The 46,896-nt window shown below is 67.8% G+C and carries 48 protein-coding genes (1 of these 48 running past the window's edge); 14 read left to right on the top strand and 34 right to left on the bottom strand.

From position 1 onward, the window contains the following. The 5 genes from AC1DP9_RS19510 to AC1DP9_RS19530 all read right to left on the bottom strand — a co-directional run. Positions 1–643: the 5' portion of an MFS transporter gene (locus tag AC1DP9_RS19510; protein WP_477108254.1), read on the bottom strand. Its footprint begins 509 nt before the window's first position; 643 of the gene's 1,152 nt are visible here — the first part of the coding sequence; it begins with the start codon at positions 641–643; its stop codon lies beyond the left edge, outside the window. Continuing rightward, positions 640–1,881 carry an MFS transporter gene (locus AC1DP9_RS19515; RefSeq protein WP_477108255.1) on the bottom strand — a complete coding sequence of 414 codons (1,242 nt, stop codon included), beginning with the start codon at positions 1,879–1,881 and terminating at the stop codon, positions 640–642. The genes AC1DP9_RS19510 and AC1DP9_RS19515 overlap by 4 nt, the downstream gene beginning before the upstream one ends. Positions 1,882–1,982: 101 nt before the next feature. Continuing rightward, positions 1,983–2,408 carry a VOC family protein gene (locus tag AC1DP9_RS19520; protein ID WP_477108256.1) on the bottom strand — a complete coding sequence of 142 codons (426 nt, stop codon included), beginning with the start codon at positions 2,406–2,408 and terminating at the stop codon, positions 1,983–1,985. A 16-nt stretch (positions 2,409–2,424) separates the two neighbouring features. Further along, entirely contained in the window at positions 2,425–2,775 is a 351-nt protein-coding gene (locus AC1DP9_RS19525) for a GFA family protein (RefSeq protein WP_092300112.1), read from the bottom strand. A gap of 30 nt (positions 2,776–2,805) precedes the next feature. Then, a complete protein-coding gene (locus AC1DP9_RS19530; protein ID WP_092300109.1) occupies positions 2,806–3,225 on the bottom strand; it encodes a GNAT family acetyltransferase in 420 nt (139 codons plus the stop codon). A gap of 115 nt (positions 3,226–3,340) precedes the next feature. Here AC1DP9_RS19530 and AC1DP9_RS19535 point away from each other — a divergent pair, with 115 nt between their 5' ends. From AC1DP9_RS19535 to AC1DP9_RS19555, 5 genes are all read left to right on the top strand, one after another. Next, positions 3,341–4,111, top strand: coding sequence for a DeoR/GlpR family DNA-binding transcription regulator (locus AC1DP9_RS19535; RefSeq protein ID WP_092300106.1), 771 nt, complete (start codon positions 3,341–3,343; stop codon positions 4,109–4,111). Between the two features lie 33 nt (positions 4,112–4,144). Beyond that, on the top strand, positions 4,145–5,125 hold the full coding sequence (locus AC1DP9_RS19540; RefSeq protein WP_092300103.1) for an ABC transporter ATP-binding protein: 981 nt from the start codon (positions 4,145–4,147) through the stop codon (positions 5,123–5,125). A 63-nt stretch (positions 5,126–5,188) separates the two neighbouring features. Then, a complete protein-coding gene (locus AC1DP9_RS19545) occupies positions 5,189–6,472 on the top strand; it encodes an ABC transporter substrate-binding protein (RefSeq protein ID WP_092300100.1) in 1,284 nt (427 codons plus the stop codon). A 36-nt stretch (positions 6,473–6,508) separates the two neighbouring features. Beyond that, entirely contained in the window at positions 6,509–7,393 is an 885-nt protein-coding gene (locus AC1DP9_RS19550) for a carbohydrate ABC transporter permease (RefSeq protein WP_092300402.1), read from the top strand. Then, entirely contained in the window at positions 7,390–8,202 is an 813-nt protein-coding gene (locus tag AC1DP9_RS19555; RefSeq protein ID WP_092300097.1) for a carbohydrate ABC transporter permease, read from the top strand. Before AC1DP9_RS19550 ends, AC1DP9_RS19555 begins: the two co-directional genes overlap by 4 nt. A gap of 42 nt (positions 8,203–8,244) precedes the next feature. Here AC1DP9_RS19555 and AC1DP9_RS19560 read toward each other — a convergent pair whose 3' ends face one another. Beyond that, on the bottom strand, positions 8,245–9,720 hold the full coding sequence (locus AC1DP9_RS19560) for a LamG-like jellyroll fold domain-containing protein (RefSeq protein WP_477108257.1): 1,476 nt from the start codon (positions 9,718–9,720) through the stop codon (positions 8,245–8,247). Positions 9,721–9,947: 227 nt separating this feature from the next. Next, positions 9,948–13,541: an indolepyruvate ferredoxin oxidoreductase family protein gene (locus AC1DP9_RS19565; protein ID WP_477108258.1), complete on the bottom strand. Its 3,594-nt coding sequence runs from the start codon at positions 13,539–13,541 to the stop codon at positions 9,948–9,950. A gap of 279 nt (positions 13,542–13,820) precedes the next feature. Here AC1DP9_RS19565 and AC1DP9_RS19570 point away from each other — a divergent pair, with 279 nt between their 5' ends. Next, positions 13,821–15,170: an NYN domain-containing protein gene (locus AC1DP9_RS19570; RefSeq protein WP_477108259.1), complete on the top strand. Its 1,350-nt coding sequence runs from the start codon at positions 13,821–13,823 to the stop codon at positions 15,168–15,170. A 24-nt stretch (positions 15,171–15,194) separates the two neighbouring features. Here AC1DP9_RS19570 and AC1DP9_RS19575 read toward each other — a convergent pair whose 3' ends face one another. The 14 genes from AC1DP9_RS19575 to gspG form a co-directional block, all read right to left on the bottom strand. After that, the gene (locus AC1DP9_RS19575; protein WP_092300085.1) at positions 15,195–15,479 is read right to left on the bottom strand and encodes a hypothetical protein; all 285 of its coding nucleotides are present in this window, start codon (positions 15,477–15,479) and stop codon (positions 15,195–15,197) included. After that, a complete protein-coding gene (locus AC1DP9_RS19580) occupies positions 15,476–15,934 on the bottom strand; it encodes a DUF2778 domain-containing protein (protein WP_477108260.1) in 459 nt (152 codons plus the stop codon). Before AC1DP9_RS19580 ends, AC1DP9_RS19575 begins: the two co-directional genes overlap by 4 nt. Positions 15,935–16,148: 214 nt before the next feature. Continuing rightward, positions 16,149–16,433, bottom strand: coding sequence for a hypothetical protein (locus AC1DP9_RS19585; RefSeq protein WP_477108261.1), 285 nt, complete (start codon positions 16,431–16,433; stop codon positions 16,149–16,151). Positions 16,434–16,506: 73 nt separating this feature from the next. Next, entirely contained in the window at positions 16,507–17,724 is a 1,218-nt protein-coding gene (gene gspF, locus AC1DP9_RS19590; RefSeq protein ID WP_092300069.1) for a type II secretion system inner membrane protein GspF, read from the bottom strand. 16 nt (positions 17,725–17,740) lie between these two features. After that, the gene (gene gspE / locus AC1DP9_RS19595; protein ID WP_092300399.1) at positions 17,741–19,216 is read right to left on the bottom strand and encodes a type II secretion system ATPase GspE; all 1,476 of its coding nucleotides are present in this window, start codon (positions 19,214–19,216) and stop codon (positions 17,741–17,743) included. 90 nt (positions 19,217–19,306) lie between these two features. Continuing rightward, positions 19,307–21,700, bottom strand: coding sequence for a type II secretion system secretin GspD (gene gspD, locus AC1DP9_RS19600; RefSeq protein WP_477108278.1), 2,394 nt, complete (start codon positions 21,698–21,700; stop codon positions 19,307–19,309). A gap of 44 nt (positions 21,701–21,744) precedes the next feature. Further along, positions 21,745–22,563, bottom strand: coding sequence for a type II secretion system protein N (locus tag AC1DP9_RS19605; RefSeq protein WP_441593809.1), 819 nt, complete (start codon positions 22,561–22,563; stop codon positions 21,745–21,747). After that, the gene (locus AC1DP9_RS19610) at positions 22,563–23,144 is read right to left on the bottom strand and encodes a type II secretion system protein M (protein ID WP_092300063.1); all 582 of its coding nucleotides are present in this window, start codon (positions 23,142–23,144) and stop codon (positions 22,563–22,565) included. The genes AC1DP9_RS19605 and AC1DP9_RS19610 overlap by 1 nt, the downstream gene beginning before the upstream one ends. Then, positions 23,141–24,634 carry a type II secretion system protein GspL gene (gene gspL, locus AC1DP9_RS19615; RefSeq protein WP_477108262.1) on the bottom strand — a complete coding sequence of 498 codons (1,494 nt, stop codon included), beginning with the start codon at positions 24,632–24,634 and terminating at the stop codon, positions 23,141–23,143. The genes AC1DP9_RS19610 and gspL overlap by 4 nt, the downstream gene beginning before the upstream one ends. 180 nt (positions 24,635–24,814) lie before the next feature. Beyond that, entirely contained in the window at positions 24,815–25,825 is a 1,011-nt protein-coding gene (gspK, locus tag AC1DP9_RS19620) for a type II secretion system minor pseudopilin GspK (RefSeq protein ID WP_477108263.1), read from the bottom strand. Next, positions 25,822–26,586, bottom strand: coding sequence for a PulJ/GspJ family protein (locus AC1DP9_RS19625; protein WP_477108264.1), 765 nt, complete (start codon positions 26,584–26,586; stop codon positions 25,822–25,824). Before AC1DP9_RS19625 ends, gspK begins: the two co-directional genes overlap by 4 nt. Beyond that, positions 26,564–26,983 carry a type II secretion system minor pseudopilin GspI gene (gspI, locus tag AC1DP9_RS19630; protein ID WP_092300051.1) on the bottom strand — a complete coding sequence of 140 codons (420 nt, stop codon included), beginning with the start codon at positions 26,981–26,983 and terminating at the stop codon, positions 26,564–26,566. Before gspI ends, AC1DP9_RS19625 begins: the two co-directional genes overlap by 23 nt. Next, positions 26,980–27,498 (bottom strand): prepilin-type N-terminal cleavage/methylation domain-containing protein, encoded by a 519-nt coding sequence (locus tag AC1DP9_RS19635; protein WP_092300048.1) that lies wholly within the window; start codon positions 27,496–27,498, stop codon positions 26,980–26,982. Before AC1DP9_RS19635 ends, gspI begins: the two co-directional genes overlap by 4 nt. Before the next feature lie 29 nt (positions 27,499–27,527). Next, positions 27,528–28,007, bottom strand: a complete 480-nt coding sequence (gene gspG, locus AC1DP9_RS19640) for a type II secretion system major pseudopilin GspG (protein ID WP_092300045.1) — start codon at positions 28,005–28,007, stop codon at positions 27,528–27,530. A 177-nt stretch (positions 28,008–28,184) separates the two neighbouring features. Here gspG and AC1DP9_RS19645 point away from each other — a divergent pair, with 177 nt between their 5' ends. The 5 genes from AC1DP9_RS19645 (at position 28,185) to AC1DP9_RS19665 (ending at position 32,247) form a co-directional block, all read left to right on the top strand. Continuing rightward, positions 28,185–28,637: an RrF2 family transcriptional regulator gene (locus AC1DP9_RS19645; RefSeq protein WP_092300042.1), complete on the top strand. Its 453-nt coding sequence runs from the start codon at positions 28,185–28,187 to the stop codon at positions 28,635–28,637. 103 nt (positions 28,638–28,740) lie between these two features. Further along, complete coding sequence (locus AC1DP9_RS19650; protein WP_477108265.1) at positions 28,741–29,961, top strand: globin domain-containing protein; 1,221 nt, start codon at positions 28,741–28,743, stop codon at positions 29,959–29,961. An 80-nt stretch (positions 29,962–30,041) separates the two neighbouring features. Then, positions 30,042–30,740 carry a general secretion pathway protein gene (locus AC1DP9_RS19655; protein WP_255370959.1) on the top strand — a complete coding sequence of 233 codons (699 nt, stop codon included), beginning with the start codon at positions 30,042–30,044 and terminating at the stop codon, positions 30,738–30,740. A gap of 165 nt (positions 30,741–30,905) precedes the next feature. Then, on the top strand, positions 30,906–31,526 hold the full coding sequence (locus AC1DP9_RS19660; RefSeq protein ID WP_477108266.1) for an EF-hand domain-containing protein: 621 nt from the start codon (positions 30,906–30,908) through the stop codon (positions 31,524–31,526). Positions 31,527–31,755: 229 nt separating this feature from the next. Further along, positions 31,756–32,247: an Lrp/AsnC family transcriptional regulator gene (locus AC1DP9_RS19665; RefSeq protein WP_477108267.1), complete on the top strand. Its 492-nt coding sequence runs from the start codon at positions 31,756–31,758 to the stop codon at positions 32,245–32,247. 87 nt (positions 32,248–32,334) lie between these two features. On the opposite strand, the gene AC1DP9_RS19670 is transcribed toward AC1DP9_RS19665, so the two are convergent. After that, entirely contained in the window at positions 32,335–33,042 is a 708-nt protein-coding gene (locus AC1DP9_RS19670) for a GNAT family N-acetyltransferase (protein ID WP_092300030.1), read from the bottom strand. A 332-nt stretch (positions 33,043–33,374) separates the two neighbouring features. Between AC1DP9_RS19670 and kefF the strand changes: the two genes are divergently transcribed. Both kefF and kefC read left to right on the top strand, forming a co-directional pair. Then, positions 33,375–33,971 carry a glutathione-regulated potassium-efflux system oxidoreductase KefF gene (kefF, locus tag AC1DP9_RS19675; protein ID WP_477108268.1) on the top strand — a complete coding sequence of 199 codons (597 nt, stop codon included), beginning with the start codon at positions 33,375–33,377 and terminating at the stop codon, positions 33,969–33,971. Continuing rightward, a complete protein-coding gene (kefC, locus tag AC1DP9_RS19680; RefSeq protein WP_092300028.1) occupies positions 33,968–35,782 on the top strand; it encodes a glutathione-regulated potassium-efflux system protein KefC in 1,815 nt (604 codons plus the stop codon). Before kefF ends, kefC begins: the two co-directional genes overlap by 4 nt. A gap of 1 nt (position 35,783) precedes the next feature. On the opposite strand, the gene AC1DP9_RS19685 is transcribed toward kefC, so the two are convergent. The 7 genes from AC1DP9_RS19685 to paaA form a co-directional block, all read right to left on the bottom strand. Then, complete coding sequence (locus AC1DP9_RS19685; RefSeq protein ID WP_477108269.1) at positions 35,784–36,425, bottom strand: TetR/AcrR family transcriptional regulator; 642 nt, start codon at positions 36,423–36,425, stop codon at positions 35,784–35,786. A gap of 7 nt (positions 36,426–36,432) precedes the next feature. After that, complete coding sequence (locus AC1DP9_RS19690; protein ID WP_092300022.1) at positions 36,433–37,230, bottom strand: DUF1835 domain-containing protein; 798 nt, start codon at positions 37,228–37,230, stop codon at positions 36,433–36,435. Between the two features lie 150 nt (positions 37,231–37,380). Then, complete coding sequence (gene paaE, locus AC1DP9_RS19695; RefSeq protein ID WP_477108270.1) at positions 37,381–38,472, bottom strand: 1,2-phenylacetyl-CoA epoxidase subunit PaaE; 1,092 nt, start codon at positions 38,470–38,472, stop codon at positions 37,381–37,383. 27 nt (positions 38,473–38,499) lie between these two features. Then, positions 38,500–39,111 carry a 1,2-phenylacetyl-CoA epoxidase subunit PaaD gene (gene paaD / locus AC1DP9_RS19700; RefSeq protein ID WP_477108271.1) on the bottom strand — a complete coding sequence of 204 codons (612 nt, stop codon included), beginning with the start codon at positions 39,109–39,111 and terminating at the stop codon, positions 38,500–38,502. 20 nt (positions 39,112–39,131) lie between these two features. After that, positions 39,132–39,980: a 1,2-phenylacetyl-CoA epoxidase subunit PaaC gene (gene paaC, locus AC1DP9_RS19705; protein ID WP_477108279.1), complete on the bottom strand. Its 849-nt coding sequence runs from the start codon at positions 39,978–39,980 to the stop codon at positions 39,132–39,134. A 13-nt stretch (positions 39,981–39,993) separates the two neighbouring features. Next, entirely contained in the window at positions 39,994–40,308 is a 315-nt protein-coding gene (paaB, locus tag AC1DP9_RS19710; RefSeq protein ID WP_092300010.1) for a 1,2-phenylacetyl-CoA epoxidase subunit PaaB, read from the bottom strand. Positions 40,309–40,329: 21 nt separating this feature from the next. After that, on the bottom strand, positions 40,330–41,352 hold the full coding sequence (paaA, locus tag AC1DP9_RS19715; protein WP_477108272.1) for a 1,2-phenylacetyl-CoA epoxidase subunit PaaA: 1,023 nt from the start codon (positions 41,350–41,352) through the stop codon (positions 40,330–40,332). A 257-nt stretch (positions 41,353–41,609) separates the two neighbouring features. Between paaA and AC1DP9_RS19720 the strand changes: the two genes are divergently transcribed. Continuing rightward, the gene (locus AC1DP9_RS19720; RefSeq protein WP_477108273.1) at positions 41,610–42,077 is read left to right on the top strand and encodes a universal stress protein; all 468 of its coding nucleotides are present in this window, start codon (positions 41,610–41,612) and stop codon (positions 42,075–42,077) included. A 4-nt stretch (positions 42,078–42,081) separates the two neighbouring features. Here AC1DP9_RS19720 and AC1DP9_RS19725 read toward each other — a convergent pair whose 3' ends face one another. The 5 genes from AC1DP9_RS19725 to AC1DP9_RS19745 form a co-directional block, all read right to left on the bottom strand. After that, the gene (locus AC1DP9_RS19725) at positions 42,082–42,360 is read right to left on the bottom strand and encodes a DUF1488 family protein (RefSeq protein WP_092300000.1); all 279 of its coding nucleotides are present in this window, start codon (positions 42,358–42,360) and stop codon (positions 42,082–42,084) included. Between the two features lie 99 nt (positions 42,361–42,459). Further along, positions 42,460–44,571 (bottom strand): FUSC family protein, encoded by a 2,112-nt coding sequence (locus AC1DP9_RS19730; protein ID WP_477108274.1) that lies wholly within the window; start codon positions 44,569–44,571, stop codon positions 42,460–42,462. Between the two features lie 382 nt (positions 44,572–44,953). Next, positions 44,954–46,198, bottom strand: a complete 1,245-nt coding sequence (locus tag AC1DP9_RS19735; RefSeq protein ID WP_454757388.1) for a nucleoside recognition domain-containing protein — start codon at positions 46,196–46,198, stop codon at positions 44,954–44,956. 84 nt (positions 46,199–46,282) lie between these two features. After that, the gene (locus tag AC1DP9_RS19740) at positions 46,283–46,669 is read right to left on the bottom strand and encodes a DUF488 domain-containing protein (RefSeq protein ID WP_477108275.1); all 387 of its coding nucleotides are present in this window, start codon (positions 46,667–46,669) and stop codon (positions 46,283–46,285) included. After that, positions 46,666–46,896 (bottom strand): hypothetical protein (locus AC1DP9_RS19745; RefSeq protein ID WP_477108276.1); only part of this gene is annotated, 231 nt, incomplete at its 5' end. The genes AC1DP9_RS19740 and AC1DP9_RS19745, both read right to left, overlap by 4 nt.

Below are 46,896 nucleotides of genomic sequence, written 5' to 3' on the forward strand. Positions count from 1 at the left end.
CCAGCCCGAGGAACGCCATCAGCCCAAGCAGCCAGAGCGCGCGGGAAGCGTGCGCGCGGTGGTGATGATCGGTCGTCGGCATGGCCGGATGATCGGCCAGCAGCCCGCCCGCGACGCCCACGGCGGTCAGCGCCGTCATGGCCGCGATCATCGCCGCATGGGCCAGTGGCGGCACGCCCAGCGTCAGCATCAGTCCGCCGAATGCCGCCCCGGCCATGCCGCCTAGGCTGAACATGCCGTGCAGGGCCGACATCACGGGCCGGGGGCGGCTGGCCTCCACCGTGGCGGCCTGCGCGTTCATCGACACGTCGAACGCGGCGTTGGCCATGCCGAAGAGGAGCAGCATCGGCAGCAGCAGCGTGAAGGCAGGCATGGCGAGGATGCCGAGCGTGCAGAGCGCGAACGCCACGCCGCCCAGCATCGAGGCCCGCCCGCTGCCCAGCCGCGCCACCCAGCGGCCGACCGGGCCCATCGCCAGGATGGCGCCGCCGGCCACGGCCAGCATGGCGAAGGAGAGCATGGCGTCGGATAGCCCGAAGCGCGCCTTGATGGTCGGGATGTGGACGCCCCAGGTGGCGAAGGTGGCGCCGTTGACGAAGAACAGCGCCATGGTGCCGCGCGTGGCGCGGGAGACATCGCTCATGCGGCGGCCTCCGGGCGCAGCAGCCCGCGCTTGTGCAGGGCGAAGCCGAACGCCAGCAGCGCGCCCACGGCCAGCGCCACCATCACCCACAGCATCAGCCAGTAACCGCCGGCGGCGCGCCACAGCAGCGCGCCGAACCACGGCGCGGCGGCCTGCATGATCAGGACCGGCGTCATCATCAGCCCGTTCAGCGTGGCGTAGTGGTGGCGGGAGATCAGCTCGGGCATGGCCATCGCGCGCAGCATGGTGTTGACGCCATTGGCGCAGCCATAGAGCACGGCGGCCAGCATCAGCCAGTAGCCGTGGCCGAGCGCGAAGCAGAGCAGCCCGGCGCCCATCAGGAAGTAGACCGGCATCGACAGCCGCACCGGATGGTGGATCGGCAGGCGCGCCATGGCCAGCCGGCCGGCCACCTGCGCGGGGCCGATCAGCGCCGCCACGATGAGCTGCTGTCCCACCGGCATGCCCTTCTCGGTCAGCATCGGGATCAGGTGCGCGCCGAGCAGCGAGGCGACTACGGCCGTCGCCGTGAAGGCCAGCACCACGGCCCAGAACACGGGCTGGCGCAGCGTCAGCCGCGCGATGCCGGGCCCGCCGGCGCCGGCAAGTGGCCCGCCAGCCTGCGCGGACGCGTAGGTGGCATGCGCCGTGTAGCGCAGCCGCGCATGCAGGGGCGCGCAGACGAACAGGTTCAGCGCGGCGAAGATCACCAGCGTGCCGCGCCAGCCCAGGTGCAGCACCAGCCACTGGCCGAGCGGGATAAAGATCGTGCTGGCGAAGCCGGCCAGCAGCGTCACGTGGACGATCGGCTTCTGGTAGCCATCGCCATACGCCTGGCGCAGCACCACGAAGGCGGGCTCATAGAGCGTGGACGCCATGGCCAGCCCGAGCGGAATCCACATCAGCAGGAACATCGTCGGCGAGGGCGACCACGCCCACAGCAACAGGCCGATGGCCGCCAGCACGGAGCCGCATCCCATCACCTTGCGCGCCGGCACGCGGTCCAGCAGCCGGCCCACGGCGAACGAGCACAGCGCCCAGACCAGCAGCCCGAGCGAGAACCCGCCGGCCAGGAACGGCTTGCCGAGGCCCAGCGACTGGTGCATCGGGTCGATGAAGACCGTGAACGTGAAATAGAGCGTGCCCCAGCTGATGATCTCGGTCAGGCCGAGCGTCCAGACGATATGGCGGGGCGGGGGCGCAGCGGTGGGTACGGCGGGGGCGTCGATGGTGGTCATGGCGCGCCCGGCGCAGGGCGGGGGCGCGCCGGTGGCGATGCGATGGATGAAGCGGGAATTGTATCGGCGTGACGGGCGAATGCCTACGTCAGTGCACTTGCTCAGGGACTGCCATCGCCGGGCAGGTTGGGCGGGCCTTTCAGTTCGACGGTGTTGCCGTCCGGGTCCTTCACATAGATCGACGGGCCGGTGCCCTCGGCGCCGTAGCGCTGTTCGACCGGCCCGGTATCGACGTGATGAATGTGCAGATGCTCAAATATCGCCTCCGCATCGAACGGATCGATACGCAGGCAGAAATGGTCGAGGTTGCGGCCCTCTGCCCCCGGCCCCGCGCCGCCGGCCCGGCCGATCGGGCCGTCCAGCGAAACGAGGTCGATCAGCCCGTTGCCGGCGCGGAGCTGCGTCAGGCCGATGGCGGTCTGCTCAAGCTCCAGGGTGCAGCCGAGCACATCGATATAGAACCGCACGAGGCGCGGCACGTTGGCGGTGCGGAGTACGAGGTGGTCGATGCCGGCGATGCGGAGCATGGGCGGTCAGCCAGGATCAGGCGTGGAGGCCGTCGTACTCGATGACCTTGAGGCTGCCCAGATCGACGTTATCCACACAGCGCACGTTCACGGCGGCGGTGGGATTGCCCTTCGGGTCGGTCGCCTCGGCGTAAGGGCCGCAGCCGCAGACCGGGCAGAAGCGATGCGCGATCTTCATCGTGTTGAAGCGGTAGGTGGTGGCGTGCTCGTCCGGCGTCTTGAGCCGGAACTGCGCCTTGGGCACGAACCAGAGCAGATGCCCGCGCCGGCGGCAGATGGTGCAGTTGCACTGCAGCACCTGCGTGATCTCGCCATCCGCCTCGAAGGCGACGCGGCCGCAGTGGCAGCTTCCTTGATACGTGGTCATGGGGTCTCCTTGTCGGGGTCTTCCGCCCGATCACTGGTCCGGAATCAGCCGCTTGCCCAGGCTGACGGCCGCATCCCGGCCATAGCCGAGCTTCGCGTAGAACGCCATCACGGCGTCGTTGCCTTCGCGCACCTGCAGGTTGATCTTGGGGCAGCCGCGCTCGATCAGCAGCGCCTCGGCGCGCGCCATCAGCATACGCCCATAGCCGCGCCCCTGGCAGGCGGGCGCGACGGCGAGGTAGTAGACCCAGCCGCGATGCCCGTCGAAGCCGATCATCGCCGTGGCCACCACGTGGGCATCGACCTCGCCGACGAGGAACAGCTCGGGCTGCTCGGTCAGCTTGCGCGCGATGTCGCGGTGGGGATCGTTCCAGGGGCGGGTCAGGCCGCAGGCTTGCCACAGGGCAACCACGGTGGATTCGTCGGCGGGGCGGTAGGGGCGGATCTGCATGAGCGGGAGTAGAGAACAGGGGAAGACAGGGTGAACCCCAGTGTACCGAAAGCGACAGTCATCTACCCGACACACTTCCGGTTTAAATTTTCATTCGAACATCTAACATGATCGAATGAGCCTAACTCCGCGACAACGTGAAATCCTCGACTGGCTGCGCGATGCCAGCGAACTCAGCACCGACCAGCTTGCCGATCGCTTCCAGGTCAGCACGCAGACGATCCGGCGTGACATCAACGACCTGAGCGAGCAGGGCCTGGTGCGGCGGCTGCATGGCGGGCTGAGCCTGCCGGCGGGCCAGCGCAACCTCAGTTTTTTGCAGCGCAGCACGGCGCAGATCGAACGCAAGCGGCGCATCGCCCATGCGGCCATCGCACTCGTGCCGGACAACGCCACGCTGTTCCTCGGCTACGGCACCACGGTGGCCGAGTTCGCGCGCGCGTTGCCGGCCGACCGGCCGCTGCGCGTGGTCACCAACAATCTGGACGCCGTGCACGCGCTGGCCGAGAAGCCCGCCATCGAGACCTGGGTGGCCGGCGGCCGGCTGCGTCCCGGTGACCGCGACGTGATGGGCAGCGCCACGCTCGACTTCATCCGCCGCTTTCGCGCGCATCTGTCGATCTGCGGCGCGGGCGCGGTGGATGCGGACGGCAGCCTGTTCGAGTTCCACCCGGACGAGGCGGAGTTCACCCAGGTGCTGTTCGCCAACAGCCACGTCCGCGCGGTGCTGGCCGACAGCAGCAAGTTCCTGCGCGACGCGCCGTGCCGCGTGGCCACGCTCGCCCAGATCGACCATTTCTTCACCGATGAGGAAGCCCGCACCGACGCCGGCGCGGACCTGCCCGCGCTGTGCGAGCGCGCGGGTGTCTCGCTTCATATCTGCTGACGCAATCGACGACCCATACGCTGATAAGAACCCATGGCCTACCTGCGACTCGACAACCTGCAGCAGCGCTTCGGCGAGCAACACGTGCTCCGCGGCATCGACCTCGACGTGGCGCGTGGCGAGTTCATCGCGCTGCTCGGCGCCTCGGGCTGCGGCAAGACCACGCTGCTGCGGCTGATTGCCGGACTGGACCGGCCGAGCGGCGGGCGGATCTGGTTCGATGGCGCGGACGTGACCGACGTGGACCCCGCCGCGCGCCACCTGAGCATGGTGTTCCAGTCGTACGCGCTGTTTCCGCACTTGAGCGTGGGCGAGAACATCGTCTTCGGCCTGCGCGCGCGCAAGCTGCCGCGCGAGGAGCAGGCGGCGCGGCTCAAGCAGGCCGCCGACATGCTCGGGCTGGACAAGCTCCTCGCGCGCAAGCCGGGTGAACTCTCGGGCGGGCAGCGGCAGCGCGTGGCGCTGGCACGCGCCATCGTCTCGCATCATCCGGTCTGCCTGATGGACGAGCCGCTCAGCAACCTCGACGCCCAGCTACGTGCCGAGATGCGCGCCGAACTGCGCAAGCTCCAGCGCGCGCTCGGGCTGACGGTGATCTACGTCACCCACGACCAGGTGGAAGCCATGAGCATGGCCGACCGCATCGTGCTGATGCATCAGGGCGAGATCGCCCAGGTCGGCACGCCCGAACAGCTCTACGAGCAGCCAGCCACGCCGGTCGTCGCCCGCTTTATCGGCCAGCCGCCGATGAACCTGTTGCGCGTGCCGGGGCTGGACGGGCTGGTGGGCATTCGTCCCGAACACATCGCGCTGGCGGCGACGGGCACCGCCGGCACGGATATTCACGATGGTGTCGTCGCGCGCAGCGAATATCACGGCGCAGACACGCTGATCGAGGTGCAGGTCTACGAGCAGCCCGTGCTGGTGCGCCATCCGGGCCGGCTTGCGCTGCAGACCGGCAGCCGGCTGGCGCTGGAATGGCCGGCCGCACGCGCCCACCGGTTTGCCGCGTGAGGGGCCTCCCTCCATCCCCATGACTTTCCCGATGTTTTGATTCGTCTTTCACCAGGAGCCTTCATGTCGTTCAAATCCCGTGGCCTCGCCCTCGCGCTGGGCGCCGTTCTCTCGATGGCCGCGCTCGGCGCGGCGGCACAGACGCAGGTGACCATGTACTACCCGGTCTCGGTCGGCGGCCCGCTGACGCAGGTGGTAGACAAGCTGGTCGACCAGTTCCAGCAGGCCAACCCGGACGTCAAGGTCAACGCCATCTACGCCGGCAACTACGACGACGCCCGCACCAAGGCGCTGGCCGCCCTCAAGGCCGGCACGCCGGTGCAGACCTCGGTGCTGTTCTCGATCGACCTGTTCGAGCTGAAGGACCAGAATGTGATCCGGCCGTTCGACGACTTCGCCACCACGCCGGAAGACAAGGCGTGGCTCCAGAGCTTCTACCCGGGCCTGATGGACAACGGCCGCGCCGACGGCAAGACCTGGGGCATCCCGTTCCAGCGCTCGACCATCGTCATGTTCTACAACAAGGACGCCTTCAAGCAGGCCGGCCTGGATCCGAACAAGCCGCCGCGCACCTGGACCGAGATGCGCGAGGCTGCTGCCAAGCTGGTGAAGCAGGACGGTGGCGCCACGTCGCGCTGGGGGGTGATGATCCCGTCGACGGGCTACGCCTACTGGATGTTCGGCGCGCTGGCCAAGCAGAACGGCGCCACGCTGATGAACGCCGCCGGCTCGCACACCACCTTCGACACGCCCAAGACCGTGGAGGCGCTCCAGTACTGGACCTCGCTGGCCAAGGACGGCCTGAGCCCGAAGGGCCTGATCGAATGGGGCACGCTGCGCCAAAACTTCGTCGAGGGCAAGACGGCGATGATGTGGCACTCCACGGGCAACCTGACCGCCGTGCTCAAGGACGCCAAGTTCGATGTGGGCGTGGCCCCGCTGCCGGGTAACCCGACGGGCGGCTCGCCCACCGGCGGCGGCAACTTCTACCTGTTCAAGAGCGGCAGCGAGGCCGAGCAGAAGGCCGCCTACCGTCTGGTGCGATTCCTGACGGCGCCGGAACGTTCGGCCGAATGGAGCGTGGCCACCGGCTACATGGGCGTGAGCCCGGCCAGCTACGAGACGCCGACGCTCAAGAGCTACGCTGCCAAGGTGCCGCAGACGCTGGTCGCGCGTGACCAGCTCCAGGTGGCGACGGCGGAACTGTCGACGCACCAGGCGGGCCGCGTGCGCAAGGTGCTCGAGGACTCGCTCCAGTCGGCCATCACCGGCCAGCAGGAGCCGAAGGCCGCGCTGGCCGGCGCCCAGGCGCAGGCAGACCGCATCCTGAAGCCTTACCAGCGCTGACGCGGCGGGCCCACCGTGAACGACATCCGCCACGCCATGACTTCCCGATCCTTCGTCTCCAGGCCGGCCGTCCATGCGTGGCTGATGTTGCTGCCGGCGCTGGTGCTGCTGGCGGCGTTCACCTACTGGCCCATCGCGGGCAGCGTCTGGGAGAGCCTGCACACGCAGGCGCCCGGCGTCGCTCCGATGTTCAGCGGCGCGGACCAGTTCGCCGCGCTGCTGGACGACCCGGTGTTCCTGCAGGCGCTGCGCAACAACTTCTGGTACGCGCTGGTCACGGTGCCGGTCTCGGTAATGCTGGCGCTGGCGATGGCGCTCTGGGTCAACGAGCGCTTCGCGGGCCGCGGCCTGTTGCGGCTGGCCTTCTTCACGCCGACCATCCTGCCGATGGTGGCCGCCGCCAACGTCTGGCTGTTCTTCTACGCGCCCGACATCGGCCTGTTCAACCAGCTGCTCGGCGCCGCCGGCATCGCCGGCCGCAACTGGCTGGGCGATGTGGAGACCGTGCTGCCCGCGCTGATGGTCATCACCATCTGGAAGGAGGCGGGCTTCTTCATGATCTTCTACCTCGCCGCGCTTCAGTCGATCTCACCCGAACAGCGCGACGCGGCGCGCATCGAGGCGCCGTCCGCCTGGTACCGGCTACGGCGGGTCACCCTGCCGCTGCTGGCGCCGACCACGCTGTTCGTGGTCGTCAACGCGCTGATCAACGCGTTCAAGCTGGTCGATCACCTGTTCGTGCTCACGCGCGGCGGCCCGAACAACGCCAGCACGCTGCTGCTCTACTACCTCTATGAAGTGGCGTTCAAGTTCCAGGACATCTCGTACGCCTCGGCGCTGACGCTGGTGCTGCTGGCGCTGCTGGCCCTGTGCTCGGCGCTCCAGTTCTGGTTCTCCCGCAAGCGGGTCCATTACCGATGACGATCGCTCCTCCCCGGTTGTTGCTTCCCGTGGCCGGCTGGCTGGCCGGCCTGCTGTGGATCGCCCCGTTGCTGCTGATGTTCTGGGCAGCCTTCCACCCCGATGGCGATGCGCTGCGCCTGTCCTTCGACACCCGCTGGGGCTTCGGCAACTTCCCCGCCGCGTGGCGCGTGGCGCCGTTCGCGCGCTACCTCGTCAACACGTTCTGCATCGTCACGCTGCTGCTGGTGCTCCAGCTGCTGGTGTGCACGCTGGCTGGCTATGCGCTGGCGCGGCTGCGCTTCCCGGGCCGGGGGCTGGTGTTCGCCATCGTCATGCTCCAGCTGATGGTGATGCCGGAGGTGCTGATTACCGAAAACTACGTCAGCGTGGCGCGGCTCGGGCAGGTGGATCACTACCTCGGCGTGGCGCTGCCCTACATCGGCAGCGCGTTCGGCATCTTCCTGCTGCGCCAGACCTTCATGATGGTGCCGCAGGAGCTGGAGGACGCGGCGCGCATCGAGGGCCTGGGCCGGCTGGCGATCCTGCTCAAGGTCTACGTGCCGCTGGCCCGGCCCACCTACCTGGCCTATGCGCTGGTGTCCATCAGCTATCACTGGAACAACTTCCTGTGGCCGCTGGTGATTACCAACACCGAGGCGAGCCGCCCGGTGACGGTGGGCATGGCGCTGTTCGCGGCGCCCGAGACCGGTGTGGACTGGGGCGTGCTGTCCGCCGGCACGCTGCTGTCGATTGGCCCGCTGCTGGTCGCCTTCCTGCTGTTCCAGCGCCAGTTCATGCAGTCGTTCATGAACGCCGGCATCAAGTAGCCCGACAAAACTGGCCCCGCGCGAGGCGGGGCCCGGGCGCGATCAGTGGTTGCGCCAGCGCTGCACCATCACCTGCTGGACCTTGCCCTTGAAGAAGTAGCGGCGGTCCGTGGCGCCCTGCGGGTCGGCGCCGATCACGATCGGGCTGGTGTTCAGGCCCACGCCGCCCGTCACCGAGACCGACGGGGTGCGCTCGACGTTGTTGACCCAGAGCCGCACCGCGCCGTCGCCGTCATAGGCGCCGACGATGAAGTACGAATCCGTGCCATTGAGCGAGGACAGCGGCACGGTGGCGTACTGGTAGCCGCCGTTGACGTAGACGCCGAAGCGCAGCAGCGTGGCCGCCTGCTCCAGCGCGAAGCCGCCCGCGTCGCTCTTGGCCAGGATCGCGGCGGTGGCGCCCGAGGTCAGGTCGTCGAAGTTGACCACCGCGCTGACCAGGAAGCCGCCGTTGGTGTCGTTGTCGGCCTGCCAGGTCGTGACCGACTGCGCGCCGGCAAACACCATGCTGCCGCCCACGCGGTCTTCATCGGACGTGACCGACAGTACTTCCAGCGTCGGCGTGGTGCCACTCTGGGCCACCGTGGAGGTCGCCGGCCCGGTGCGCCTGTAGGTCAGCGGATAAGCGGTCTGCGTCAGCGTGTTCATGTGCACCAGCGACGTGGCTTCGGTGATCAGCGCCCGCGCCGAGGTAGCCAGCGGCGTGGCGCCCCGGTCGTAGTCCGAGGTGATGAAATCCACGTCCTCGCGCAGCGCCGACAGGTACAGCTCGCCCAGGCTGGCCGGCGTGGTGTAGACGCCCACGCCGAGGCCGAGCAGCTTGGCCTGATCGATCGCGCCGAACAGGCTGGCCATCCGGTATTCGAGTTCCACGCCCTGGAAGCCCAGGCTCTTGGCCGTGCGCATGCGGTTGCGGATATCGCTCTCGATCAGGGCATGGAAGCGCACATGGTCGCGGATGCTCGCGAATTCCGACTGTGCCAGCAGCGCCTGGGCGCGCACCAGATGCTGGTGGCGGTTATTGCCGTCCATAAACGCGCGCAGCATGACCGGCCGGCCCGCCGTGGCGTAGCCCCAGTCGCGGATCGCGCGCAGCACGCCGAGCATCAGCGTGTCGCTGGCGGCGGCCGTCGAGTAGCCCTCCTTGATTTCGAGGAACAGCATGCGGTCGCTCTGCTGCAGCGCGGTATTGGCCAGCGCGCTGGCGAAGGTGCCCACGGCGGACTCCGAGTCGCTGTGCTCGACATAGACCTGGCCATCGGCGTGCAGGGTCAGGTCGAACTCCACGAGGTCGAGCCCCCGGTTCAGCGCCATCGACACTTGCGTGGTCGTGGCGGCATTGCTGGCGCCGTAGCAGTTATGGCAGGACAGCGCGACCGTGTTGCCGAGCGGCGAGACCGGCAGGCTGCGGGACACGCCGGTCCAGTAGCCCGCGAACGCCGGCGAGAACACGGCCGCGAACAACAGCCCGGAACATGCGCGAATGAAACGTCGAAACACCAGCGTAGTGGACGGCATGCGAACCTCGCTTTGAAGGTGGAAACGGCGATTGGAACTGCGAAAAGTGCCGCGTGATGCCCGGCTGGGCGGCGGCAATGCGGATTGTTCCGGCTGACCGTGTCAGCGCCGTGACGCTGTTGCGGTGGCGATACGCAAGTCGCAAAGATTCACTTGAACATTCATAGACGAAAAAAAGGGCAGGTGCCAGCGATTGCCGACACCTGCCCCTGCTTACCTCCGCGCGCTCAGGCGGCTTGCTGCCCCGCCTCCGGATGCTTGAACTGCGCCAGCAGCTTGGCCCACCGGCCGCGCACCGCGTTGAGATTGTTCTCCTTCACGTGCCCGAAACCGCGGATATCGTCCGGCAGGTTCGCCAGCGCAATCGCGGTGTCGTGGGTCGCGGCGGACAAGCCTTGCGCCAGTGTGTCCAGCAGCGCCCGGTATTCGCCGATCAGCGCGCGCTCGGTGCGCCGTTCCTCGGTCTTGCCGAAGATATCGAGCGCACCACCGCGCAGCCCCTTCAGCTTGGCCAGCAGGCGGAACAGCGTCATCGTGGACGGGCCGAAGCGGCGCTTGACCAGATGCCCCTTGTCGTCGCGCTTGGCCATCAGCGGCGGCGCGAGCCAGAAGTTGAGCTGGTAGTCGCGGCCGGGCTCGCCTTCGAACTGGGCGCGCAGTTTGTCGAGGAACACCGGGTCGGTGTAGAGCCGCGCCACTTCGTACTCGTCCTTGTACGCCATCAGCTTGGCCAGGTTGCGCGCGGCGGCCTCGGTCAGCGGCAGCGGCTTGCCGGCGCCCACCATGGCCGTTTCGGCCGCGCGCACGCGTTGCACGGCGTCGCGGTACTCGGCGGCATAGGCGGCGTTCTGGTACTGGGTCAGCAGGTCCACGCGGCTCGCGATCAGCTTCTCCAGCAGCGCGCCCGAAGACGTCGGCAGCTTCACCACGTCCGCCCCGTCCATGGCCGGCTTGAGCTTGCCGGTCAGCCCCAGCACCTGCGCCGGGTCGTGCGCCATGTGGCGGCCCCAGTCGAACGCGGCCTTGTTCTTGTCCACCGACACGCCGTTCAGTTCGATGGCGCGCTCCAGCGCCTCCAGCGTCAGCGGAATCCAGCCCTTCTGCCAGGCAAAGCCGAGCACCAGCGGGTTGGTGTAGATGGCATCGCCGATCAGCGCCACGGCCAGCGCACTGGCGTTGATGAACTCGCACTGCTCGCCCACGGCGGTGCGGATGTCCTGCTCCGCCGACAGGCCCGGGAACTGCCACTTCGGATTCTTGATGAAGTCGGCGGTCGGCGTCTGCGCGGTGTTGACCACCGCGCGGGTGCGGCCCGCCTGCGTCTTCGAGATCACTTCGTCGTTGGCCGAGACGATGGCATCGCAGCCGATGACCAGATCCGCCTCGCCCATGGCGATGCGCGTGGCATGGAGGTCATCGGGCTTGGCGGCAATCTGCACGTGGGACAGCACCGCGCCGCCTTTCTGCGCCAGCCCGGCCATGTCCAGCACCGTCACGCCCTTGTTCTCGAGGTGCGCGGCCATGCCGAGCAGGCCGCCAATCGTCACCACGCCGGTGCCGCCCACGCCCGTGACCAGCACGCCGAACGGGTGGTCGAGCGATGGCAGCGTCGGCTGGGGCAGCACCGGCAGGCTGTCCATCGACAATCCCCGCTCCCGGGGCTTGCGCACCTGGGCGCCCTCGGCCGTCACGAAGGACGGGCAGAAGCCGTTCAGGCACGAGAAGTCCTTGTTGCACGACGACTGGTTGATCTGGCGTTTGGTACCCAGCTCGGTTTCGAGCGGCTCCACCGACAGGCAGTTCGACTTGACCGAGCAGTCGCCGCAGCCTTCGCACACCGCGTCGTTGATGAAGGCGCGGCGGGCCGGATCGGGGAAGGTGCCGCGCTTGCGGCGCCGACGCTTCTCGGTGGCGCAGGTCTGGTCGTAGATCAGGATGGTGCAGCCCGGCACTTCGCGGAGTTCACGCTGGATGCGATCCAGCTCGTCCCGATGGTGGACGGTGAGCCCCTCGGGCAGCTTGATCGCGCCGTTGTACTTCTCGGGCTCGTCCGTGACGATGACGATCTGCTTCGCGCCTTCGGCGGACACCTGGTAGGCGATGTCGCGCACCGAGAGCTCGCCGTCCACGGGCTGGCCGCCGGTCATCGCCACGGCGTCGTTGTAGAGGATCTTGTAGGTGATGTTGACCCCCGCCGCGATCGACGCGCGGATGGCCAGCAGCCCCGAGTGGAAGTAGGTGCCGTCGCCGAGGTTGGCGAACACGTGCTTGTCGCCCGCGAACGGCGCCTGGCCGATCCAGGCCACGCCTTCGCCGCCCATCTGGCTGAAGGTGCTGGTGCTGCGGTCCATCCACACGGTCATGTAGTGGCAGCCGATGCCGGCCAGCGCGCGCGAACCCTCGGGCACGTTGGTTGACGTATTGTGCGGACAACCGGAGCAGAACCACGGTTTGCGCTCGGCGGTCACGCGCGGCGTGGCCAGCGCGCGCTCCTTGGCCTCGATGACCGCCAGACGGGCGGCGATGCGGGCGCGCACATCGGACGGCAAATCGAACTTTTCCAGCCGCGTGGCGATAGCCTTGGCGATGATGGCCGGCGACAGCTCGTAGTGGGCCGGCAGCAGCCAGTTGTTCTGCGGGATCGACCATTCGCCGCCCGCGTTGTCGCGCTCGTCGAACTTGCCGTACACCTTGGGGCGCACGTCGTCGCGCCAGTTGTACAGCTCCTCCTTGAGCGCGTACTCCATGATCTGGCGCTTTTCCTCGACGACGAGGATCTCCTGCAGCCCCTCGGCGAACTTGCGCGCGCCGTGCGCCTCCAGCGGCCATACGCAGCCCACCTTGTAGAGGCGGATGCCCAGGCGCGCGCAGGTCTCGTTATCGAGGCCGAGGTCGGACAGCGCCTGGCGGGTGTCGAGGTAGGCCTTGCCGGCGGTCATGATGCCGAAACGCGCGTGCGGCGAGTCGATCTCGATCCGGTCGATTTTGTTGGCCCGCACATAGGCCAGGCCGGCGTACCACTTGTAGTCGAGCAGCCGCGCTTCCTGTTCCAGCGGCGGATCGGGCCAGCGGATGTTCAGGCCGCCCTGCGGCAGGATGAAGTCATCGGGCAGCACGATCTCCACGCGGTGCGGATCGAGTTCGACCGAGGCCGACGATTCCACCACGTCGGTCACGCACTTCATGGCCACCCAGAGGCCGGAGTAGCGGCTCATCGCCCAGCCGTGCAGGCCGTAGTCGAGGTATTCCTGTACGTTCGACGGATAAAGCACGGGCAGGCCGCAGGCCTTGAAGATGTGCTCGGACTGGTGCGCCAGCGTGGAGGACTTGGCCGAATGGTCGTCACCGGCCAGCACCAGCACGCCGCCGTGCTGGCTGGAGCCGGCGGAGTTGGCGTGCTTGAAGACGTCGCCGGTGCGGTCCACGCCCGGGCCCTTGCCGTACCACATGCCGAATACGCCATCGAACTTGGCATCCGGATACATGTTGACCTGCTGGGAGCCCCAGACCGAGGTGGCGGCGAGATCTTCGTTCAGGCCAGCCTGGAAGACGACGTTGTGCGCTGCAAGATGCTTCTTGGCTTTCCAGAGCGACTGGTCGAGCGCGCCGAGCGGCGACCCGCGATAGCCGGAGATGAAACCGGCAGTGTTCAGACCCGCGGCGCGATCCCGTTCCTGCTGCAGCATCGGCAGCCGTACCAACGCCTGCGTGCCGCTGATATAGATGCGGCCGCGTTCCAGCGTGTACTTGTCTTCGAGGGAAACGTTCTCTAGCGCGCGACGAATGGCGTCGCTGACCGGCGGGGTCAGGGGGGCATTCATAAGTGCTCCTCTATGGGCATGCTGTCGGGATCACCGACACATCAGTTGTGGGCAACCTTCCGGGGCCTCTTGTGGAGGCGTGGGAAGGCCGTGTCTCTGCGCGGCATGGTAGCACCCGCGTTGCGCGCGCGGTACCTTGCTATGCAGCATAAACCGGGCCAGCTACCCCCGTGATTTCCCGTAGGCACGGGCTTTCAGCGTGTACACTGCGTTGCATCCAGGCGGCCCCGGCCGCCCGCTCCGGGCGGCGCCGGCTGCACCGCAACCCCCTATCGACACATGACAAATTCCCCTCGCCAGGGCGCGACCCTGGCTGTGCTGATCGACGCCGACAACGCGGCGCCCGCCATCGTGGAAGGCCTGCTGGCCGAAGTGGCCAAGTACGGCGTGGCCGCCGTGAAGCGGATCTACGGCGACTGGACCAAGCCCAACCTGGCCGGATGGAAGGAGCGGCTGCTGTCGCACTCGATCCAGCCGATCCAGCAGTTCCGCTACACCGTGGGCAAGAACGCCACGGACAGCGCGATGATCATCGACGCGATGGACCTGCTCTACACGGGCCGCTTCGACGGGTTCTGCATCGTCTCCAGTGACAGCGACTTCACGCGACTGGCGTCGCGCATCCGCGAGCAGGGGCTGATCGTCTACGGCTTCGGCGAGCGCAAGACGCCCAAGCCCTTCGTGACAGCCTGCGACAAGTTCATCTATTCCGATGTGCTGCGCACGGACACCGATACCGACGTGGAAGCCGAAGGCGCCGTGGCCCCGGCACGCCGCCGCAACACCCAGGAGCTGCGGCAGGACTCGCGGCTGGTGCGCCTGCTGCAAAGCGCCGCGCAGGCGGTGTCCGACGAGGACGGCTGGTCGACGCTGGGCGGCATGGGCAACCACATCGCCAAGCAGGCGCCGGAATTCGACTCGCGTAACTATGGGTACGGCAAGCTGTCCGAACTCGTGGCATCGACCAACCTGTTCGAGGTGGAAACGCGCAACGGCGGGAACAACAAGACCATCTGGGTGCGGCTGAAGAAGCGCGCCAAGGGGGAGGGCGGCCAGCCGGGGCAGCAGTCGGGCCAGCAGGGTGGGCAACAGGGTGGGCAACAGGGTGGCCAGCAATCGGGCCAGCAGTCTGGGCAACAGTCCGGCCAGCAGCAGCGCCCGCAGCAAAACCAGTCGAACCAGCAGGAGCGCCGCCCGTCGCCGCCACCGCTGCCGGCCACCACGGTGGCCCAGGCTGTGCCGCCGGTGGAAACGCCCGCGCCGGTGGTCGAGATCGACGCCATCCCCGAGCCGGCCCCGGTCTTCTCGGCGGCCTCCGAGGACGAACCGGCCGGCTCCGCCTCGACCCTGATCCCGGAAGCCGTGGAACCCCCGGCTTCGTCACGCGGCAAGCGCGCCAAGCGCCCCGAAGTCGCCCTGAGCGACACCCCGTGGCCAATCGACCAGTCGGTCTTCGCCGCCCCGGGCACGACGGTGCTGTCCGCCCAGGTTGTCGAGGAACCCACCGAGCCCGCCCCGGCCCCCGCCGAGGAAGCCCCGAAGTCCGCCGACAAGAAAGCTCCCGCAAAGAAAGCCGCCCCGCGCAAGCGCGCGCCGGCCAAGAAGGCGGTGAAGAAGGCAGCGGAGTAAGGTAGTGAGGGGAGGGCGGCCGGCTTAACGAAGCCGGGCCGCTCGCCCACGCCGGTCCAGCATCCACCTGCGCGCCAGCCAGGTTCCGATCACCACCGCCACGAATGACAAGGCGAGGTGGACCAGGAGTTCCAGATCGTCGCCAGCTTCGCCGTCCCAGAATCCCGGGACATGGGTGAATATCCAGAACCAGAACGACTCCGGGAATGGGAAGATGGCCGCAAGCCAACGCAGCCAAACGAAGGTTAGCGCGAGCGTGGCAAAAACCGTCCACACGGCCAACAATAGCCACCGAGCCAAGGTCTTCATCTGACGATCACCCTGCCATACGCCTTGAGCGTCGTCCCCGGCACGGGGTGTTGTCGCTGGGCTTTGAGGAGCGAGCGTAGGTGGTGGTAGCCCATGTGGCTCTCGACGGTAATGCACCCTTTGCTGATGCCTTGGCCGCCCTTCGGATGGAGGCGGAATTCGCCGCGCCGTATGGCGTTGCAGAAGGCTTCGTCATCTATCTTGCCGTCAACAGCATAGAGAGCGAACCATTCGTTCTTGTTCCGAAGCGAATCTCTGATCGACCCGAGCATGCCTCCGGATTGCCGATCAACGACGTAGTAGGTTCCGCGGGGAATCGGACCTGTACTTGCATAGCAGGAAAATTCGGGTCGATTCTTATGGTGATCCAGGCCAGAAAACGCTGGAAAAGCCAGAGCGCCGCAGCGCAGCGCACTCATTTCCTTGCCATTCAGTTCAAAGGTGCATTCGAGCATGGTCGTTCTCCATCGAAGTCTCTCAACCGTGAGAGCACGAAGGAGGCTACGCCTCAGGCTTTGGCGCGAACATCGTACGAGTTCGAAACTCAGCGCATCAGAGGGCTGCGCGCTTGAGCAGGCGGGCGCGGGGAGCTAACCGCCAGCCGTGGCTATGCCTTCGGGGTGCTTCCCTCTCCCCGTGGGAGAGGGACTGAGGGAGAGGGCAGGCGCATCAACGAAGTCCGGCCATGCGCCGGCGCCGGGCCAGCACCCAGCTGCGGGTCAGCCAGGTTCCGATGACCACCACCCCGAACGACAGCCCGAGGTGGATCAGCATGACGAGGTCGTGGGACGATTCACAGTCCCCGAACTCAGGGAACTGGGTGAACATCCAGACCCAGAAAGCTTCCGGAAATGGGATGAGGAACGAGACCCAGTGGAACCACACGTAGGTCAGGCCGAGCGTCCCCACGATGGTCCACAGGCCGAGCAGCAGGTAGCGGATAAGCGTAGTCATTTCACCTCGCAGGCAGTAGAGCCCACGAGGCTAGCGACTCCGTATCGCCGCGACCATCGTACGAGTTCGAAACTCAGCGCACCAGCTGATTGATCTCGATAATCGGCATCAGCACCGCCAGCACGATCAGCAGCACCACCACGCCCATCGTCAGGATCAGCAGCGGTTCCAGCAGGCTGGTCAGGAACAGCGTGCGGCGTTCCAGTTCCTGGCTTTCGCCGATGGCGGCGCGTTCCAGCATGATCGGCAGGTTGCCGGTGGCTTCGCCGGAGCGGATCAGGTGGACCAGCACCGGCGGGAACTGATTCTGCGCGGCCAGCGCGCGGGCCAGCGAGGCGCCTTCGCGCACGCGGGTGGTGGCGTCGTCAACGTTGGTTTTCAGCGCGAGGTTGGTCAGCGTTTCGCCGGCGGCCTGCAGGCTGCGCAGGATCGGCACGCCGGCAGAGACCAGGATGGCCAGCGTGCTGGCGAAGCGCGCCGTGTTGTAGCCCCGGATCAGCTTGCCCAACAGCGGGGCGGTCAGCAGCCAGCGGTGCCAGGCCAGGCGGACGTCCGGCTGGCGCAGCACGCTGCGGATGACCAGCGTGGCCACCGCGATCACGGCCAGCGCCGCCCACCACCAGTTCCGTACGAAATCCGACAGCGCCAGCATGACGATGGTCAGCGTCGGCAGCTTCTGCTTGGTGTTGGCGAACACGCTTACCACCTGCGGCACCACGTACGACAGCAGGAAGATCACGATGGCGAACGCCACCACGGTGACGATGGCCGGGTAGGTGAAGGCCAGCCGGATCTTCGAGGTGAGCTGGTTGCGCGTCTCGATATAGGTCGCCAGCCGTTCCAGCACCACGCCGAGGTGGCCGGAATGCTCGCCGGCCGAGACTAGCGCGCGGTAGATATCGGGGAAGTCTTTCGGATGCTGGGCCAGCGCCACGGAGAGCGAGCTGCCGCCCATCACCTCGGCGCGGATGCCGGCCAGCAGTTCATGCAGGTACTGGCGCTCGGCCTGATCGGCCAGCGCGCCCAGCGCCTCGTCGAGCGGCAGGCCGGAGACGATCAGGCTGGCGAGCTGGCGCGTGAACAGCGCCTGCTCCTGCGTGGAGAGCCGGCGCACCAGGACGCTGCTGCCGGTGCGCGGCGCCAGCCCGGCGCCGGCCAGCGGATCGACGGTGATCGGCGTCAGCCCGCGCGCGCGCAGTTGCGTGCGCGCCTGCTTGGGGCTGTCGGCCTCGATGACGCCGCGGTCGGCGCGGCCGGTGGCGTCGGCGGCTTCGTAGCGATAGGCGGGCATGCGGTGCGGCTCCCGGCTATTCGCGCGTCACGCGCAGCACTTCTTCGAGCGACGTGGCGCCGCTGTCGATCCAGCGCTGGGCATCGGCCCGCATGGTGTGCATGCCCTTGGCCAGCCCCACCTGCTTGATCTCGGATTCGGGCTGCTGGCGGTGGATCATGGTCTGGATGTCGGCATCCACGGTCAGCAGTTCATAGACCCCCATCCGGCCCTGGTAGCCCGAATGGCCGCACTTGTCGCAGCCCACGGCGTGCCACACGCGCTGGAGCGGCTTGCCCTGTGCGTGCAGGATCTCGGCCTCGGCGGGTGTCACTTCGATCACTTCCTCGCGCTTGCAGTGCGGGCACAGCCGGCGTACCAACCGCTGCGCCAGCACGCCGAGCAGCGACGACGACAGCAGGAACGGCTCGATCCCCATGTCGACCAGACGCGTCACGGCCGAGGCCGAGTCGTTGGTGTGCAGCGTGGCCAGCACCAGGTGGCCGGTCAGCGAGGCCTGCACGGCGATCTGCGCCGTCTCCAGGTCACGGATTTCGCCGATCATCACCACGTCCGGGTCCTGCCGCAGGATCGCGCGCAGGGCCTTGCCGAAGGTCATGTCGATGCGGGGATTGACCTGGGTCTGGCCGATGCCGTCCAGGTCGTACTCGATCGGGTCTTCCACCGTCATGATGTTGGTGGTGCGCGCGTCGAGCCGCGACAGTGCCGCGTACAGCGTGGTGGTCTTGCCGGAACCGGTCGGCCCGGTCACCAGCACGATGCCGTGCGGCTGGCGCACGAGGTGATCGAAGCCGCCCAGCGTATTGGGCGCCATGCCAAGCTTGGCGAGGTCCAGCCGGCCGGCTTCCTTGTCGAGCAGACGCAGCACCGCGCGCTCGCCGTGGCCCGTGGGCAGTGTGGAGACACGCACATCCACCGGCCGGCCGCCCACGCGCAGCGTGATGCGGCCGTCCTGCGGCAGGCGTTTCTCGGCGATGTCGAGCTGCGCCATGATCTTGATCCGCGAGATCAGCGCGCCGTGCAGCGCCTTCTTGGGCCGCACCACGTCGCGCAGCGTGCCATCCACCCGGAAACGCACCACGGACGACGACTCAAACGGCTCGATATGGATATCCGAGGCCTGCTCGCGCGCGGCCTGGGTCAGCAGGGCGTTGATCATGCGGATGATCGGCGCGTCGTCCTCGGACTCGAGCAGGTCTTCCACGGCGGGAATGTCCTGCATCAGCCGCGACAGGTCGACTTCGCCCTCCACCTCGCCCACCACCTGGGCGGCGCTGCCGTCCTGGCGGTTGTAGGCATCGGAGATCGCCGCGATCAGCGCGTCCGGCTCCAGCACGCGCAGTTGCAGCGCGCCGTGCACGCGGGCCACCTCGGCCAGCGCCTGTGGCGCCGTGGCGCGGCTGACCCAGACCTCCACGCCATCGGGGCGCTGGTGGGCGATCAGCAGCGGCGCTTCGCGCGAAAACGAGTACGAGACCAGCCGCGCCGCCATCGGCGAGGGCGGCTCGAGTGGTGCAGGTGCCGGTGCCGACGGTGCCGGCAGGGTGGTGTTGTCGATAGTTTCGGTGGCCATGGTTAGCCTTTAACCGGCGCGTGGCGTATCGGTGGCTTGCGAGCCCTTGGAGATCGGGCGCGGCGCTGCCTGCGGGGCCGGCGACGGCGCGGCAGGCAGGGTCGGGTCCAGCGGCAGCGGGCTCTGCACCGGCCCGTTGTAACGCGGATCGACGAACGGCGCGCCCGGCGCGTCCGCCGGCGGCAGCACCGGGGTGTCCTTGTCGCGTACGAACATGTTAGGCGAGACGAAGCCCTGCTGCTGGCCGCGGATGTACTCGTAGCGGTCCTGCGTCAGGCGGTCCGTGGCCTGCGCCGTGCGCATGATGTACGGGCGCAGGAACACCAGCAGGTTGGTCTTCTTGCGGTTCTTGTTCTCGTAGCGGAACAGGGCGCCCAGCCAGGGGATGTCGCCCAGCAGCGGCACCTTCTGCACGCCGTCGCCGTAGCTGTCCTCGATCAGGCCGCCCAGCACGATGATCTGGCCGTCATCCACCAGCACGTTGGTCTCGATCGAGCGCACGTTGGTGGTCGGGCCCTGCGTGGCGTTGATCGTGTTGGCCACCACCGACGAGGACTCCTGGTAGATCTGCATCTTCACCAGCCCGCCGTCCGTGATCTGCGGCCGCACGCGCAGCGTGATGCCGACGTCCTTGCGGTCGAAGGTCTGGAACGGCGTGACCGAGGCCGAGCTGCCGGTCTGGGCGTAGGAGCCGGTCGTGATCGGAATGTTCTGGCCGATCAGGATCTTGGCTTCCTCGTTCTCCAGCGTGATCAGGTTCGGCGTGGAGAGCAGGTTCACGCTGTCGTTGCTGCCGAGGGCGCGCAGCAGCGCGCCGAGGCCGATGGCCTTGTTGACCACGCCCAGGTTCAGGCCGCCGATGTCCGGCACCAGCTGCGTGGCGGCCGCGATGCCCGCCGTGCTGTCGTTGTTGATGGCCGCGATGGCGCCGGTCAGGTTGATGATGTTCTTGCCGCCCGAGCCGAAGTTCGTGCCCGCGAAGCCGATGGCGTTGCCACCCGAGTTGATCAGGCCCTGCCACTGGATGCCCAGTTCGCTGGCCTGCGTGGCGGTCACTTCCACGATCATCGACTCGATGTAGACCTGCGCGCGGCGCGCGTCGAGGTCGTCGATCACGGCGCGCAGGTTGCGGTAGACCGGTTCGCTGGCGGTGATGATCAGCGCGTTGGTGGTCGGGTCGGCCTGGATCGTGCCGCCGGTGGTCGGCTGCTGGTTGACCGCGAACGACGACGAGAAGGCATTCGAGCCGCTGCCGCCGAAGCCCGAACCGCCCGAGGAGCCCGAGCGGCCATAGCCGCCGCTGCTGGACGAGCCGCCGCCGTACTGGCCGCTCTGCGTCGACGCCTGGTTCTGGAACGCGCCGGACGTGGCGGTGTTGGCGCCCGCGCCGGCCGCCCCGCCCTGCTGCGTGGAGCTGGCGAAGCTGGTGTCGGCGGCGACGATGGCGCGCAGCGTGGCCGCCAGCTTGACCGCATCGGCATTCTTGAGCGGCACCACCCAGATATTGCCGGGGCGGGCGTAGGGCTGGTCGAGCTTCTCGATCAGCTGGCGCGCCTGCTGCACGCGCGCGCGGCTGGAGGCGCGGATCATCAGCGAGTTGGTGCGCGGCTCGGCCACGACCGATGTGCGAAGGCTGGCATCGCCCCCGGGGGCCGCGCCGCCGCCGGCGCCGCCGGAGGCCGACGGGTCGAGCAGCCGTTGCAGGACCACGGCGGCGTCGCTGGCGATGGCGTTCTTCAGCGGAATCAGTTCGACTTCGCCCGACGCCGGCGCATCCACGGCGGCGATGATGCGGGCCAGCCGGCGCAGGTTGTCGGCGTAGTCGGTAATGACCAGCGTGTTGTTGGCCGGGTAGGCGGTGATCGTGTTGTTCGGCGCGATCATCGGGCGCAGCACCGGCACGAGGTTGTTGGCGGACTCGTAGTTGAGCCGGAACACCTGCGTGACGACCTGATCACCCCGGCTCGAGCCGGCGCCGATCACGGTGGGCGAGCCCTGCAGCTTGGCGTCGGCCTCGGGCACCACCTTGGTGAAGCCGTTGCTCTCCACCATCGCATAGCCCTGCATGCGCAGCACCGAGCCCAGCGTCTCCAGTGCCTGCGCGCGCGACACCGGCTGCTCCGTCACCAGATTCACCGTGCCCTTCACGCGCGGATCGATGACGAAGTTTTTGCCCGTGGCCTGGCCTACCGCCTTGACCACCGAGTCGAGGTCGGCGTTGACGAAGTTCAGCACCACCTGGTCACGGTTCTGCGTGCGCGGCGTGATGTCGTTGGGCTGCGGCGGCTGGCCCTGGCCCTGGGCCCACAGCGGGGCAGGGGCCAGCAGGGACAGGCCGCACAGCAGCGCGGTGGCGCGGGCGCAGGCGGTACGGAGAAAGCGGTGGTGTGCGTGCGTTGTCATCATGGTTCTAGGCGTGCTGCGCTCGGTCAAGGGCTAGTGGTGGCTCAGAAGCGCAGCCGTGTCACGTTGTTCTCATGTCTACCCAGCAGGCTCAACAGCCCTGCAAGTTGCGTGGCGGCATCGGGGTCGGTACGGGCCGTGCCCTCGAAGCGTGCCTGCCGGCCCAGGGTGCCGCTGCCCTCCAGGTACAGCGGTCCGGCCGTGGTCTTCAGTTGCAGCTTGCCGTCCACGCCGGCCAGGTCCACTTCGGCGCGATAGCTGCCGAGTGGACGTAGCCGGCTCACGGCGGAGGACACCTGGTCGAACTGCAACGTCAGGTGCCCGAAAGTCTGGCTGCCGGTCTTCTTGTCGCCGAACTGGCCGCGCAGCGCGGACCAGTCGATCCGCATCTGGCCGTCCGGCCGCAACGTGTTGAACGGGGCGCCGATGCCTTCCAGCAGCGCGGCCGGCAGGCGGATGGCGCCGGCCTGCGCGGTCCAGCCGGTCGGTGTCACAGCCAGCGTCACCGGGGCCGCCATGGCCTCGGTGTGCGCCAGCGCCACGCGCAGCGTGCCGACCAACAGCGGCCAGCCCGCCACGTTCCATTCGAGCCGGCCCGGCAGGACCGTCGCGGTCTGGCTCCCCGCGCCGGCGGAGAGCGCCAGCGTGGCGCTGCCGTGCCAGATGGTGCCGGCCGCGTCGGCCAGCAGTACCCGGCGCTGCGTGCGGCTGGCCACGCTCTCGGCCAGCCATGCGGCGGGCGCGCAGGCCGCTACCGTCACGGCTACCGTGGCGACGCCCAGCAGCGCCCAGCGCACGCGCTTCCAGCCACGCGCCACGGGCGCGCGCCGGCGCGTCAGACGCAGCGATTCCAGCCGGACCATCAGTTTCGGCCGCCCGAGCCGGGGCCTTGCAGTGTGGCGGTCACGTTGACCAGCGCCGTCGCGCCCACGTAGGCGATACGGGCATCGACCACCTTGAGCCGCTGCTGCGCGCGTACGTCCTGGAGCCAGCCGGCCACTGCGCCGAACGGTACTTTATCGAGTTGAAGCTGCACGGCATTGTCGCCGGTCGGCGCCAGCCTGGTCGGCTTCAGGCCATGCTGGCCCATGCTGTCCTGCAGCGCCTGGGTCAGGGCATCGCCGCGCAGCGTGGGGGCCGGGCTGGCGGCCAGGCCGCGTGCCTCGTGCGCCAGCGTTTCCATCTCGGCAAGGTCCGCGCGCATCTGCGGCAGATTGCGATTCAGGCGGGCGCGGCCATCGGCGGCCGGTTCCCACAGCAGCAGGTAGCCGAAGACGAGCACCAGCAACACGGCGCCGCCGCCGAGGATGGCCTGCTCGCGCGGGTTGCGGGCGTTCCAGAAGGCGTCGAAGCGTTCGCGCCAGCGTTCCGGCACACGCGGTTTCAGGCGCGCGAAGCGGGCGGAGAGGGCGCTGGGCCGGGCGGAGGGACGCGACATTTTCATGATGCGGCCTTCACGGTCCAGCGCGTGGCGCCCTGCGGGGGCGAGCTGCCGCCGCGCGCGGCGTCCGGCGGATTCTTGTCTTCTTCCATCTGCAGGCCGGTCTGGCGCACCGCGTTGCGCAGCGCGCCGGTGTTGGTGCCGGGTTTCAGCGTCACATAGAGCGTGCCCGCGCGGTATTCCAGCGCCAGCAGCGCATCGGGCGGCAACTGCTGGGCGCCGCGCGCGAAGCCATCGGCCAGCGGCAGGAAATCGCCCGGCACGCTACGTCCGCTCGCCGTGCGCAGCTGTTCCACCTGACGGCGCATCAGCAAGGGCGGCTCGGCGATCTGCGGCACATTGGGGAAGGCGGTGTGGAGCAGGTCCGCCTGCGCGGCCTCGACCCGCTTCGCCTCGTTGCGCAGCAGCAGCCACTGGATATTCACGCCGATGATCTGCACCAGCAGCAGGCCGATGGCCAGCGCCACGGGCAGGCGCCACGCGCGCAGGTTCCAGCGATCCATGCGGCCCTGCGCGAATTCGAACTGGGCGAGGTCGAGCTGGGGATTCTGCAGGCAGTCTTCGGCGCCAACCAGCCAGAGGCGCCAGGCATCGGAAATCCGCGAGGCACGGGCGACCGGCGGCTGCGCGTGGAGTGCCGGCACCGGGGCGCGCGCGCGCGCCGTGGCGTCGCCATGCCATTGGCCGGCCGGAGCCAGCGCCTGCCAGGCCGCCAGCGCGGCATCGCCCAGCATCAGGCCGAAGCCCTCGTACTGGCCGGTGCGGGCCGTGACCTGCCACATGCGCGTCGCTTCCGTCGTGGCGGTGGCCGTGACGTCGAGCAACGAGGCGGATTGCGAAAGTGCCGTGGCAGCTGCTTCCACGATCAGCGTGGCCGGCTGGACTGGGGCGGTGGGCTTCGATGCAGCCACGGCAGGCGCCGGTAGGGCAGCGCTGGCACCAGCCAGCACGGGCTCGGGCGCCTCGGCGTCGGCCGGCACCGCTTCCACCGGTTCCGGCAACGGCAGGCAAAGCTGCGCGGCCACCACGTGGCGGCGGCGGTGCTTGTGTTCGGCAAAGTGGTCGAGCGCGGCGCGCATCCAGGCGCGGTCCGTCACCATCAGCAGGCGGCGGCGCGCGCCACGGGCGGTCGCCGTCGGGTCCAGCGCCGGCCCGAGCGCGATATGGCAGGGGGCGGCGTCCGTCGCCAGCATGTCCTCGACCAGATTCGGCAGGGCCAGCCGCAGCCGCGCGGGCGGCAGCGGGGGCACCATCGCCGTGGTCAGCAGCACGTCTGAGGCGGCCACGATCAGCACCAGGCGGTCCGCCGCCGGCATGTCGGCGGCCAATGCGTGGCCTTCGCGCAACAGTTCGGGGGCGTGGGGCAGGCCCGGGCGGCGGCTCTTGTCCGCCACCGGCGTGCGGACCAATGCAAAAGCCATGGCGCCAAACTGCCACGGTTGCGGCTGGTCGTGCGGCCGTTGCGGCAGGCGGACGTAGAGGGTGGTGCTCAAGGGTTACCTAAATGGAATCGCTCGATCGGGGTGGGGCGGCGCGGCAGGCCGCCCGGGTTCGGCGCAACAGCGTACCTTGCCTGTGTGACTAAAGCACGTCAATACAGTCCTGTCTGAATCTGGGGCCGACGTTTGTCCGACATTTATGGAGCATGCCGCACCCGGGGGTGCCCGCATGACTCAGGGCGCCTCCGGCAGGCGGTCGGTGTCGCGCACCCAGAGTACACGGGTGGTGTTGCCGCTCCCGAGCGTGGGCGCGCGCTGCACCAGCGACACCTGCAGCCGACGCGCGCGCTCGTGCCGCACCAGACCATACACCAGGAAATAGTGGGTACTAACATCGAGATTGGTGGCGGTGGTGTCGGCCTGCGGCGCCACGGCGCGCAGCTGCGCGCTGATGCCGGCGGTGTCGAGGAAATAGGCGCGGTCGCGCTGGCGCACCAGCTCGCGGGCGCGGTCCAACGGCAGCTTGTCGATGGCGGCGGCCAGTACCTCGGGCTCGGCCGTGTTGGCGTTGATCTTGGTCCGTTCGGGCAGGAAGGCGATGAACGGGTCCAGCGCGGCCACCATCTCCGGGTTGTAGCCGGGAATGGCGAGCAGGTCGGCAGCGGTGTCGGGCGGGCGCGGCACGGGCTGGCCGTCGGGCGACGCCCCGCGTGCCGCGCGTACCAGATACTGCGCGGTCGGCTCTGCCAGCGACGGATTCATGCCGAGCGTTTGAAGCAGGCGGCGGTAAACCAGCAGCGAGGGCAGGTCGATCTCCACCACGCGCCCGCTGCCCGAGGCGTTCCAGATATAGAGGTTGTTGAGGTTGAAGCGCGCCTGGGCATCGACGATGCGGCCAGACAGGAACGAGGTCTCCCCGGCCTGGTCCGTGCGCAGCCCGGCGCCGAGGAAGTCGGACAGCCGCGTCTCGGCCACCGGCACCGACCACGGCTCGCCGAGATAGTCGACCCGGGAGCGGCGCTGGTCGTCGCGCAGGATCAGCCGCGCCCAGTCCACGGCCGCGCGCTCGATCCACGCGGCCTGCGCGGTCAGGCGCTGGTTCTCGATCGACCGGATCTGCACCTGTTGGCGCCACAGCATGCCGGAGACGATGACCACGGCAAGCGTCACCATCAGCAGGGCCGTGACCACGGCGGCGCCGCGCTGGTGGGTACGGTGGCGAGGGAGGGCAGGGCGCGCGTTCATAGGCCGGTCATGCAGACTTTCTGGAACCGGCGTGGCGCGTCGCCATCGCCCATCTTTGCCAGCACGGTCAACTCCAGCGCGCGCAGCGTGGCATTGCCGTTGATGTTGGCGGGGCCGGCGTCCGCGTCGCTTGCGCCAGCGGTGCCGGCTGCGGTGCCGGCGGCGGTTGCGGCCTGCGCCGCCGCGCTGTCGATGGCGCTCTGCTGCATCAGCGCGGCCCGCACCCGGCCGTTCTCGGCCTGCCAGCCGGCCGGCTCCACCCAGACCCGCGCGGCCAGTTCGGCCGTATCGGGCAGCAGGGGCCGCACCTGGGCGCCGCCGGGCGCGCCCTGGCGCAGGTTCACCATCGCACCCTGCACCGCGTTGCGTGAGAGCGCGGGGCGGCTGGCCATACGGACCAGCGTGTTGTTATCCACACGGTAGACCACCACCTGCCAGGCGGTGGGCTGGCCTTCGTCGCGGCGGTCGCGCACCAGCATCAGCTGGTTGGCGCCGAGTTCCACGGGGCTGGCCTGGAGCTGGGTGGGATTGGCCAGGTGCTCGCAATCGGACTGGAACTGGCCGTAGAGCACCTTCAGGGCGTCGAGGCGTGCGTCGTGGTCGGTCAGGCGTTCGCGGCTGCGCGTCAGGGAATCCAGCGCGCGCCAGCCAATCACGGCCATCACGGCCAGCAGGGTGATGGCGACGAGCATCTCCAGCAGCGTGAAGCCGCCACGCCGGCTGCGGGGGGAGGGCCGCTCAGAGGACGCCGCGCGTTTCATTGGGAACCAAAGTGACGAGCCAGGCCAGCCTGACCGATTTGTCGGTGGCCGACGGGTACACGGCAATTTCCACGCGCCGGAACGACGGATTGGGGGTGCCCGAGACCGATTCCTCGCACCAGAGCGGGGTGCCGCCCTGCGGGCAGTCGTAGCCGCGGGTGCCGGGTTCAGGCCAGGTCTTGGAGAGGCGCAGCGTGGCGAAATGGTTCTCGGCGCTGAATTCGGCCAGCATGCGCGATTGCAGCGCGGCGCTCGACTCGGTCATCGAGCCCATCGCCCGCATGGCGGCCGTGAGCGCCACGGCGAGGATGGTCAGCGCCACCAGCACCTCGATCAGCGTGAAGCCGGATCGGTATTGCTGGCGGAGGGTCGATCGGGAGGCAGGGCGGCGGCTCATTGCGGCACCGTGGCCTGGTAGCGACCGCTGCCATCGCCGGTGATGTCCACGCGGATGTCGCCGCGCGTGAGGACCAGCCGCTGCGGCTCGTCCACCAGTTCGCGGCCGAATACCAGCCGCTGCGGGCCGGTGCCCACGCGCCGGCCGCCTTCGACGATCATCACGCTGTCCAGCCCCAGCCGCCAGTGGCCGGGCGCGAAAACATCGGCGCGCATCGGCACCCAGCCTTGCGGGGTGGATTCCAGGAAGCGCCAGCCGCCGGCATCGCCCTCCCAGGCCAGCGGGCGGGCGCCCAGTTGGGCGTCTTCCTGGGCGAGTTCGAACAGGCGGGCGATGCGCTGGCCGTCATCGAGCACACGGCCCCGCTCATTGGGCGAGGCATTGACGGCCACCAGGGAGATGACGATGCCGGCGATCACCATGACCACCAGCAGCTCGAGCAGCGTGAAGCCGGCGGGCCGGCGGCGCTGCGGGCAAGGGCGGCGCGGGAGCAAGGCGGGCGTCGCCGGGGCCATGTCGATGAAGGGGCAGGAGGCGGGAGGACTTATTCCCAGTTGCCGATATCGGCGTCGTTGGCGCTGCCGCCGGCCTGGCCGTCGGCGCCAAAGCTGAACACGTCGATTTCGCCGCGCACACCGGGGTTCAGGTACTGGTAGGCATGGCCCCAGGGGTCTTTCGGCAGCTTTTCGAGGTAGCCGCCGCCCTTCCAGTTGTTCGGCACCGGCTCGGTGGTCGGCTTGCTGACCAACGCCTGCACGCCTTGCTCGGTGGTCGGATAGCGGCCGTTATCGAGGCGATACAGCTTGAGCGCCTGCATGATCGACGAGATATCCTGGCGCGCGGCCACGATACGGGCTTCGTCCGGGCGGCTCATGATCTTGGGCACCACCAGCGCTGCCAGCACCCCCAGGATGACGATCACCACCATGATTTCGATCAGGGTGAAGCCGCGGGCACGGCGCTGGCCATGCGGGCGGGCAGTGGCGGGCGTGCGGGTGGAGGAGAAGTTGGCGAATCTGCGCATCGTGGTGTCTGGCCTTATCGGGATGGACATTCCGCGCCTGACGGGCAGGCACGGCCGGGTATGGCCAGAAAGTATAACCCCCATGGCGTGACTGTTTCGTGTGGGGTGTGGCGTAGCCGGCAGGCATGCATTTATATCTTGCATCTTCAATGCATCTTATCTAGTATTTCAACCACGATGCAACTGACCCGTTTTTCCGACTATGCGCTGCGCCTGCTGATGTATGTATCGCGGGCGGATGGCACCCGGCCGATCACGATTGCCGAGGTCGGCCAGCAATTCGACATCTCGCACAACCACCTCGTGAAAGTGGCCGCGCGGCTGTCGAAGCTCGGCTGGATCACGGCCACGCGTGGCCGCCACGGCGGCCTGCAGCTTGGGCCGGGTGCGGAACGGCTGTCGGTGGGCACGATCCTGCGCGAGCTGGAAGGGCACAAGTCGGTGGTCGACTGCGCTGATCCGCCGTGCGCGCTCAAGGGCAACTGCCGGCTGAAGCTGGCGCTGGACGAGGCCGAGGAGGCCTTCTACCGCGCGCTGGACGGCGTGTCCCTGGGCGATGTCATTGGCAGCCGTACCGCCGAGTCGATCATCACCCTGCATCGTAATTTCCTGAACCGGCGAGCAGCCTGACGGTTCCGGGACATCAGATCCCGGGCCCCCGAGCCATGCGCCGGTTTTATTGTGCGATAAAACATGCATCTAGTATGCATGATAATTAATCGGAGTTTTCCAAATGCTGTCGGCAGCTTCCCGCCCCTACATCGATGCCAGCGTTCCCGTGCTGCGTGAGCACGGCCTTGCCATCACGACGCACTTCTATCGCGAAATGTTCGCCGCGCGGCCGGAACTGACCCGGCTGTTCAACATGGGCAACCAGGCCAATGGCGCGCAGCAGCAGTCGCTGGCCTCCGCCGTGTTCGCCTACGCCGCCAATGTGGATCGCGCCGACGTGCTCGCGCCCGTGGTGGAACGCATCGTCCACAAGCATGTGGCCGTGGGTTTGACCTCCGCGCACTACCCGATCGTCGGCAAGCACCTGCTCGAAGCGATTGCCGCCGTGCTCGGCGACGCCGCCACGCCGCCGCTGATGGCCGCCTGGGACGAAGCCTACTGGCTGCTGGCCGGCGAACTGATCTCCGCCGAAGCACGCCTCTATGACCGCCACAACGTGAAGGCGGGCGAGCTGCAGGCCGTACGCGTGGTGCGCCGCGAAAACGAAGGCGATGCCGTGGTCGCGCTGACCCTCGCCGCCGAGGATGGCACGCCGCTGCGCGACTTCGCGCCGGGCCAGTACATCAGCGTGGAAGCCAATTTCCCCGATGGCGGCCGTCAGCTGCGCCAGTATTCGCTCTCCGCCGAACGTGGTGTGGCGACGTGGCGCATCTCGGTCAAGCGCGAGGCCGGCAATGCCGAGACCCCGGCCGGCGCCGTCTCCAACTGGCTGCATGACACCGCCCGTGTTGGCACGACGCTGAACGTGAGCACGCCGTGGGGCGACTTCGCGCCCGCGCTGGCTGGCAACACGCCGATGGTGCTGATGTCGGCCGGTATCGGCATCACGCCGATGATCTCCGTGCTGCGCACGCTGGCGCTGGAGAACCCGAACCGTCCGGTGTTGTTCGCCCACGCCGCGCGCCATGGCCGTCACCATGCCCATCGCAAGGACCTGGCCTGGGCGCGCGAACGCATGCCCAACCTGCGTACCCATATCAGCTACGAGACGCCCCAGGACGGCGACGTGGCGGGGCATGACTACGACCACGTCGGCACGCTGCCGATCCACGCGCTGCTGACCACCGAGGAAACCTCCGCGTTCCAGGACGGCCAGGTCTATATGTGCGGTCCGATCGGGTTCATGCAGGCCCAGCGCCTGGCGCTGATCTCGGCGGGGATTCCGGTGGGCCATATCCATCGCGAAGTGTTCGGTCCGGACCTGCTGGACGACCTGCTCTGACCCGCTGACTGACAGCCGACACACGCGTCTGGTACGCTAGGCGATCTTCTTTGATCGCCGGCGTGCCGGCGTACTGTCTCGTGGCCACCCTTTCCCGGTCTCCGCTTCGCTTCGACCTCTCCGCTCCCTGGCTGCCCCGCGTCGCGGGGCTGTTGCTATTTGTGGCGCTGTGCGCGCTGGTGACGCACTGGGTGCTCGCGTTCAGCGCGATGCGCACGATCCCGGTGCCCAAGAGCGCGCGTGTGGCGCAGACGGAGGCAGTGGAGACGGGCGCCGTGGCTACGCTGTTCGGCGGCAGCGCCCAGTCGGGCGTGCGTGACGTGCAGTTGATCGGCGTGGTGGCGGACCTCGATGGCGTGGGCCCGGCCGCCGCCATCCTTTCGCTCGATGGCGGGCCGGCCAAGTCCGTGCGCGCCGGGACGTCGCTGTCGCCGCAGATCAAGCTGACCGAGATCCATGGCCGCAACATCGTGATCGAACGCAACGGCGTGCGGCAGGAAATCGCGCTGCCGCTCCAGACCGGCGTCAGCGCCGGCAGCCGTGGCACCGCGCCGGCGGCCCCGCCTTCCGGAGCTGCCGCGCCGCTCTCCACGCCGCTGCAACCGCCGGCCAACCTCGCACCGCCGCCGTCCGTGACGGCTGGCGCGATGGCGCAACCGGCCCAGCCACCTCAGCAGCCCTATCAACCGCCGCCGCCGCAGACCATGCAGCCGCAGCCCCAGGTGGCGCCGGCCCAGATGGCTCCCGGCGGCATGCCGGACGCGCCTGGCGGCGGCTGACCCGCCACTGTTTCAAACCATTGCGCAATATTGGCCTGTCTTTCGCCTGTTTACGCGAGTCATCCTTTCTGTGAGGCCCGTAACATCGTATTAAAAGTGCCAACTTTGCGAGATCGTCTGCGTTCTAATCCGTACATGCCCAACATGACGAAAAGGAGCACAGACATGCAACGGACTCACACGACGCACATCCTGAAGAAGCTGGCGGCCGCCTCGGCCATGGTCGTGGTCGCGGGCGCCGCTTTCGCCCAGGCCACCACGCCGGCCCCGGCACCGACCACCCCGCCGGCCGCCCAGGGCCCGGCAGGCGCCCCGCGAGGCGACATGGGCCGTCACCACGGCGGCCCCGGCCACCATGGCGGCATGTGGCTGAAGTCGGTCGATACGGACGGCGACGGCGCCATCTCGAAGGCCGAGGCCGACGCGATGTTCGCCAAGATCGATACCAACAAGGACGGCAAGCTCGACAAGTCGGAACTGGCGGCCTACCGCAAGGCATCGATGGAGGAGCATCGCGCCAAGATGAAGGCCGAGTTCGAAGCCAAGTTCAAGGCGGCGGACAAGAACAACGACGGCGCGCTGACCCGTGACGAGTTCAAGGCCGCGTTCCCGCGCATGGCCAACCGCTTCGACACGATCGACGCCAGCCGCGACGGCAAGGTGACTACCGCCGAAGTGGAGTCGAGCATGAAGAAGATGCGCGACGAACACATGAAGCACCACGGCGGCCCTGGCCGCGGTCCGGGCGCCTCGGCCCCGGCGGTGCCGTCGAGCAGCGGCGGCTAAGCCTTCGCCACCCTGCTGGAAAGCGCGACCTTCGGGTCGCGTTTTTTTTTGCCTCAGTACCTCGGAAAGTGCCGAAGTTGGCACCATCCTTGCCTCTCCGGGGCGCACCGCCGGCGCACGTCGAGGGCGGTTCAGGCGGATTCCTCATCAAATAAATTGCGTAGTTGTGCCTGACTTGCTAAATTTGCGCAAAAAAATTGCCGACAAATATACTGCGGAGCAACAAAACGTGAGCAAGGTGGAGCTGGACAAGATCGACCGCAAGATTCTGGAGGTCCTGCAGACCAACGGGAGGCTGACCAACCTGGAAGTGGCCGAGCGCGTGAACCTGTCGCCGAGCCCATGCCTGCGCCGGATCCGCCGCCTCGAGGAAATCGGGGTGATCCGCCAGTACGCGGCGCTGCTCGAGCCCAACAAGATCGGGCTGGGGCTGCTCGCCTATATCAATGTGCGGCTGGAGAAGCAGGGCGGCACGCCCAAGGGCAAGGCGCCGCTGGACCTGTTCCGCGCGGCCATCCAGAACTGGCCCGAAGTGGCCGCGTGCCACGCCATGACCGGCGAGATGGACCTGCTGCTCAAGGTCTATGTGCAGGATATGGAGCACTTCGCCCGCTTTATGCAGGAGCAGTTGCTGGCCCATCCGTCGGTGATCGATGTTCGTTCGAGCTTCGCGCTGGAGTCGATCAAGGACACCACGGCGCTGCCGGTGGCCGGCGGCTGATCGACGAAATCGGCTCGTAAACGCAATCGACGCACCACCAGGGTGCGTCGATTCGTCTTGCGATTCGTGCGATAACGGGCCGAGCCGTCAGATCACGTGCTTCTGCGGCAGCAGCGAGCGCCAGAAGCGCAGGCCGAAGCGCCGTGCGTCGCGCAGGTTGCGGCGGACCATGTAGTCGAGGTCGGCCACCTGTTCGTCGAGCGCCTCGGTCAGGCGGCTCACAGTGTCGGCGGGCGGCAGTTCCAGGTAGGCGTCGGCCTCGCCATAGGCGTATTGCACCTTCATGCCGGCCTTCTTGGCGATGTGCATCATCGCTGCATTGCGCGACAGGCAGTGCATGTACAGCGTGCGGACATTGGTATTGCGGCCATGCATTGCGGCACGCTCGAACAGCGCGCTGCCGATGCCCCGGCCCCGCGCGCTCTGCGACACCGACACGCCGAACTCGGCCACGCGGCCCTGGGCGTTGTCGCGCAGGTTGGCAAAGTGGCCCACGCCGATCAGCACGAGGTCTTCGTCATAGACGCCGAACACGGTGTCGTGGTCGAAGTCGATGCTGTCGACGTAGCCTTCGATCACATGGTCGCCAACGGACTGGCCAAAACGGAGCAGGCGATCTTCCTCGCCCAGGGCGAGAAAATGCTTGAGCAGGCGCGAGCGGTGATGCGCGGCCAACTCCCGCACCAGAACGGTGGGGCGATGTCCGGAGCGGCTGGCGGCACTGGCCTCGGCGGCACGGCGAAGATCTTCATCGGTTACGGCACCGACGGCCTTGCTCAGTTCGAGCGGGTTCACTTTGGTTTCCTCTTGCTGCGATCAGTATGAAAATAGCACCCACACAGTGAATGCCCAGCCACTTTCGGCGTATCTCGGGGCAAACACTAGGTTGCTGCAATGCGAAAAGTATTGTAGTGGATTTGTCAGGGTCGCGTAAGCTTTCGGGCGCAATGGTCGGCGCAGGAAATTGCATCAGACTGTGACGGCCAAGAAAATCCCGTAAAATCAAGCGGTTGCCGGAGAGGCCACAACGTCATATGGGTGACGGTGTGGATTTGCTGCAACGCCGCACACTTCCAGCGGTCTGTGGTGATCAGACGCTAACCGGAATCTTCGCCTTGCCACCCTCCATGCACGAGCCCCCCATCGTTGTGATCTATGCGCATCCCGCGCCCCGCCGTTCCCGCGTCAACCGTCCGCTCGCCGACGCGCTGGCCGCCCTGCCGCACGTGGCCGTGCGCGAGCTTTACCGGCTTTATGTGGATTACGACATCGACGTCGTGGCCGAGCAGCGGCTGCTTTCCACCAGCGAGACGGTCGTCCTGCAATTCCCGGTCCGCTGGTACAGCGTGCCCGCGCTGCTGAAGCTCTGGATCGACGAAGTGCTCGAGCCCGGCTGGGCCTACGGGCCAGGCGGCACGGCGCTGCGCGGCAAGTCGATGCTGGTGGTGGTCAGCACGGGCGGCCACGCCGATGCCTACGGGCCGGACGGCTCCCACGGCCATCCGATTGCCGATTTCCTGCTGCCGCTCGAGCAGACCGCCGTGCTATGCGGCATGACCTGGCTGCCGCCGGTGGTGCTGCACGATGCCAACAACGCCGATCCGGAGGCCATCGCGCTGCATGTCGAGCATGTGGCCCGGCATCTGGCGCCGCCCGAGCCGGTACCGCCCGAGGTGGCCTCGGCCGATGAAGTGCCGTCCGAGGAGCCGGAGGACGCGCCATGAACCAGCATGACTTCCTGATCGCGCTGCTGGTGTTCCTGGTGGCGGCCGTGGTGGCGGTGCCACTGGCGCGGCGGCTTGGCCTCGGCGCGGTGCTCGGCTACCTGATCGCCGGCGCGGCCATCGGCCCGTTCGCGCTGCGGCTGGTCACCAATGTCGAGTCGATCCTCCATTTCTCGGAGTTCGGCGTCGTGATGATGATGTTCGTCATCGGCCTGGAACTGGAGCCGCGCAAGCTCAAGAACCTCAAGAAATCGATTTTCGGCTACGGGACGACGCAGCTCGCGGTCTGTGCCGTGGTGCTGGGCATCCTGGCCGCGCTGCTGGGCGCGCCGTGGCAGGTGGCGCTGGTGGCGGGGCTTGGCCTGGCGCTGTCTTCCACGGCCATCGCGTTCGCCACGCTGGCCGAGCGGAACCTGATGGGCACCCCGGCTGGCGCGGCAAGCTTCGGCATTCTGCTATTCCAGGATATCGCCGCGATCCCGATGATCGCCTTGCTGCCGCTGCTGGCCGCCGATGCCGTCGGCGCGGTACCGCATGGCCCGCCAGCCTGGCAGACCGCCGGCAAGGCGGTGGCCGTGATGGCGCTGCTGGTGGTGGTGGGCCGCTACCTGGTGCGCCCGGTGCTGCGCTTCATCGCCCGCACGGACATGCGCGAGATGTTCACCGCGTTCGCGCTGCTGCTGGTGGTTGGCATCGCGCTGATGATGGATGCGGTGGGCGTTTCCATGGCACTCGGCACCTTCGTGGCCGGCGTGCTGCTGGCGGATTCGGAGTACCGCCATGCGCTCGAGGCCGACATCGAGCCGTTCAAGGGCCTGCTGCTGGGGCTGTTCTTCATGGCAGTGGGCATGTCGATCGACTTCGGCGTGCTCAGCGAGTCCCCGGGGCAGGTGCTGGGCCTCGTGCTGGGCTTCGTCGCGGTCAAGACGCTGATTCTGGCGCTGCTGGCGCGCCGTTTCGGCATCTCGCGCGGCCAGTGGCTGCTGTTCGGGCTGCTGATCTCGCAAGGCGGCGAGTTCGCGTTCGTGGTGTTCGGCGTGGCCGCCCACGCGGGTCTGCTGCCGCCGCATATGGAGGCGCTGCTGGTGCTGGTCGTGGCCTTGTCGATGGTGGCCACGCCGTTGCTGCTGCTGGTCTTCGACCGCCTGATCGCGCCGCGCCTGCATGCGCTGTCGCGCCGTAAGGACGACGCGATCCCGCCGCAGCACAACCCGGTGCTGATTGCCGGCTTCGGGCGCTTCGGCCAGATCGTCGGCCGCCTGCTGTACTCGCAGGGCATTACGGCGACGATTCTCGACCACGACCCGGACCAGATCGAGTTCCTCAAGGGCTTCGGCTTCAAGGTGTTCTATGGCGACGCCACCCGCGTGGACCTGCTCGAGGCGGCCGGCGCCGGCACGGCCCAGATCCTCGTGGTGGCCATCGAGGGCATGGAAGACAGCCTGGCGCTGATCGACCGCGTGCGAGCGCGCTTCCCGCACCTGAAGATCTACGCGCGGGCGCGCCACGTCTCGCACGTGTACCAGCTCAAGGACCGCGGCGTGGAGATCTTCGAGCGGGAGATGTTCGAGGGTTCGCTGATGATGGGCCGCCGCGTGCTGGAGGGGCTGGGCATCGATCCGGCCGACGCGCGCAGCGTGGCCTTGCGCTTCCGGCGTCACAATATCCAGGCGATCGACCGTTTCTACCCGCACTACCGCGACCAGACCAAGCTGGTATCGCTGGCGCGGCAGGCGCGCGACGAACTCGAGGAAATGTTCCGCCAGGACCGCGAACAGCGGCAGAAGCAGGAAGACGCGGAGTGGTCCTGATTCAGGGCTGGGCCGGCGCGCTGCGTGCCAGCCCGTCGGCCAGCCCATTGGCCAGGCCGTTGTCGAGCAGGTCCACGACCATCTCGGCGAACTGGCCGTAAGACAGCTTGCCGCCCGGCTTGAGCCAGGTGAAGGTCCAGTTGATCATGCCGAACACGGTCATCGCCAGCGCGGTCTGGTTCTCGCGCGTGACGCGCGCCGGGTAGGCCAGCCGCAGCTTGCGGGAGAAGGCCGCTACCACGTCGCGCTCGCGCTTCAGGATCAGGTCGCGCTGTTCGTCGGCCAGGAACTTGACGTCGTTGATCAGCGCGATGTGCCGAGTTTGAGACGTTTCGTATTCGGCGAGGAAGGCGCGCAGCAGATCGCCGAAACTCTCGGCGTCGGTACGGCCCTGACGCTCGCTCTCGGCTTCCACCTGGGTGACGATCAGCATCAGCTGGCGCGTGTAGCGGTCCAGCAGGTCGAACAGGATCGCTTCCTTGCTCTCGTAATAGTGATAGAGCCGCGCCTTGGACGTGCCGCAGGCCGCCGCGRGGTCGGCCATCGACGTGCTCGGGTAGCTGCTGGCCGCGAAGGCGGCGGCGGCCAGGTCCAGGATCTGCTCGCGTTGTGCCTCGAAATCGGGCGCCTTGGTTCTTGCCATGGGCCGCTTATTCCGCGCTCGCGCTGAGGGGGTTGCGGCGCAGTTCGCAGGTCTGGAGCGAATCGGCGTTGCCGCGCAGCATGAGCTGCCCGGTGCTGATGAGCTCCCGGCAGCGCCAGAACACGAACCAGTCGCTCGCCAGCAGGCCCTCGATGGCGCCCATGACGCTGGCGACCACCTCGGCGGCCGGCTTCCAGTCCTCGGGCGCGCGCTCCAGGATCACGTCGTCGACGTTATGGTAGGCGGCCGGCACGAGCGTATTGCCCTTCCAGAGCCGCACGTCGGCGTTCTCCTTCACGTTCTGCTGCCACTCGTAGCCCAGCCGGCCCAGCCGCAGCACCGAGACCGGCGCGATGGTCGAGAACCGCCGCGCCAGCCGCGCGGCCGGGTACATGCCGATGGCGGCGAGGTTGCCCTGGGCGGGTACCTCCAGTTCGCGCAGGTCCATCGACACTTCATTGATCCGCTGGGGCGCCTGGTACAGGTGGAAGACCACCCGGCGCAGCATGAGCTGGTCGGAGGCGCTCTGGCCGTGCCAGATGGCGACCTCCAGGTCGTCGCGGCGTAGCGCCTGGAGCTGGTCCAGCGCCTGGCGCATCTCGGCCGCGAAGTCGATATCGGTATGGGGCGCCACCCGCTGCCAGAAGCCGGAGCGGATCAGGCCGGTGCTGTCCACATCCGCGATGGGGCCGACGGCCAGGTCGTCGCGCAGGACGACCACCGGATCGGGACGGGCCGCCTGGGCCAGGGCCTGGCGCAGCGTGTTGCCCGCAACATCGCCGTTGACGACATGGATATATTGCATGACCGTGATTGTATAGGGTGCGACGTGTCCCGGCGGAACCCCGGCCGCCATCGGTCCCGCCGTTGGCGAACGGCCCTGTGGCGGACGATGCGACGCATGGAGCGTGTCCCGCCATTGTAATCACGGCAACAGTCGTGCCACCAGCAACAACTAGCGTTCGTCGTAGCTGACCACCACCCGGGGCGTGAGCGCGCGCGCCTGGCAGGTGAGCACGAACCCTTTTTCCATCTCCCACGGCTCCAGCGTGTAGTTCTTCTCCATCTCGACCTTGCCTTCGAGCACCTTGGCGCGGCAGGTGCAGCAGACCCCGCCCTTGCAGGCGTAGGGCAGGTCCAGACCGGCTGCCAGCGCGGTGTCCAGCACATTGGCGTCCTCCAGCGGCAGGCGCATCTTGTGCTGCTTGCCGTCCAGCACGACCACCAGTTCGGCGGTGCCGGCGTGGCTCGCGTGGTGTTCCGTCGACGTTTTACGAGGCGCGGACGCCAGCGGCACGCCAAAGCGTTCGGCGTGGATCTGGTGCGGATCCAGGCCCGCTTCCTTCAGCGCCACCTCCACTTCGTCGATCATCGAGGCCGGGCCGCAGACAAAGGCGGCGTCGATATCGTCGACGGGAATCAGCGTTTCCAGGAAGGCGGCCACCCGGGCGCGGTCGAGCCGGCCGTGCAGCAGGTCCACCTCCTGTGGCTGGCGGGACAGCACGTGGTAGAGCGTGAAACGGGACAGATACTGGTTCTTCAGGTCTTCCAGCGCCTCGGAGAAGATGATGCTGTCCACGCTACGGTTGCCGTAGACCAGCGTGAAGCGGCTGCGCGGCTCGCGCGCCAGCGTGGTACGGATCAGCGACAGCACCGGCGTGATGCCGCTGCCGGCGGCAAAGGCCACGTAGTGGCGCGCGGCGGCGGTGTCCAGCGGCACGTGGAAGCGGCCATCGGGCGTCATCACCTCGAAGACCTGCCCGGGCGCCACGGTGTCGTGCAGCCAGGTGGAGAACAGGCCGTCGTCCACCAGCTTCACGGCCACGCGCAGTTCGCCGCGCTCGTCGTAGTCCTGCACCCCGCAACAGATCGAATAGGAGCGACGCACGTCCTTGCCGTCGACGGGAGCCTTCAGCGTGAGGAACTGGCCCTGCGTGAAGCGATAGGCGTCGCGCAGCGGCTCGGGCACCTCGAAGGCGATCGACACCGTGTCGGACGTTTCCGGGCGTACCTGCGCCACGCGCAGCGGGTGGAACTGTGGGGTCATCGCGTGTCTGCCTCTGGCTTTCTGGACTTAATACGGCTTGAAGTAGTCGAACGGCTCGCGGCAGTCCAGGCAACGGTGGAGCGCCTTGCACGCCGTGGAGGCGAAGCGCGATAGCTCCTCGGTGTGCGTGCTGCCGCAATGGGGGCAGGCGATGGCCGGGGTTGCGTGGGGTAGGGCGCGTGGGACAAAGCGCAGCGGCCTGACCGTCGCGCTCGCGCCGATCTCGCTGTCTTGCGATCCGCAACGCCCCGGCGGGGCGATGCCGTACGCGCGCAGGCTGGCGCGGCCGGCCTCGGTGATCCAGTCAGTGGTCCAGGCCGGCGCCAGCACTGTGCGCACACGCCACGGCGCCAGTCCGGCGGCTTCGAGCGCGTGGCCCACGTCTTCCTCGATCTGGGACATGGCCGGGCAGCCGGAGTAGGTCGGCGTGATAACCGCCTCCAGCGTCGCGCCATCGTCGGCCAGCCGTACGTCTCGCAAAATGCCGAGATCGCGGATCGACACGACCGGGATTTCGGGGTCCGGCACGGCCTCCAGCGCGGCCCAGGCGGCCGCGAGGCGTTCGTCGGCCGAGCGCGGGCCGGTCGCGGTGGCGACGGGGAAGGCCGGTGCGAAGGGGGAGGTGACAGTCGACGCCATCCGCATGACCGGACCCCCGCCTACCACTGCGCGCCGGGGTGGGCGCGTGCCAGCCCCTGCATTTCGGCCAGCAGGTAGCTCATGTGTTCCGAATGCACGCCGAGCTTGCCCGTGGAGACGAACGCCGAGGGCGCCGGCAGGCGCAGCGTGGCGTCCTCCAGGGTGGCGTGGACGATGGCCTCCCAGGCGTCGCGCAGGCTTGCCGTCGGCACGGCCACGCCCTGGTCGGCGGCGGCCTGTTCGACTGGATCGGGCGCGAAGCACTCATTCATATAGGGCAGCAGGTGGTCCAGCGCGCGCTGCATGCGGACGTGGGACGCATCGGTACCGTCGCCCAGCCGCACCACCCATCCCGCCGCATGCTGCAGGTGGTAGCGCGCCTCCTTGGCCGATTTGGCGGCGATGGCGGCCAGCCCCGCGTCCTGGCTGGTCTCCAGCGCGGGCCAGAGTGCGGCCATCAGCGCCCCGTATAGGAAATTTCTCATGATGGTGACCGCGTAGTCGCGCTCGGTCCGGGCCGTGCCGGCCAGCGGGCCGGTGTGCGGCAGCTCCAGCAGCGTCCAGTTGCGGAACTCGCGTTCCTCGCGCCAGTACGCGTACTCGTCCTCCTGGCGCGCGCGGCCGGTGAGCCGGCCTTCGAGTTCGCCGGCATGGGCGTAGAGCAGCCGCGCCTGGCCGATCAGGTCCAGGCTGATGTTGGCCAGCGCGATGTCTTCTTCCAGCGCCGGGCCATGGCCGCACCATTCGGCGTTGCGCTGGCCCAGGATCAGCGCGTTGTCGGCCAGCCGCAGCACGTACTGCAGCGGCGCGGTGCGGGCGAGGTCGTGGGAGCTGTTGAGGGCGCGATCGTCGCCGACGAGGGTCTGCATCATGGTGCCGGCCTTACATATGGTTGACTTCGTCGGGGAGCTGGTAGAACGTCGGGTGCCGGTAGATCTTGTCGGCGGCCGGATCGAACAGCTCGGCCTTCTCCGCCGGCGCGCTGGCCGTGATGGCGGACGAGGGCACCACCCAGATCGACACGCCTTCCTGCCGGCGCGTGTAGACATCGCGAGCCATGTGCAGCGCCTGCTCGGCGTCTGCGGCGTGGAGGCTGCCGCAATGCTTGTGCTCCAGGCCCTGCTTGCTGCGGACGAACACTTCCCACAGCGGCCATTCCTTCTTGCTCGGGTGCGTCTCAGGTGTCGATTGCGCCATGTCTGTCTCCTTGGGCGGCGGTCAGGCGGCTTCGCGCTGCGGTCGTTCGGCGCGGCGGCGGGCGTGGGCCAGCGCGGCTTCGCGCACCCAGGCGCCGTCTTCGTGCGCCTTCACGCGCGTGGCCAGCCGCTCCTTGTTGCAGGGGCCGTCGCCATTGATCACGCGCCAGAATTCGTCCCAGTCGAGCGGGCTGTAGTCGTGGTGGCCGCGCTCGGCATTCCATTTCAGGCCGGGGTCGGGCAGCGTCACGCCCAGCACCTTGGCCTGCTCGACGGTGGCATCGACAAATTTCTGGCGCAGGTCGTCGTTCGAGATCCGCTTGATGCCCCAGGCCATGGTCTGGCCGCTGTTGGTGGAGGCGGCGTCCGGCGGGCCGAACATCATCAGCACCGGGAACCACCAGCGGTTCACCGCGTCCTGGACCATCTCGCGCTGGGCATCGGTGCCGCGCATCATGGCCAGCAGGGCGTCGAAACCCTGGCGCTGGTGAAACGACTCCTCCTTGCAGATGCGGATCATCGCGCGCGCGTACGGGCCGTACGAGCAGCGGCACAGCGGAATCTGGTTCATGATCGCCGCGCCATCGACCAGCCAGCCGATCACGCCGACGTCCGCCCAGGTCAGCGTCGGGTAGTTGAAGATCGACGAATACTTGGCGCGGCCGGTGTGCAGGGCATCGACCAGATCATCGCGCGAGGCATTGAGCGTTTCGGCCGCGCTATATAGATAGAGGCCGTGGCCGCCTTCGTCCTGCACCTTCGCCAGCAGGATGGCCTTGCGCTTGAGCGACGGCGCGCGGCTGATCCAGTTGCCCTCCGGCAGCATGCCGACGATCTCCGAATGCGCGTGCTGCGAGATCTGGCGCACCAGGGTCTTGCGGTAGGCGTCGGGCATCCAGTCCATCGGCTCGATCTTGCCGTCTTCCGCCATGCGCGCGTCGAACGCGGCCTGGCGCGCGGCGAGGCCAGCATCCTGCGGCCCGCCGAGCGGCGCGGCAGTGGGCTGGGCAGGCTGGCCGGGCAGGTCGAGACTCTGCGTGTACATAACGTCTCCTTCTGATGATGGCCGCGCGGTGGTTGTTCTTGTCGAGGCTGGACGGCGGTGGCGGGTCTGCTCACTATATATATAAACCGACCGGTCGGTCAATTTAATGGTGTATGGATGGGTGCGCGTGATGGGTGATCCGCCTATCCCATTTTCAGAATCGGCTCATCACGTGGGTTTGGCGCCACGTGTAGTATCGGATGTAGCGGTCGCGGCACGGCTGCGGCGCTTCTCTCTTCTTACCGGAGGACAAGGCAATGACTAGCACGGCTTACAACCGGATCGTGGTGGCGGTGGATGGCAGCAGCACGTCCGACCTGGCCCTGCGCGAGGCCCTGCGGGTGGCCGGCGGCGGCTCGACGATCCTGGCGCTCTATGTGGTGGACAACGGCGTGATGCTGTTCGACGCGGGCTACTACGACCCCACGCAGATCGAGCGCGCCTTCGCGGACAGCGGCAAACGCGCGCTGGAGGCGGCCGGCAAGCTGCTGGGCGACGCCGGTGCGACGTTCGAGACGAAACTGGTGACGGAGCCTGCCGTGGCCGGCGACATCGCCGGATCGATCAATGAAGCCGCGCGCGAGTGGGGCGGGGACCTGCTGGTCATCGGCACCCACGGCCGGCGCGGCGTGCGGCGTATCGTGCTCGGCAGCGTGGCCGAGGCGGTGATCCGTCAGGCGACGATGCCGGTGCTGCTGGTACGCGGGCAGGCGGCCGAAGGCTGATCGATCAGTCCGCGAAGCGGAAATGCCCGCTGCGCAGGACGATCTCGCGCGCCTTGGTCAGCTCGAACAGGGTTTCCGCCAGATGCTCAATGCGCTGGCGGTGACTCGTGAACGCGGCGCGCAGGTCGTCTTCGCGCGGCGACTGGGCGCCACAATGGTTCTCGAGCGCCTCGGCGGTCACGGAATACTGCGATGAATTGCCATTGACCGTAGCGGGGCACGATAGCGTCAGACTGGCGGCGCAGTAAGACGGAACGCTGGTCGGGAAGGAGATTTGAGCCATGGCGCACCTCGTACTTGTCGGGAACGGGGAAACGGCGGATATCCAATCATTCTAGGATAGTTGCGAGCGCCTGCCCGAACGCCGAAATGCCGGGCTATCTCATCCCGCCTTGACCCCGCGCAAGCGCGAGCGCGTCGCCAGCGCCTGTTCCGCCACCAGGGTGCGCAGCCTGGCGACCGTGTGATGCGCGGCATCGATATGGTTGTCCGCGTAGCCAGCCTGTTCCGCCAGAAATCGGTCAAAGGGCGGATCGGCGGGCGTTAGCGGTGCCAGCCGGGCCGGCGCCACCGCTGCCGTCACGCCGGTGTGACCCGGTCGGACGGCCACCTCGGCCAGTCGGGCCTCCAGATCGCCAAGCAGCGCCTGCACGGCCGGCACGGGCTTCGTGTAGATCTCCCCCGATTCGGTGCCGGCACGCAGCAGCCCCGCCAGTGCGGCCATTCGCCGCGCTGTGGCATGCAGGGTGCGATGAGTGACCGCCAGCGCCGGATCCAGTTCGGCCGCACATTGGGCGAGCGTGTCCTCGGCACGGGTGGAGGCGCGGCCGGCAGCCACGCGCAGCGCCTCGAGCCGGGCTGGCGCCGCCGACAGCGCGCGCGCCGCGCTGATCGAGGCGCGGAGGTAGACCGCGTTGACCGCGAGCGCATCCAGGCTGTGGCGGAACGCGCGCGACAACTCCGCACGTGGCGCCAGCACCACATAGCTGGCCAGCGCGATCAGGCAGCCGATGGCCGTATCGGCACCCCGCAACGCCGCCACGTGGCTGCTGCTGGCGGCGGGCTCGCCGAGCCAGGAGAACAGGATGACCGCTGGCGTCAGGCAGAACGCGAACGCGCCGGCATTGCCGGCCAGCCGCGTCGCATAGGCGGCGGCGAGGAATACCGCGCTGATGCCGAGCGCCAGCGTCGGCGTGGGGTGCATCAGGCTGATGCCGCAGGCCAGCAGCGCACCGCCCAGCGAACCGGCAAAGCGCAGAAACGAGATCTGCCGCGTGGTTTGCAGGCGCGGGCTCAGCACCATGATCACGGTGACGGCCACCCAGTAGCTGTGATGGACCTGCCAGATCTGCGACGGCAACAGGCTCAGCCCGCCCGCCAGCGCCAGCCGGAGCGCGTGGCGCGACACCCGGGCATCGCGCGCGGCGAGGTCGGCCAGCGTATGCGCCAGGCGGTCGAGCATGGCCGTGACGCCGGTATTCGGCCAGACGAAGCGCTCGCGCCATCGATCGAAACCGGGGTGCTGGGCCAGCGCGGCCAGGGCGGATTGGTAAGGGGGCGGCGCGGAGGCATTGGGGCGCTGCGCCACGAGGCCACGCAGGTCGCGGGTCAGCATCGCGCTCAGTGCCGGCAGGTCCGGGGCATGACGGGCGAGGGCCTGGCGAACCTGCTCCTGCGTATCGGCGAGGCAGCGCGCGGCATAGGCCAGCGGCAGGCCGTGGGTGTCGCCGGCGCGCTCGCGCAGTTCGCCAGCGACGATCAGCAGGGCGAAGATGGCGTCGGCCACCGCCACGGCGTAGGCGTAGTGGAGCAATCCCAGCGGGTCTCGCAGGCCACGCCGGGCGGTCACGGCGGCGCGCGCCGCTTCGATACGAAGGCGGATTTCCTGCTTATGTGGCGTGCTGTCGTGGGCGGGCGCGGTAGTCGCCAGGAAATCGGCAAAGCGCAGCAGGGCGTCGTAGACGGCGACTACCTCCGTCCGCGGCCGGGTGTCGCGCTGGGAGGGAATCAACAGCAGGCAAACCAGGCAGGCAAAGACGCCGCCTAGCAGGTAGTCGACGCTGCTCGTCCACGCGTAGGTGGCGATCGGCAAACCTCCGGCCGGCTGCAGGCAGGCGGCGATGAGCACCACATAGAGCAGCTTGAAGCACAAAGCGGCTGCGGGGCCGCGTAGCTCGACCAAACCGGCCACCAGCCCTGCGGCTAGCACCACGAGCAGTGCCAGCAGCGACGACCCCGAAAGGCTCGCGCCCAGTGCGCTGGCCAGCGCGCCGCCGATGCCCACGGTGCCCAGCGCACGCATGCGGGCGGCCGCCGTGCCTTGGCGGTCAGCCAGGCAGGTCCAGATCGATGCCGTTGCCGACCAGAGATAACCGTGTTCGCCAGTCAGCCAGCCGGTACCGGCCAGCGCCAGGAAAGACAAGGCGTAGACGATGCCACGCCGCAGGTAGGCGGTATCGGGCCAGTATCGGAGAAGGCGCGCAGCGGTAGGCATCGCAGGCAAATTAGGAGAGCGGCGGGGTGTCAGGGTTATTGCTGATGCCACTCTACGATGCTGATTGGTGCATCGCAACAAAGGTGTGGGTTTTCTGCGATTTGCGCGGCAACTGTGCGCGCTTGCACCACGACGGGGAAAAGCGACGCTGACCGGTGCAGATGTCACATTCGTGATGTAGACCGATCAAAAACCGCCTATCGATCTGAGGATTCCACAGATTTTGGGCAAAAAAAACCCGCGCAAGTGATGCGCGGGTTGGAATCCACCGAGGTGGTGGAGGAGACAGACTTCACTATACACAGGTTGTTGCGACGCACCAAGTCCCGCGTTCGAGAATGACTTCAAAAGCGCACAATCACGTTGCATTGGGACAACAGCGCTATCGAAAGAGGTAGGCGATCCACACGGCGGCGGTCATGCCGACCACATCGGCGAACAGCGCACAGCCCAATGCGTGGCGGGTATTGCGCACATTGACACTGCCGAAATAGACGGCCATCACGTAGAAAGTGGTCTCGGTCGAACCCTGGATGATCGCCGCGAGTCGGCCCTGGAAGGAGTCGACGCCGTAAGTGCTCATCACATCGACCATCAGCCCGCGCGCGCCGGCGCCGGACAGGATCTTCATCAGGCCGACTGGCAGCGCGGGAACGAAGTCGGTGTTGAGTCCCAGCCACCCGAATCCGGCCGACAGGCCCTGCATGAGCACGTCCATGCACCCCGAGGCGCGGAACAGTCCGATCGCCACGAGGATCGCCACAAGATAAGGAATGATCTGCACCGCGACGCCGAAGCCTTCCTTGGCGCCATCGATAAAGGCGTCGTAGACATTGACCCGCCGCACCGCGCCGCAAACCAGGAACAGGGTGATCAGCGACAGGATGAACGCGCTGCCGGCGAGCGCGGCCAACTGGCTCACCTGATCCGGCGGCGCCTGCCGCAGCCAGACGAACAGCCCCCCGACAGCCGCCGCCGTGATCGCGAACGCGGCCAGCACGGCGGGTTTGAGCAGGTTCAGTCGCTGCACCCAGGCCACGGCCAGCAGCCCGGCCAGGCAGGAGACGCCGGTGGCGAGCAGCGTCGGCAGGAAAATATCGGCCGCATTGAAGCCGGTGAGCCCCTGCTTGACAGCCATCGCCTGACGGATGGCGATGACCGACGTGGGAATCAACGTCAGCCCGGCCGTGTTCAGGACGATGAACATGATCTGGGCGTTGCTGGCGGTGTCCGGCTTGGGATTCAGCGTCTGCAGCTCGCGCATGGCGTTGAGCCCGAGCGGGGTGGCGGCGTTGTCCAGGCCGAGCAGATTGGCGGACACATTCATCATCATCGCGCCCTGTGCCGGGTGGCCCTGCGGCACGCCGGGGAAGAAGTGACGCAGCAATGGGTTCATAGCCCGGGCGAAGAGATCGACCACGCCGGCCCGCTCGCCAATCCGCATGATGCCAATCCAGAGGCACATGACGCCGGCCAGCCCAAGAGAAATCTCGAAAGCGGTGCGCGCGTTGTCAAACAGGCTGGCGAGCATGGCCGGGAAGACCGCCGTGTCGCCGTGAGCCAGCCGCACGCAGGCGGCCAGGAAGGAAATCAGGAAGAATCCAAGCCAGACGAGGTTCAGTGCCATCGACGTATGAGAGGCCAGTGAGAAGCTTCGCCTTGCCTGCTTACTAATAAGGAGGCGGCGAAGCTTCGCATCATATCGTGCGGATTACGCCAGGTCGGCGCCGCGCTTGGCCAGCAGGTCGCGCAGGATGCTGCGGTGACAGTGAGATTCGTCCTCGCAATAGCAACCGAGCGAGAAGTTCGTCTGATGGGACAAGGCTGCAAGGAGATCTAGCGTGCGGCTGGCATCGGGCTCGGCCATCTCGGCACGGTACTTCTTCTCGAAGGCACGCCACGCCTTGCCGTCCGTGGCGGCCTGGGCCTGCGCGACGAGGTCCGTGGATGGTGCAAGCGCCGGGTACCAGACATCGTAATAGTCACGGCTGGCGAACTCAGCCTTTGGCACCCCGCGCGGCGGCCGTCGCACCGTGCCCATGCGCAGCCCCTCATCCTCGGCGCGCGGCGATCCTAATCTCACGATACGGATGGTCATGGTTTCCTCGTTTTGTGCTCTAAACGGCACCTGAGATGAACTTGAGAATTATTTTGCGAAATCGCTTGCCAGCCTGCCATCAGTCGCCTACTATTCGTCCCCTCGCAACACAAACCGCGCTGCAAACGCAGCAGCGACAAGGGTTGTGGGGTTGATGGGGTGGTCGGGCTGAGGAGTTTTACAGCGCTGACCGCAGCGAAAAAAACTTCGCTGACCTGTTGACGAAA

Source organism: Cupriavidus sp. 01L43, from assembly GCF_056399925.1.

Bases quoted from the DNA above. Each gene is read 5' to 3' on its own strand.
- paaB (WP_092300010.1), bottom strand. From the start codon at position 40,308: ATGGCGCAATCGACACCTGAGACGCACCCGAGCAAGAAGGAATGGCCG.
- kefF (WP_477108268.1), top strand. From the start codon at position 33,375: ATGCACGAGCCCCCCATCGTTGTGATCTATGCGCATCCCGCGCCCCGC.
- AC1DP9_RS19520 (WP_477108256.1), bottom strand. From the start codon at position 2,408: ATGCTCCGCATCGCCGGCATCGACCACCTCGTACTCCGCACCGCCAAC.
- AC1DP9_RS19740 (WP_477108275.1), bottom strand. From the start codon at position 46,669: ATGACCATCCGTATCGTGAGATTAGGATCGCCGCGCGCCGAGGATGAG.
- AC1DP9_RS19650 (WP_477108265.1), top strand. From the start codon at position 28,741: ATGCTGTCGGCAGCTTCCCGCCCCTACATCGATGCCAGCGTTCCCGTG.
- AC1DP9_RS19560 (WP_477108257.1), bottom strand. From the start codon at position 9,720: ATGCCGTCCACTACGCTGGTGTTTCGACGTTTCATTCGCGCATGTTCC.
- AC1DP9_RS19570 (WP_477108259.1), top strand. From the start codon at position 13,821: ATGACAAATTCCCCTCGCCAGGGCGCGACCCTGGCTGTGCTGATCGAC.
- AC1DP9_RS19690 (WP_092300022.1), bottom strand. From the start codon at position 37,230: ATGCAATATATCCATGTCGTCAACGGCGATGTTGCGGGCAACACGCTG.
- paaA (WP_477108272.1), bottom strand. From the start codon at position 41,352: ATGTACACGCAGAGTCTCGACCTGCCCGGCCAGCCTGCCCAGCCCACT.
- gspE (WP_092300399.1), bottom strand. From the start codon at position 19,216: ATGGCGGCGCGGCTGGTCTCGTACTCGTTTTCGCGCGAAGCGCCGCTG.
- gspD (WP_477108278.1), bottom strand. From the start codon at position 21,700: ATGACAACGCACGCACACCACCGCTTTCTCCGTACCGCCTGCGCCCGC.
- AC1DP9_RS19735 (WP_454757388.1), bottom strand. From the start codon at position 46,198: ATGGCACTGAACCTCGTCTGGCTTGGATTCTTCCTGATTTCCTTCCTG.
- AC1DP9_RS19720 (WP_477108273.1), top strand. From the start codon at position 41,610: ATGACTAGCACGGCTTACAACCGGATCGTGGTGGCGGTGGATGGCAGC.
- AC1DP9_RS19625 (WP_477108264.1), bottom strand. From the start codon at position 26,586: ATGAAACGCGCGGCGTCCTCTGAGCGGCCCTCCCCCCGCAGCCGGCGT.
- AC1DP9_RS19535 (WP_092300106.1), top strand. From the start codon at position 3,341: ATGAGCCTAACTCCGCGACAACGTGAAATCCTCGACTGGCTGCGCGAT.
- paaC (WP_477108279.1), bottom strand. From the start codon at position 39,980: ATGCAGACCCTCGTCGGCGACGATCGCGCCCTCAACAGCTCCCACGAC.
- paaD (WP_477108271.1), bottom strand. From the start codon at position 39,111: ATGGCGTCGACTGTCACCTCCCCCTTCGCACCGGCCTTCCCCGTCGCC.
- AC1DP9_RS19645 (WP_092300042.1), top strand. From the start codon at position 28,185: ATGCAACTGACCCGTTTTTCCGACTATGCGCTGCGCCTGCTGATGTAT.
- AC1DP9_RS19525 (WP_092300112.1), bottom strand. From the start codon at position 2,775: ATGACCACGTATCAAGGAAGCTGCCACTGCGGCCGCGTCGCCTTCGAG.
- AC1DP9_RS19540 (WP_092300103.1), top strand. From the start codon at position 4,145: ATGGCCTACCTGCGACTCGACAACCTGCAGCAGCGCTTCGGCGAGCAA.
- gspK (WP_477108263.1), bottom strand. From the start codon at position 25,825: ATGAACGCGCGCCCTGCCCTCCCTCGCCACCGTACCCACCAGCGCGGC.
- AC1DP9_RS19605 (WP_441593809.1), bottom strand. From the start codon at position 22,563: ATGGTCCGGCTGGAATCGCTGCGTCTGACGCGCCGGCGCGCGCCCGTG.
- AC1DP9_RS19555 (WP_092300097.1), top strand. From the start codon at position 7,390: ATGACGATCGCTCCTCCCCGGTTGTTGCTTCCCGTGGCCGGCTGGCTG.
- AC1DP9_RS19730 (WP_477108274.1), bottom strand. From the start codon at position 44,571: ATGCCTACCGCTGCGCGCCTTCTCCGATACTGGCCCGATACCGCCTAC.
- AC1DP9_RS19515 (WP_477108255.1), bottom strand. From the start codon at position 1,881: ATGACCACCATCGACGCCCCCGCCGTACCCACCGCTGCGCCCCCGCCC.
- gspG (WP_092300045.1), bottom strand. From the start codon at position 28,007: ATGCGCAGATTCGCCAACTTCTCCTCCACCCGCACGCCCGCCACTGCC.
- paaE (WP_477108270.1), bottom strand. From the start codon at position 38,472: ATGACCCCACAGTTCCACCCGCTGCGCGTGGCGCAGGTACGCCCGGAA.
- AC1DP9_RS19575 (WP_092300085.1), bottom strand. From the start codon at position 15,479: ATGAAGACCTTGGCTCGGTGGCTATTGTTGGCCGTGTGGACGGTTTTT.
- AC1DP9_RS19610 (WP_092300063.1), bottom strand. From the start codon at position 23,144: ATGAAAATGTCGCGTCCCTCCGCCCGGCCCAGCGCCCTCTCCGCCCGC.
- AC1DP9_RS19550 (WP_092300402.1), top strand. From the start codon at position 6,509: ATGACTTCCCGATCCTTCGTCTCCAGGCCGGCCGTCCATGCGTGGCTG.
- AC1DP9_RS19530 (WP_092300109.1), bottom strand. From the start codon at position 3,225: ATGCAGATCCGCCCCTACCGCCCCGCCGACGAATCCACCGTGGTTGCC.
- AC1DP9_RS19585 (WP_477108261.1), bottom strand. From the start codon at position 16,433: ATGACTACGCTTATCCGCTACCTGCTGCTCGGCCTGTGGACCATCGTG.
- gspF (WP_092300069.1), bottom strand. From the start codon at position 17,724: ATGCCCGCCTATCGCTACGAAGCCGCCGACGCCACCGGCCGCGCCGAC.
- AC1DP9_RS19545 (WP_092300100.1), top strand. From the start codon at position 5,189: ATGTCGTTCAAATCCCGTGGCCTCGCCCTCGCGCTGGGCGCCGTTCTC.
- gspI (WP_092300051.1), bottom strand. From the start codon at position 26,983: ATGAGCCGCCGCCCTGCCTCCCGATCGACCCTCCGCCAGCAATACCGA.
- kefC (WP_092300028.1), top strand. From the start codon at position 33,968: ATGAACCAGCATGACTTCCTGATCGCGCTGCTGGTGTTCCTGGTGGCG.
- AC1DP9_RS19565 (WP_477108258.1), bottom strand. From the start codon at position 13,541: ATGAATGCCCCCCTGACCCCGCCGGTCAGCGACGCCATTCGTCGCGCG.
- AC1DP9_RS19725 (WP_092300000.1), bottom strand. From the start codon at position 42,360: ATGGCTCAAATCTCCTTCCCGACCAGCGTTCCGTCTTACTGCGCCGCC.
- AC1DP9_RS19660 (WP_477108266.1), top strand. From the start codon at position 30,906: ATGCAACGGACTCACACGACGCACATCCTGAAGAAGCTGGCGGCCGCC.
- AC1DP9_RS19580 (WP_477108260.1), bottom strand. From the start codon at position 15,934: ATGCTCGAATGCACCTTTGAACTGAATGGCAAGGAAATGAGTGCGCTG.
- AC1DP9_RS19635 (WP_092300048.1), bottom strand. From the start codon at position 27,498: ATGGCCCCGGCGACGCCCGCCTTGCTCCCGCGCCGCCCTTGCCCGCAG.